Raw genomic sequence first — 42755 nt, forward strand, 5'->3', positions numbered from 1 at the left:
ATCGGTGATTGTGTAGCCATGACCTTTCCTCCGTGGAGATTAACAACTTTTTTAACAATAGCTAATCCTAACCCAATATGTTTATCTCCAATTCCTGCGTCTTCAGCAATTGTATATTCAGAAAAAATGTCATCCGCACCATCATCCGGCAAGCCTGGGCCATCATCGTCTACGTGAAGTAAAATATGACTATTATCCAGCGAAATGGTTAAAGAAATAGTGTGCTCTGCAAATTTCATGGCATTTGTAATCAAATTGGTAACAGCATGTTTTAAAATATTTTCATCTATGTATGCTTTCAAAGAATTTAACTCATTAGAATGAAATGTAATTTCAAATGTTGAGGAAGAATAAGACTCTAATAACTTTCTTAACCATACTATTATATCGGTCTCAGACTGTTTTAATTTCAATTCGTTTGAATGCATTTTTGAGTAAATCAAAAAAGTGCTGACGAGCCGATTCATATCTGCAATATCTTCTTGTATGCTGTTTATCTGTTTATTGAGCAATGCATCTTCAGCGTTTTTCCTTTTGATACTATCCGTCGCCATTTGTATGGTTGACAAAGGGGTCCTAATTTCATGCGCGACAAACCGGCACAATTGTTTATGTGATTCAATCAGTTCTTTTAATTGCTCACCCATTTGGATGATATTTCTATACAGCCCATACAAAACAGAGGTAGTACCTATTTTCCGATGAAAATCAAAGTTCCCTTGACTGAAATTTTTAGTTATCTGATACACCTTTTTCATATTTCTAACAAAAAGCAATGAAAATAAGGCAATAAGACAAAGGGATATAAAAAAGAAAGTTCCTATAAAATAGTACATAACATCACTGATTCTTGCCATAACTGGCAGATAGCTTAGTGGGCCAATTTTGAGTATTCCACCACTAAAACTATAATAGAGAATAACAATTTGTGACGAGTTTTTATTTGTTTCAAATACTAGACGCTTTGTTGATAAAGAATTAATTATATTACCTGGTAAGTATTTACTTTTAGTTTTATAAACATGGAGAGGGAAACCATATATTTTTTCTAAATGTAATAGTTCATTACTCCAGGTATTTTTTGATTTTGATAATAAATGTTGAACGATTTGTTTTAAAACAGGATTCATATAATTAAAAATAATTTCGCCAGGATCTGAAAAATTGTAAGCTAATGCATATGGGGTATTACCAATTTTTTTATACGCAGTATGTTCTACAATTACCTCGTTTAGAAATTGATAGGTTGTACCTGATAAAAAAATGATTTCACCATTATTTAATTGATTATTCTGCACCAGAGTGAGTTTTAGACTGTCGATTGCTATAAGATGAATAACATTATCTGTTTTCTTCTTTATTATCGCATCCCAGTTTGATTTCGGGTTATTAATTAACTCTTTTTCTAAACTAATTAAAAGCCCTTGCGAGGTCGTTTTTCCAGCATTAACAACTATCTTTGTCTCAACTGACTTTAAATATTTAAAAAATGCCAAAACAAGAATTAAAAAAATCACAAAGAACGCAGTCAAAATTTTAATATAAATATTAAATTTCATTACTAGGCACTCTAAATAAAAATAATAGATACCTTTTCACAAGAAAGTACTCTGGATTATCTTTGATAATTTCAATATCTAATTCTGGCATAATTATCCTACGTTTTGTCTATCTTTATAACTCTTGTAATTAGCCTATTTAAGGCATCCAAATTATCGATATTCGTTATGGCCTCATCAAATAATGATAAAGTCTCTGGATCGTGTGTTTCTAAATACTTGAATGCTTTTTTTGGACCTTGATAACGCAATTCTTTGAATACAAAATAATCCTCTAGAATTGTGAAGATTGACCATTTTCTAATGATATTTTCTTTTGTGTCATTCCCTTACCTTCTTATTTTGTAACCATAATACCAACGGCTTCCTGTGGTGGAACTGGTTTGAACCGTATGATCTACTCCTGCTGGAATCAATACTTCTTCTCCAATAGCAGGTTTTAACGTTTTATTGTCCACGGTTAAAATAACTTCACCTTCAAGCAACATGAATAACTCATCCGTTTCATGCCTAAAATCCTTCCAAATTTGACCTGGGGGATCTTCCCAAAGCTCAAAACTAAAGCCACGAGAGCGCCAATTGTTCTCAATTATTGTTGTATCCAGCATTTTAGGCTCATTATTTAAAATCATTCTTTAAATTTTACACCACTGAAGAGCATCAACACCACAACCAATGACTTCAATGATCTTGTGTCGAGACTTAAGGCCTCTCTTTATTTTAATTTGACTTTTAGGGACTTTGAATAAGACAGACAGGTATCGCACTAATTCCATGTTGGCTTTATCTTCAATAGAAGGTGCCGCGATTTTTATCTTTAGTTCCTCTCCAACAGCACCTACTACTTGATTGCATTTGGCACCGGGTTGAATAAGCAAACTAAGAATTAATCCATTATCCTTTTGTTTATACCACGGATATAGGTAAATCATCTTGCTGTTCCATTATTTTATCCTGCTTTTACTATTCTATTGAGACTCGCTTTTTTATGTATAATATTCTCTTGGTAACTATTTAAAGGGAAGTTTTTTATGTTAAGTAAGACTTATATTTTTCTCGTCATTTTTTATGCATTTTAACTTCCAAAAATGAATAATCTACTACCACTTTTCAAATGGGGAACCGATTACCTGGTTTCTAATGGCTACTCAATAGAGCACTCACCAGAAATTGTATTGTCAACACCGTGGTCTCATGTGATCCGATTTGCAACATCAACAGAGAATTTTTATTTAAAACAAACACCACCCTCTCTTTTTCTATCTAATGAGCCCAAAATCATTCGAGTATTGTCATCCCAATTCCATGCCAATGTGCCCGATATAATTGAAATTAATGAGGATTTACATTGTTTTCTAATGAAGGATGCGGGTATTTCTTTGCGTCAAACGCTTAAAACCAACTTCAAGCCAGAGCTATTATGCCAAGCAATAAAGCAATATGCCACAATCCAACTCAGCGCAGAAGAATGTATCGCGACATTTCTCAAACTAGGCGTACCTGATTGGCGATTAAATCAATTACCCTTTCTTTATGATCACATGTTAAAGCAAACTGCTTTTTTAAAAGCAGAGGGTCTAACGGATAAAGAATTGCAAACATTACACAGTCTAAGTCCGAAATTTTCAGCGCAGTGCGAATTATTAGCAAGCTTTAGGATTCCTGAAACCATAGGTTATCACGATTTTCATGATAAGAATGTTCTTCTTGACCCAATTACTAAAAGAATGACGTTTGTTGATTGGGGAGAGACCGCGATCATTCATCCATTTTTTTCGTTACATACCTGTCTAGAACAATCGATTACTCACTATGGAGTAACAGAAGGTGATTCAACATACCAGAAACTTCAAGATGCTTGCCTCGAAAAATGGTTAGGATTAGCGACAAAGGAACGGTTATTAAGTGCATTCCTTTTAGCGAAACAAATCCGGCTATTTTGGAATATACTCGCGTCTAATCAGTTTATACTAAGTGTGGATCGACAGGCCTACCAGGCCTACTATCCCAATCAGCATAGCCCGATCGCAGGTGGCTTTAAAGCGTTTCTTGAGGGCATGCATTAAACCCAAGGTTCGTTGCTATTAGAATAATCATAATAAGCAAATTATTAGTTCTATAAGTATTCATGATACACTACTGACATGATTTGGCAGCAGTATTTATTACAATAATGTCTCGAACTGAACGTTTATTTGATTTAATTCAATTACTACGACGTCATCGATTACCCGTGAGTGGCAAAAATCTTTCAGAAGAATTAGGCGTGAGCCTACGGACTCTTTACCGAGATATAATAACCTTACAATCCTTAGGCGCGCCAATTGAAGGCGAGCCCGGTGTTGGTTATGTGCTTAAATCTGGTTTTATGTTGCCTCCTTTGATGTTTTCAGATGATGAAATTGAGGCAATGGTGCTAGGGTCACGTTGGGTTGCACAACGAGCGGATACTCAACTTAAAATCGCAGCTCAAAATGTGCTTGCAAAAATTTCAGCAGTCCTTCCTACTGAATTAAAACACCAACTAGAAACTTCAGGACTCTTAGTTCCCCCAGGAAAATGTGCCGAAAGTAAGGATAGTGATCTTATTCTCATTCGCAAAGCGATACGTTTAGAGCGAAAAATCGAATTAGAATATCAAGATCTCCAAAACAATCATTCGACACGAATACTCTGGCCTATTGCGCTCGGCTTTTTTGATGAAGCGCATCTCATGGTGGGTTGGTGTGAACTTAGGCAGGACTTCCGCCACTTCAGAACCGATAGAATTCTTCAATTATCCATTAAAGAACAAAAATATTCCGAACGCCGACAATCCCTTTTAAAGAAGTGGCGCACCCTACATAATATTCCCCAATCCTATTGAATAATGCTGACAAAAACTGTCATGAGTCTGTTTTATATTCCCCAATGAATTTAACGAAATAAAAAACAGGAGAAATCATGACATTCGACCCCAATTTAGTTCTATTTTATGTGAGCAATATAGAAAACAGTACACGTTTTTACTCAGAATTACTCAATGCCCAGCCTATCCACATTGAGCCTGATTACGCCATGTTTCTATTAAAATCCGGTTTACGATTAGGATTATGGTCTCAAAATTCTGCGTTACCTGCACCAACTGCATTGGGTGGCGGTAGCGAACTCGCCATTTTGGTTCCCGATGAACAAGCCGTTGATGAACTTTTTAGAAATTATCAAACGAAGAACTTTAAAATGATACAAGAACCAACACCAATGGATTTTGGTTACACGTTTGTAACCTGCGACCCAGATGGTCATCGAATTCGCTTTTTTTCAAAGAACTGATCATGAACCAAAACTGGCTGGCTGTCGCCTGCGCGTCCCACGTACGGATTGGAGTGGAAGGAGGCTTTATGCAAGTTTGCCACGGTAAACTTGCGCCTCTAAAAAAAATACAAGCAGGTGATTGCATCATCTATTACTCACCAACTCTGCACTTTAAAGGCATTGAGAAATTGCAAGCATTTACAGCACTTGGAATCATTCTACCTGGCGACCCCTACCAGGTAGATATGGGCAATGGTTTTTTTCCATTTCGACGCAATGTACTTTGGGCCAATAAAGGATTTGATGTTCCCATACACGCGCTCATTGAATCACTTGAATTGACAAAAAATAACAAGAATTGGGGATACCCCTTTCGTTTTGGATTATTAAAAATCACTGAAGAGGACAAACGCATCATTGCGAATGCCATGCAGGCTTATATTAATTAAAACTTCTATTTGGAGAACCGTATGACTGTTATTATCCCCCAATTGACTCAGATTCAAGAATTTACAGTAACTGGAATGAGTGTAAGAACAAAAAATGAAGAGGAGTTTAATCCTCAAACGGCAAGACTGCCTCAACTATGGGAACAATTCTTTGATTCAAACATCAGAGCACAACAAGAAAAGCCGGTTTATGGCGTATACCACCATTATGAGTCCGACTCATCAGGGTACTATACAGTCACCGCGGGAATAGAAATTGTGAATGAATCTAAAGCTACGAACTTAGATAGAGTCGCTATAAAAGCGGGCAACTATCTGGTTTTTGAAGCAATCGGTCCTAATCCCTCAGCAATCATTAATGCCTGGCAAACTATTTGGAGCTATTTTAATAAAAAATCAATATACGAAAGAACCTACCTCACTGATTTTGAGCTCTATAAAAAACCTCATGAAAGTGCAGTATACATAGGCATAAAATAACCAACATAAGACATTAACTATGACAACAACTCTAAATAAAACCGAAATGATGGAGTCACTCAAAACACTTAGAAGCGAGCTCGAGTTACTCAAAAAACCTGATTCGCAGCCAAAAACAATCTATTATAAAACGGGACCAGGAGATTATGCAGAGCATGACCAATTTATGGGTGTAAGCGTCCCTGATTTAAGAAAAGTCGCCAAACGTTATCAATTACTGCCCTTTTCTTTGTTACAAGAATTGTTGTATTCGCCCATTAATGAAGAACGCTTATTAGCACTATTAATTTTAGTAATCCATTATCAAAAAGGAGATACAGGTCTAAAACAAACGATTTTTCAATTTTATTTAACTCATATGAATCAGATTAATAACTGGAATTTGGTTGATGCTTCAGCCCATTGGATTGTTGGGGCGCATTTATTAGATAAGGACAAAGCACTCCTTTTCACCCTTACAGAAAGCACTAACCTTTGGGAAAAACGTATCGCCATAGTCGCTACTTGGTATTTTATTCGAAACAATCATTTTGACTGCACTCTTAAACTTGCAGAAAAACTGCTATGTGACAATCATGATTTAATTCATAAGGCAGTAGGCTGGATGTTAAGAGAGGCTGGGAAACGCAACCAATCCATCCTCATCGAATTCTTAAATCGCCATGCGTATCGGATGCCAAGAACTATGCTTCGTTACGCCATTGAGCGATTGATGCCAACAATGCGGAAAAATTATTTATCAGCTAAGAAGTAAATCTAGGATAGGAAAATATGACCTTCTTGGCTAAAGCTATATGCTCTAATACTACACGCAGTATGACCATCCCCAATGAGTTAAAAAGGTATTTTTATCCTCTTCTGACTGCTGAGCAGTTCTATTTTTTCCAGTCAAAACCTGTTCAAGATAATAGCGTCCATCCTCAAAGAATCGTTGAAGCTGATAAAATCGACACAATTCATGGTTAATGCTGCACTTGGGGTTTAATTTTAAATAGAACTCAGTCAATGGAGCCTGTTCATAATGCCAAAGATCTCTCTCAATCGGTGCAATTTTAACTCCGTCCCAATCAACTAACCAAACATCAAAAGGAGTTTGTAGTACATTATAGTGGTGAGGGTCACCATGAGTTAGAGCAAAAGGGACTGGCTGCTGAGTGAACTTCTTTTTCCATTCTTGTAATTGAGATAGCCCTTGTAACAATTGCTTTTTATAACACTCCAGTTGGGACAACATCGATTCTGCATGCGTATCCTCAATCACCTCAACTGCATTGTTAATCCAATCCTTTATCCCTAACGCATAATTGATATCAAAATGTTCTGTCTCAAAAAATGAGAACTCATGAACTGGAATTTGATGTAATTGAAATAGAAGAGTACCCATTTTATCGACCAAGAGCTGATTGGGCGAATAGGCTGGATGAATCCCTTCAATGTAGTCAAACAATGTCAAAATCAATTCATTGGTCCTAAAACAATAATGACCCTGAACATCTGAAATCATATAGGACAAGTTCTTCATGCCAAATTCGTTTCTGAATCGATTTAAAGCGATACCGATCTGATTGAGTGATTCAATTGTAGGATGGATTGGAACCAGCGATTGGCCTTCAGGATAAACTTTTAGAAAATATTTTTTATTCGTATTCGTTGAAATAACAAATCCATAAAAAGACCCCACCTCAACAAAATGGAGCTCTGAGGCCATAATCTGATAGCCTTGATATAAAAAATCCATCAGCTGTTCATCAGAATAATTTAATTCTCCACGGCGCATCTCTAACCCTCTATGATTTTTTGTCTAAATAGCAGGCATAACGTTTACCGTGCTTATTCATAAATACCTCACATCGAAATCCACATTGCTGATAAAAACCGTAAGCCTCATCGTCTGTTTCAGCGCGAAGCGTTTGTATTGGAAAATGATTGAGTACATACATCAGCATGTTCTTACCTATTCCTTGGTTTCTATATGCTTCATTTACCGAAATATGTCTGATTATGGCAAAACTCTCCTCTAAATGAAGACCAATCACACCAACCAAGTCATTTTTTAAAAACGCCCCTACAAGATGCTGGCCAAGTTGAGTATAAGATAGAAGTACCTGTTTCATTTTTTCAGGTGTTGGGCATCCAACGCTTGGTTCAAGGAGATTGGACAATCCGGGATAAGAAAATGAAATTTCTTTACACTCAATCTCAAGCTGCAATTTTTTCCTAACCAACTCCATAAGTTCCATGACAAGCATATTGATGCTGTCCTGCGAAGAATCAAGAATAACGCCACCCATTTCAATAGTTTTCTCTTTAAGAAATAGAGCCCAATTGTTCATGTGGACATCTGCTAACTCAGGCTGATTGCGAAGCACACTCAACCGATGCTCTCGTATGGCTTGCTCCGCATGCAAACAAATCAGTAAATAATTTTTTATGCCATGCTCTTTAAGTGGTGTTAAAGCAAACTCGGGATTAAATTGCCCTTCAAGGAAAATCAGCTTTTTATCATGAATCTGACTTAAACGCTCAATCCAGCGTCTTGTAGCGACCTCTTGCCATTTTTCGGTTGAGCCGTATTGTTGGATCATGTCATCAAAGCTGGGGACACCAATGCTATCAAAAAAATGAGAAGAAATGATCTCCTTGGGATATTGCTGTTCGATTTCTTTAAGTAGCGTTGTTTTCCCAACTCCCGATGCCCCGGTAATGAGTACAATCAATGGCTGTAAAGAAGACTCGCATTCATGCATCATTTCAATCCAAAAACATTAAACTTCGCTTATTATAACTGATTTGATTATCCTTCTAAAAATATCACCATTCTAAGTATGGTATACTAGATTCCCTAAGTTACTTTGAATCAAGGCAAGCCATGCAAGAATTTTTCTCCATCAGTCTATTAATTATTTTAGCCGCTATCTCTCCGGGTCCTGATTTTGCTGTAGTAACTAAGAATTCCTTATTCCATTCCAGAAAAACTGGAATTTATACAGCACTAGGGGTTTCTGTGAGCTTATTGATTCATGCTGTCTATTGTATTCTTGGTCTTGCCTTGATTATTTCTCAATCTTTGTTGGCATTTAGTATTATTAAATATCTTGGAGCTACTTATTTGATTTATATTGGTATTAAGGGATTGATAGCTAAACGAGAAATCACAAAATTAGATGATCAAAAATCTAAACCTTCACTCACACCGTTATCTGCATTTTACCAAGGATTACTATGTAATCTCTTAAATCCTAAAGCCATTATGTTTTTGTTGGCTTTTTTTACTCTAATTGTTAAACCGGACCACTCTTTATGGGTTGAAATGGCTTATGGTTTTGAAATCGCCATCATACATATGATTTGGTTTTCCAGCTTAAGTATGATGATGACGCATCATGCGATTAAAACGAACTTAAACCGAATTCAATTTTATATTGTGAAAGCAATGGGAGCTGTTCTTGTGGCATTTGGTGTTCGTATTGCAACATTAAGTCAAGCAATAATGTTACCAGCGGCAGCCTTGGAGTAGTCAATCCACTGGAAGTGAATGATTTTTAAAAGGAAAAATAAAAAAATTTATCAGGACAGATAACAGGATAATGTTTCATGACAAATTTTCTCGAGACAGATAGGTTGATAATCAAGCTTACATCACTCAGTGATTTTGAAAATATTCTTGCGCTGCGATCTAATCCTGAGGTACAGAAGTACACCACACAGCCGCCTGCAACAAAACAAGATGTGCAGCGATTTTTAGATTGGGTTATCCCCTATCAAAAAAAGCACGGCCATGGGATGGCATCTGTATTCGAAAAAAAGACGGGGGATTTTGTTGGGCAAGCAGGTATTTTTCACATTGGCCACTGGGATCTGCAGCCGGAGATTGAAATTGGCTACCGCTTCCATGTAAAACACTGGGGAAAAGGGTTTGCCACAGAAGTGACTCGGGCGCTAGTAGCATGGGGATTTGATCATCTTAATATAGACACAATTGTTTCTTTCGTGGAAACAGAGAATTCTGCATCAAAACGTGTCTTGGAAAAATGTGGATTTCATCATATTGGGCTTAAACAATGTCACTATGGAATGCTTGAAAGATATGAGATTTATAGGCAGAAGTAGTTTCCATGTTTGAAATAAGCAGGAAACTTGGGATTGATTGAGCATCTGTGAGAAAAATATTAAATGCTCTTTTAATCAATTGATGCAACCATCGAATGATCTTGAACTCTTCGCAGCGCCTCTTCAGTTACCAATAAACCTTGACGCTCATATCTTTTTCTTGCACGACTGAATTTTACGACTATTAATGACTTATCAGAGTATTTCTTAGCCCTACGTGTAAGTAGTGCATCCCCAGCAGGCAAGAAAACTAAGTCTTTATAAGGGGTACAGGCCATGCAATAAGGATTGTTTTCATCCATCATCAGAAAGCTGCCTTTTGGTAGGTCTTTTTTACATTGAGTGCATTTGGATTCGATCACAATAATGTAAACAACGGGTTCAGTGGATTTTTCAACCTTCTCCATTAGCCGTTGTTGTTTTTGTTGCGTGAGTTTTGGTGAAATGTAATGTGTGCGATAGCGTCTTTCAATAGTGTCTTGCCCGCTTTTGCTAAATTTTAAATGAATGGTGCGCGAGCACGCTTTTTGTACGTACGCAGTTTCTCGTAGCAATAATCCGGTTTGCTTTGCCCATTGATGGAAACATTGCATCGCAAAACTTAATTTGTTCAGATTGGCTTGTAGCCGTTGTTCTAAATAAGAAAATCATCCACGTCGCCAATCTTCTAAAATACTAGGCGATAGGTAGCCAAGCCCAAGTAAAATATCGATGCTTGAAACATATTGTTTTTCTTGTAAAACCCTATTGGCAATGCCAATCACTTTTTTAGATAATTCTTGGCGATTCATTGTGTATCCAGCTATTCAAATTACCCATGTTGTCAAAAAATGAGAAGAAATGGTCTCCGGGGGTATTGTTATTTTCCCAACTCCAGATGCCATAGCAACAAGTGCAATCAATGGTTATAAAGATTCGCCGTAGCGCATCATTTCGACCCATTAGCGTTAAATTTTGTTTATTATATCTGATTTGAGTTTTGTTGTGAGGGTATTACCACTTTTCTGTGTTCAAAAATGGTTTTTATATGAACAGGCAAATTGGCACACCAACAACCATAATTATGACCGCCAATAAATTCAGACTTATGGATAAGCATTCCTTTCTTTTCCATTAAATCAGCAATTCTTCGATTCGCTTCAAACGTGGAGATGGATTGAGTAGAACCATCTTCGAATTCTAAGTCTACCGGGATCGTTTCATAAGTACCAATATCAAAAATAAATTGAGTATTAGGATTTTCTTTATAGTGTTTTTCAATCTTTTGTTCTAAATCAGTCAATTTTTGCATTTCCAAGGAAGGTGATAAAGAAATAGCATTGCCAAACACAGTCGGATTAGTTAAAGCGGCATAAAAAGCAGCTAAGCCACTGGCACTTTGCCCAACAATCGTTATTAATCTTGCGTCTTGAGTGATATTTAACTGGTTCTTATCATGTAACATCGGAATAAAATCATGCACTAAAAATGAGGTGAACGCGTCATTACAGTTGTATTCATGCATACGATGAATGCTTGAGTATTCCAGAAATACTGCAACACAAGGAGGAATACTTCCCTCTTGAATGAGCTTATCTAAAATAAGAGGTGCCGGCATAGGATTTAAATAATCACTACCATCTAAGAACAAAACCATAGGATAAGATAGCGCCTGTTTATCATAATCAGGAGGCAAATAGACCCAATATTTTCGTATCGATTGTTCAGGATTTTCGTAATAGCCTGGAACATTTTTTAAACTGGTTTCCAAAAAGTTCAGCTCGAAAGAAAAAAATCGATGTTCTTTTTTACATCGCTCACGATGTTCCTTTGCTTTATCTAAAGAACAATCCGTTACAAAAGTTGGTGCATTAGGTAACTCAATAATGGATTCCTTGCCAAAAAATTCTCCGGGATTGTCATAATCCATGTAATAGGTTATTTCCCGTTTATTTCTTGGATCAGTTTGAACGCAGCCTTGATTAAATAAGTGCATTAATAACATTTGTGATTCTTTGAATTTTCCTGTTGGAACGGGGTAGAAGCTTTTAGTATTTTCTTGTTCTGGGAATTGCTCTTTTGGGGTATCTTCATCAACAATGAGTACGTTATACGAAGAGCGAAAAGTGCGCGGCAATATCAAAGTTAAGTATCTAATATCAGTGTTTGGAATAGCTTTAAATTGACTCTGCAAAGAACAAGGTAATCCAGTAAATGTAGACCATAAATAAATTGTTTTTTTATCGCTTTCCTCTCTATATAAAAAAGTGACCAAACACTGCTCTGGCTGATTTGGAACATCTTCAATAATGGGTGTTTCAACCCTTTGCCAAATTTGATCATTTTCTTTTGTAGAAGTCGCTACAGCTAATTCCTCAATAAGATGTTGTAAATAAGGTGAATCATATTTTGGCATAGATACTCCAGGAGAGTTAGCATTACATCATCCTATCCATTTTAGAACATTTTTAAAGAGATAGGTTTAGCTTTATGGTTGTTCATGATATAAAGCAATTAATTCTTTACTCGAAGAGCATCCTAAAGAGTCCATCAATTTAGCAATAATTCCTTCGACTGTCCTATAAGAAACATGAGCTTCACGCGCAATTTCTTTAGCCGTTTTTCCTTGAGCCAACAACTTAAGGTATATGGCTTGTTGCTCAGATAAATCAACTTTCGTATGACATACTTTATGGTATAACGTGAAATCTTTTTTCTCCAAAATTGTTTTTTTGGGCAGCATTTTTTCATTTCCCAAAATAGCCTTCGAAATACAACGCGTATGCTCTTCTAATTTGCCATCATCACCATGAATAGTCAGTGTAGCCACTTCTTTATATAAACTATCGCGCTCGTCATGTAATTGATCAAAAAAATCACTCAAACTTGGTATAGGCAATAAATTTGCTGGATTGCGTGCAGTGCGCTCGATCTGAACCGGAGTACTCACATCCAAAAATACAGTCATTTCATTTCGCAATAATTGACAATTTTTTAAAGCTAGAACAACACTGGAATCGGTGGTTACAACAATGTGCTCTTGCGTGCATAGGGACTTTAATATGTCAAACTGACACTCATAAAAAGCTTCACTTCCGTGGCTTCCGAGTATTTCAGACAAATGACGTCCAACATGAGACTCTAATCCTAAATCTGCATCGACAAATTGCCATCCTAATAATTGGGCTACGGAATTTGCTAATAATCCTTTACCGGCACCATGATGACCAACAATAAAAATTCGTTGAGGTTGATTCATTCTTACTATCTCCTAATACAAATAATACGATAATTATACAAATAGACCATAAGATGCATCAATACGTAGAACTACGTGAGTATCAAGTACGGGATTATTATTTTAATCTAACAGAAGAATTAGTTTTGGGAAAAATAGCAATGTTTTTCTCTTACAGGCATTCACTTGAGAAGATACTCATTGCTAAAATAACAAACAAATCATTGATAACAATTTCTACGAGTAAGTATTCTATGCCTAACTATCTGCATCTCACCTTACAATCCGAACGCCTTCAGTTAATTCCTGTTTCACTAAAATATGCAGAAGATTTATGTAAAGAATTTACTGCTGAAATTACAGAGCACATGTGGCCAAGTGCTCCGAAAACACAAGAGGAAATTAATCAGCACATTTCTGAACAACAAATCAAAATGCAGGCAGGCACAAAAATCGCATTGGTCATCATCAATAAAGAGAACCAGAATTTTTTAGGATATGCCTGCCTACACCAAGCAAATACGAACACACCTGAATTAGGCATTTGGTTAAAGAAAAGTGCTCATGGATTTCACTATGGTTTTGAAGCAATAAATTTATTAAAAACGTGGGCTGAAACTAATCTGACTTATGATTATCTAAAATATCCTGTCGTAAAACATAATATCCCTAGTCGCAAACTTGCTGAAAAAATGGGTGGTATCATTGAAGATGAATACATCAAAACGAGTGAGTCAGGCAAGTGGCTTGATGAAGTAGAATATCGATTTTATGGTGTACCAATGACAAACACACAATCCAATGAAAAAATGAACATTACTGAAAGCTTAGTGCGCGAGCTCATTGCTCAACAATTTCCACAGTGGAGTCATCTGCCTATTCAAGCAGTAAACAATAGCGGTTGGGACAATAGAACTTTTCATTTAGGTACAGAAATGCTCATTCGTATGCCCAGTAGTGCCGAATATGCAGGACAGGTGGAAAAAGAGCAAACATGGTTACCCAAATTAGGGCCACAACTTCCTCTTCCTATACCTGTGCCTCTTGCTATGGGAAAACCCAATAAACTGTATCCTTGGAAGTGGTCCATTAATCATTGGCTTCCTGGAGAAACGGCAGCGGTTACTCCCATTAATGATTTGTCTGAGTTTGCATATGATTTAGCTCTATTTCTTAAGGCACTCCAAAGCATCAATTCAATGGGTGGACCTCTTGCCGGTCCCCAAAGTTTTTATCGCGGCGGTGATTTAGCAGTCTATGATTCAGAGACACGCAAAGCCATCGAAGATTTGAAGGACACTATAGATTTCCGTGCTGCAACAGAAATTTGGGAAAAAGCATTATCCACTTCTTGGCATAATCCACCCCTTTGGGTGCATGGTGATGTCAGTGTTGGCAATTTGTTACTTTCTCAAGGAAAATTAAGTGCGGTTATCGATTTTGGCCAACTTGCCATCGGCGATCCTGCTTGCGATCTTGCTATTGCCTGGACATTATTTGAAGGAAAAAGTCGGAGAATTTTCTTAGAAACCCTGGAACTTGACCCAAACACTTGGGCACGAGGACGTGCTTGGGCTTTATGGAAAGCGATGATGTATCTTGTTAACCAACAAACCGAGATGAATTTTGAAGCAAAAAGAGCATTGCGCACGATTCATGAGGTGGTCGAGGATCATAGGCAATTACCATGAAGAATCCTCACATAGAATGGGCACTCAAAGCCTTAAGCAATTTAGGATATCAACTTGAAACTTTGATACCCGAAATAACTCTCCATACAGCCTGGTCAGAAGTGTGTCGTTTTCAAACCAATCTTGGGTTGGTTTATTTGAAGAGGGTACCCTCTGCATTGTCATTAGAAGCCAATGTCATTCAGTTGTTGCATAAACAATTTAATGCCCCTGTTCCAAAAATCTTAGCTCATAATCAGGAACTTCACTGTTTTTTAATGCAAGATGCGGGCATTCCTTTGCATGAGGTCTTTAAACAGGAATTTAGACCCAATCTTTTAATTGATACGATGCATCATTACACCATGCTTCAAATAAATTCCGCAAATAAAATAAACCTGTTTCTTGATTTAGGTGTCCCCGATTGGCGTCTACCACAATTGCCAAGACTTTATCACCAATTAATGAATGAAGAGGAGTTATTGATGGGAGAGGGATTAACTCAAGAGGAATTAAAACAATTAAAAAATTTAGAGAGTACAGTACAAATCTTTTGTGACCAATTAGTCAGTTTTAAGGTGCCTGATACATTTGGTCATGCCGATTTTCACGATAAAAATATTTTAGTAAATCCAAATACTCATCAAACCACGCTGATTGATTTAGGGGAAGTTGTCATTACTCATCCATTTTTCTCATTCGTTAATTGCTTGTATCGGGCCACAGAACATTTAAAACTACCGAGCAGTCAATATAGGAAATTACAGGAGGATTGTTTTAAAAACTGGCTGTCGATAGAGTCATCTGCGCATTTGTTTGAGATCATTGCAATTATTGAACAATGTTGGGCTATTCATGCGGTGTTGGGCGAATATCGCTTAATTAAAAGCATCGACCCAATCGTATCAACTACACTACGTCGACAAGGCCGATTTGCTGGAAAATTAAGAGCTTGGATAGAGCAATAAAGCTCTATTACTGCCGGACTAATCGGATATTTTCTCTATCAAAAGCACTATTTTCTGTGGAGCGATAAGGGTTAATATCCAATCCTCCTCGCCGAGTATAACGTCCATAGACTGTTAATACTTCAGGTTTGCAATAATTCATAATATCCACAAAAATTCGCTCAATACATTGCTCATGAAACTCGTTATGATTTCTAAAAGAAACAAGGTATTTTAATAGGCCTTCTCGATTGATCTTTTTTCCTTTATAAGCAATTTGTATGCTTCCCCAATCTGGTTGATTCGTAACCAAGCAATTTGATTTTAATAAGTCAGAATATAATCGTTCTTCCACAACCACATCATGAACGCTAAGAAATGATGGCTCAACCAAATAGACAGAGCATTCAACATCGAGGTGATCGATGCACTCACCTTTCGGTATTTGTGATACAGTGTAGTGTTTTGCTTGCTCCAAAAGATAAATTTTAACTAAAACTGGGGCTTCAATACGTACTTCTAAATCTTTTTTTATCGTATTTTCTAACTCACTAATACTTTTTATTTTGGTGTTATTGAATGAATTAAAATAAAGTTTTAATGACTTGGATTCGATGAGCTTTGGCGAGTTACAATCATAAAAAATTTCACCAATCCCAACCATCGGTTTTCCTTTTGCGTTGAGCCAAGAAACTTCATAATGATTCCAACAGTCAAAACCCACAAAAGGAGGATGAACAGGATCAATGCCAATTTCTTGCCGCTTACCCGCTCTGGAGATAGGATAGAGCCGATTAGGATTATAGGTGGAATCGTAGTCCGATTTTTTACCTAACTCTGATTCACTAGCTGCTTGATATTTTTTTAATACAGGATCGCTCATAGTATTTAACTCCAATATTTCAATAATTTTTGCACTACTTTGCCAATTGATTGGCTGGTTTATTTCCAATTGACTGGCAATGTAAGTTAACAAAGAGGCTGCTTCATTTATTTTATTAGCCTTTTCGCTCAATTCGCGTGCTTGAAGGCTCATTGATGCAGCCAGATTAAAGTTTGGATTCCCAATGATTTCTTTGATGGTAGATAAAGAAAATCCAAGGAATTTTAAGGTGATAATTTGTTGTAAAATGAGTAAATCAGCTTCAGAATACAAACGATAGCCAGAATCAGAGCGCTTTGTTGGTTTTAACAAACCTACTTCATCGTAGTATTGCAATGACCGAATTGAGAGAGAGGTCATTTGGCTGATTTCTTTAATTTGATAATAGTTCATAAGCATCATCTCCTTAATTGATGATTCTAAGCTATCACGCAACGTGAGGGTCAATACTTAATTAGTAATAAAGAATAAAGGAATTTTTTGTTTCATGTTAAAATGTGCGACTCTATAGTAATATTTACTACATAGTGGCTATTATGAGCTCAAATTCTATTCAATTAAATCAAAATCATGGAGGACCGCTCCATTATCTCGGAAATAGGTACCTTACTCTTCCCGATTTGACAGGGCATATGTCCCCTGATACTAGCTGGTTGAATGAGCATTTCTCTGTATTATTGGCAAATAATAAGAGTCAAAAATAATACAAGAAAGCCATTGAGCCTTTTGCAGGATCGGCTTCTTGGAGCATGGCCGCAATGGAGATTGGCCTTGCAGAGGAATATATTATCAATGACAGCAATAAAATTTTGATTAATACACTTCAATTAATTAAAGATAACCCTGCTCTTGTCAAAACTTCTTATACTGCCTTAATAGAAAAATATGATGCCTCCCTATCGAAGAAAGATTTTTTCCTTGAAGTGATTGGGAATTACAACCAAACAACTGATGAAGAAAAAGCGTTACTGCTCCCTTTCATCATTAATCATTCATGGGGCGGAATCCTTTTTTATGATAAGGAATTGAATATTATCTATCGCGAAGGTGAACTCTTTGAAGGAAAAAATGCTAATCGATTTCTTGAGCATGCAAATTTGTCGCTAGAAATGTTCTTGAGTGAGATTGACCGAGTATCTAACCTTCTTAATGCAAATCAAGTTTCATTCAGAAGTGGTGATTTTATGGACGTGATTTCGATTGCGACACCTGGTGATTTTGTGGCGCTAAATCCTCCTTATCCAGAGAATGAACATTCGACGCTTGAAAAAGCTGGGATGTATATTGAACTTTATTCGCATGAAAAACTGCATCAAAATTTGGTTCACATCATTCAACATCTTGAAAGCCAAGGTATTCATTATTACATGACTTATGGGTTTTATAATCCCAAATTTAGAAACTATGTCTTAACTAATGAAACTCATCAACCAATTAATTACTTTCGTGTTCTAGGTTATGAGGATTGTGCTTTTGGAATAGGGCTTGATCAGATGTATTTCACTTCTCAATTTTCAATTCCCATAGGGATAAACATATTCAAAGCGCAGGATGTTTTGGGTACCCGGGATTTAACACCTGAAGAAGCACTTGAACAATTTAAGCAGCTTTCCAAAAAATGTTTTGCTGTGATTTACCGAGCCTTTATTAAGCCGGGGCTTGAGATGGAGTATCAAAAGGCCTGGCATCAGGTCGCTTCCTATTTTGTGCAATATCGCGGCGCATTAGGTTCTTGCCTGCATAAAACTAACGATGGTATGTGGCTTGCCTATTCTCGTTGGCCTGATAAAGCGACTCGAGATGCTTCTTGGCCAGGCGACAATGCCCCATCTGAGATGTTACCCAATGAAATTAGAAAAGCGGTTATAACCATTCAAGAGTGTATTGATCAAACGCAAAAACTACCCGAAATTACTATGGAAGTTGTCAATGATTTATTGTATTCAAACTAATAGAAGATGTAACTCATGAATCAAGCGCAAATAAATTACCAACTAGAGCTTGTTATAGACACTAAGCTACTAGAACAGCAAGATAAAATTATTCGTGATGGGATAGTAAATTTTAATGCACCTTTTACAGGAACCAAACCAGAGCGTTACTCAATCTATGTGAAAGATAACGAGGCTATTATTATTGGCGGAGCTATTGTGTACGCTCATAAAAGCTCAATATACGTTGATGTCCTCTGGGTTAAGGAAGAATACCGTGGCCTTGGTATCGGTGCTGAACTATTGCACAGCGTTGAAGCCGAAGCAATTAAACGAGGAATTCCAGCATCAACATTAGATACTTTTTCTTTTCAGGCAGAAAGATTTTATTTAAAACAAGGCTATCAGCATTTAGGGACAATTAAAAATTATTTAGAGGGGCATGATCGGATCTATTTGAGGAAACAATTATAGAAAGAGTGGGGCATATCCCCCATAAGAGAGTATGCCTTGAAAAAAGAACAGAACAAACGAAGCATCTATTCTCCAAAGTTAAACTTTTATTGGAAATGCTCGTAAAAGTTCATAAACAAATTAGAAAGGAAAAGGAGGTAACTGATTCCTATCTTTAAGCCAAAATGGATGATGCCATTCTTCATAGATGGAAACAGGCATATTGCTTTGCTTAAATTCATCAAAAGATAAGTCGCAAAGAAACCATTTAAGGAATTCCGCGCAAGTTTCCGGGCTTATTAATTGACCGGACTGATAAGCCTCATCAAACATTTTATGTAAATGAAATGAAGTTGTTTCTCTTAAAATTTTTTGAATTCTTGTATCCACTTCCCCTGGAATAACACAAGACACACCAATATTTTTCTCTGCTAACTCTTTTCTCACAATAGCAGTTACTTCATCCAAACCCGCTTTGCTGGCACAGTATGTTGAACTTTCTTTAAGTTTCAGAGTAGCTGCTCTTGATGTAACAAATAAAATCCGAGACTTCTCAGGCATCTGCGCGGCAAGTAGTGCCGTAAGTTTCATTGGAGCTAATAAATTAACCTGAAAAACTTCGTCAATACTGTCACAATCGTATTCGGTCAACGGACGTGGAGGACTTTTCATTCCTGCATTTTGAACTAAAAGATGAAGTGGTATTCCAGAATCATTAATAATTTTAGCAACCTGTTCGATATCGCTATTGCGAGTAAAATCCGATTGAATGGGAACAAAACGAGGATATAGCGCTTTAGTATCCTCTAAGCTGCTCACATCCCGCCCTGTTCCATAGACAGCCCAGCCGTCACCTAAAAGAATTTTAGCAAGTTCAAGACCAATTCCATGGCTGGCTCCGGTCACTAATGCAGCTTTATTATTGTTGATGTTCGTCATGAAGCATTCCTTGAAACTTAAGTTACTTTCATGCGGTATGGTAATCAAAGTTGGCGAAAGTTAAAAGGTTATTCCTAATTCATGTGTTACTAATTGAGTTAATTCTGGAATACTTGCCTTGACTTGAATAATAGTAGGTAAAACCTGAAGCACCTGTTCAATACCAATGTCCTGCTGCTCTTTATCAGAACTAAAAGAACGGTTTATATTATATACTAGCCAATTGATCCAATTGCCAAGAACACCATAAAAAGCAGCTTCCAAATGATCCTGATTTATTGTTATTCCAGAAGACGCATATGTATTTAGCATTTTTATAAATAAAGTTTTATTAAACAGCGGAGTAGTAATTCCACTCCAATCAAGAGCACAATTGACTATTTCATAAGTGGGATTAAGTTTTCGCGCAGACTCCCAATCAATGAGAAATGGAGTATCATTTTTATCCCATAAAACATTTTTTTGATCCAAATCACCATGGCTTACTACACTACTACTTTGTAGAATAGGTATTGCTTTTTGATAGATATCGTTAAGCTCAATTATAACTCGTTGATTACTTTTTAATTGCTCCTTAAACACCAAATTTTTGCTTGCTGACTGGTCTATTAACACACTAATTTTTTCATTGGGATGAATATCAAATTCTTGAGCACTTAGCTGGGGAACATTAAGATTAATAGGATGAATTTCAGCCAAAAGAGTGGCTATTTTAAGCGCATGCATCTCAGATATAGCGTCTTTATCCAATGCTTTTGCTGTTATCCAAGGATAAACAAGAAAGGCCTCATCTTCTGAAAGGATTAAGTAATTATTTTCTAATTTTAGAGCATGAACTGCGGGAATAGTACGCTGGGAAAATTGGAAAGCTATCTGTTCTGTCAATTCATATTGGGATTTAACTTCTTCAGTCAATTGGATGCTGCTATTGAGTTGTTTTACAGCAAACTGCGAGCCATTGCACTTCAGATACCACATTTTATGTAAAAGACCGCCATAGACTCTTTGAGGCAAGTCAAAAGGTTGGTTCATCTTTAATTTTTTACAGATTGTTTCTAATTGACTTCTATTCACTATGAGCCGCCTTAAGAATGCCTTGCGTCTCTGACTCTTCATTAAAAAATTTAACAAAAAATGTTTTGCTTAACTTGGGATTTTTTTTATTGATTCTCGTAAATTCCGGCATAAAACCGCACTTTTTATAAAACTCTGGAGCTTGAAAAGCACTGGTCACCAAATTGATATTATTAAAGCCCTGACCTTTGAAGTGATGTTCAAGAGCAAGTAATAACTGTTTGCCATATCCTTTACCACGATAAGCACTGTCTACCCAAATATCATCCACATAAATTTCTGCAAACGCAGTAAAGGCATTAAGCGCACCAAAAATTTCTCCATGGGCAGAAGAAATGGTCACTGAAAAACGTCGATAATTGACGTCAATACCATGCTGAGCCTCATAGGCAATAAATCCATTTGTCATTCGTTTTTCCGTAGCTTCATCAAGTTCATCAACAAATTGGATTTGATATTCTTTTTTGCTTTCTAAAGGCTTGCTGCATTCATGTGCTGTACTATCAAAACGAAAAATAACTCGTTGTGGTTGATGCGGATCATAATTGATTGTTTTAATTGCTTCCTGGAAATTGCCCATTGTAATTTTTGAAATAGTTTTGCGCCAAAAACTAAGCCCTCGCTTATTTTCTGGAATCACAGAAACCTCCCATAAGCCTGGATGCATTTTCCATAATTCAGAGGAAACTAAATAACCTAAACCTTTGCCTTGAAACTTAGCAGTAATAAAAAACTCGCCCATATTCCATGCAGTATCAGGGTAAACTCCTTCGTGATTTAATAGAGCAAAACCAGCTAATTCATTACCAACTTTAATCAGAAAGGCTTTTCTTGTCGGCTCTTCAAAGTATTTTTTAAAATCGAAGCTTTCATACAGGCCATCGGAAGGCAAAGCCCAATCATCTGAAATAAAACCACAGTCACGCGAGAGTTCATATACATAAAATCGTGCCATGTTTTGGATGGTAGGATAATCATCTAATGTTGCTGTCTCAACTTTTAAAGCAGAGTGTAATTCTTTGATGTTCACAGCATTTTCCTTAAATACAGTTTCGCCATATGACCTTCATTCTGATATCCAAGCGATTTGTAAAAATCATGGGAGCCCTCTTTCGCTCGCCTAAGTCCAGATGTCAAATCAATGATACAGGGACTAAACTTTCTGGCAAATTCCTCAACAGTAATCATAAGCTTTTTACCTATTCCTTGATTACGATATCCTTGGTCGACCACAAGGCCTTCCATATGAAATCTTGTTATTTCGGAAACAAAAAGATAACTCTTAGACCAAGCAATCCAACCAACAACTTTTCCAGCAATTTCCGCAAGAAGGACACCGTAATGCAGTTCACTAGTAAATAGCTCTAGTCGTCTTTGCAACTCCTTAGACGATTGCGGATAACCCAATTGCTCCATTAAAGGGTGAAGATGTTGAGCATCATCAATTAATGCTTTGCGGATAATCAGTTCAGAAGGCACTTTATGACTCCAGATTAACTCTATCCCCGGATAGATTAGGAGATGAAATCACCAAAAAAGAAACCAAATTTCCAGAACTATTTTTCACTTTATGGGTTATCCCTGCTTTAATACTTATTCCTTCCTGTTCCTGTAACATCTGTTCATAGTCTTCAAACTCAATAACCAATTGTCCTTGCAAACAATAAAAAAATTGTTCTGTTTCCTGATGATAATGTTTTACCTCAAAACTGCCTGAGGGCATCGTTTCATAAAGAACGTTAAACTGACCATCATTTTTTAACCACCATGCATCACAATTTTGTCCCCACTTAAAATGAGGCGCATTGTTTATTGAGACAACCTCTTCTATCACCGCAGATTCTGATACAGGCAGTATTGGTTTTTGACTTAAGCTCGAGACTGAATCACCATTTAAGAGTCCGATTTCTCTTGTTGCCTGAAATTCTTTCCGCAAAAAATAGAATATAGAGTTTTTCTGAAACCCATGCCGTTCAAACTCAAGTTCAAATCCTAATTTTTTATAAAATTCTATTGCTTCCCAATCCATAGTATTAACTGTTGCAAAAGCACAATCTTTTTCATTGCCATACCTCAATGCCGCTTGCATGAGCTTTGTTCCCCATCCTTGATGTCTGATGGACTCACTCACCCAAAGATTATCGATATGAAGACCTCCATAGAGGGTTCCACCACTACAACCACCAATAATGCTATTATCTGCATCACGAATAAAGCATGCAAAGAAATCTAAGGATTCGAATCCTCTTTGTTGTTTGGCGTACTCCTTAATTCCATTTGTTAATATTTGAACATCATCAGGGTTTGGATTTTCTAAAAACGATAATTTTAAAGTCATCTCATTTATTCCACTGTAGGAGGCCAGGCACCATGCTCCACATAACTTGCCTCATCACTGCCTGACCAAGGTGGCATAGTAACGCAAATAAACACCAAATCTGCTGCATCACTTCGATATTGAAAATGTGTTCCCAAGGGAATATCGATGCTGACTCCAGCAGTTAAAGGGGTAATGCTCTCTTCATCGTTCAACTTACGCCAAATAGTTCCTTCCCCAGAAAGGACATGCCAAAATTCAGATACAGTTTTATGACGAACTGCTTTGGAAATTGTGCCTGCCTTCAAAGTACAGTGAGCCATTCCACCTAAATGATTATTCATCAGCAATCGAACCTCAGCTCCTGCTGGTGAAGTGTGTTGATATTCTTTGGGTATTTCTTGTGTATTCATTTATGCCTCTATTAAACCAATGCTCTCATCAGTTTTATCAAGTGGTTATTTCTTCATTTTTAATTTTGAATCGTAACGCAAGTAGTATCTGCATCTAAAGTAACTACTTTGCCAATTGGAAGAATGCAATTTTGCTTACCATGTCCATAGGAAAACTCTTTAATACAAGGGACTTTTAATTTAGAAGCCCATTCATTGATTACATCTTCTACCGTACCATCGCTCTGATTCAACTTCTTACTTTTATATTGTTCAAATGTACCAAAAATAACGCCGGAAACTTCATCAAAAATTCCTGCTAAATCTAATTGTGAGAACATGCCATCAATATTATAGGGCTCGACGCCAACATCTTCTACCAACAAAATACTTCCTTTAAAAGTAGGCATGTAAGGCGTGCCCATTAAATTAGTCATAAGGGTTAAATTGCCACCAAGAAGAGTACCTCGGCTAACGCCTCCATGAACCTTTATTCCTTTGCGAATTGTGTACTCTTGGCCTAACAAAGAAGAAAATAATGTTTTTTTAACTTGGGTACTTAAATGAATGGTCAAAGTAAACCCTGTATAACTTACTAAGCCAGTGTTTTTAAATAGGCCTAATTGCAACGCTGTAGTATCACTAAACCCGAATAATGGTTTTGGGTTTTTCTTAATCAATTCATAATCTAAGAAAGGTAAAAGTCGTTGCGAACCTTGTCCTCCTCGGGTTGCAATAATTGCTTTCACTTCTGAGTCTATAAAGAAATCCATCACATCTTGTGCACGGTCACGGTCTTTACCAGCTAAAAATCGTTCTGATGCAAACATATGCTTTGCATACTTTACATTAAATCCATTCGACTTTAATAAATGAACTCCTACTTCTATTGCTTTTTCCGTAATAGGACTCGAGGGAGAAATAAGCCCCACGATATCTCCTCTTTGCAGTGGTTCTGGACATAGAATATTCATTTATTACCTCAATTATTTTCTGCACTCAAAAACAATACTTTCGTCTGTTTCATTAGGCGATGCATTTCGGTCAAATGCTTTAACCGTTCGTACATTGCTAAAACCAACCTCATTGAGCAAATTGAGCAAGAAAGAAAGATCTTGATAAATTCGAATTTTGTATTCCTCAACCTCTGTTTGAATGACACGGTTGTTATCAATCAGTTCATATTTACCTATAGAGTAACAAATCTCCTCATCGAGCATAGCTAATTGGCTGAGTAGGATGATTGTGCCATCTTCTTTTGGCCATCTTGTGCCTCTCCATATACCTAATTCTTTAGGAACCGCATAGCGTGTTTCTACTTCAAATACAAAAAGTCCTTTATCTTCCATATGTTCATAAATGGTTTTTAAGGCTTTTTGGATATCCACCTTTTCTGTGATGAGACCAAATGAACCACTGGGTATAAAAATTAAAGAATATTTAGCGGATTGATTTAAATCTTCAATAAAACCATGCCAGGCTTTTGGCTTAAGATTTTTGCTCTTCGCTTTTGCATGCAGTCGCTCTAGCATTGGTTGACTTGCATCAAAGCCAAGAACATCAAATCCTTCTGCAGCCAAAGGCAGTAAAAATCGACCTGTGCCGCACATAGGCTCTAAAATCAAGCCTTTAGCCTCTGCGGCATAGCTTCGATAGAATGAGTATTCATCTTGTGGTGCATTAGGTTTACTTAAATCATATACTTCAGTACAAAGGCTCTGATAAGTTTCCAGTTTTTTCATGGGTTCCTCATTGAAATCCAATACCATTAAATATTCGTCATAGAAGGTACCATTAATTTTAAGTGCTTTAGGTTCGGTACCATAAATTCGAAATCCTTGCTTTTGATAAAAAGCTTGAGCCACAAAATTACTTACTACACAGGTTAGGTGCAATTGAGTAACGCTGGCTTTTGCATGTTGGATCAGGGTCTGAATTAATGCTGTTGCAATACCTTTCCCTCTGTATTCAAGACGAGTATACATACCCCAAAGCACACCACGGTGTTTTGTTTTAATTGAGTTAAGTGTATAGAATCCAGCACAAGACACCAATAAATCGTCAACAAAGACACCCAATACATATCCTTTACTTAATCCATGTTGAAAATCAGCATCGGACATAAGCACTTCCTCTTCATAAGAAGAGCCAAAGCTTTCAGGTGAATTCTTTAGGGCTTCTAATCGAAATGATTTCCATAGTTCCCAGTCTTCTTGCATTACCCTTTTTATCTTCATAAACTGATCTCCATCACCGTTACAGGATGAGATTTAAATTCATCCATACCGATTTTTTTCCAACCCAAGCGCCTATAATACTCAGGTATAGTAGGATCAAGAGCAAACAAGTACAGTTTTTCAAAGCCAAGTTCTTTTGCTTTCTCGACTGCGGCATCAACTAATATTTTTCCGATCCCCTGTTTTTGATATTTTGGATCAACCACCAAATCACCAATCCACGGCCCTAAATCTGGTCGAATATCTTCGTTTAATTGCAAAGTACAAGAACCTACAGGAATTTCATCGTATAGCGCAATGTAAGTAAAAGGCATATCTTGGTTCAGCTCTTCGTAATACAAAGATTCAATTTCTTCAATTCCGATCTCTGGCATCCAGATTTTACCTAAAACTTCATGCCAAATCTTAGCAAGCTTTGGAATACAGTCTGAATATTGTTTTAGGTAGGCTATTGTTATCATCATAATACCTGTAAAAATGGATTATTCCTCGCACTCGTGGCAAGGCGTTCCTTGATGAAACACCATTTGCCAACGATTGTGTTTGTATTGCCAGAGCGAAGAACGTAAAGAACTTTTTGAGGCAACAGTAACCTTATAAGTTGCCAACATGACTTCAGGCGACACCTCTAAAACTGAAAAATCATTAACCATATAGCTTCGTTGCTCTTCTTCTGGAAGAGAATCAAGTAGGTCGTTCTTATTGTAAATTGAGCCAGAGGCCCCATACTCGATAAATTCATCAGCAATCAATAGTTTCAGTTGCGCAATAGATTTTCTCGTTTCCGACCTTAATAGAGAAATTTCTAGCTCATAAATCAATTGGTGTTCTTGTTTCATAGCGATTTTCTCATCAAATAAACGTTGAAATCCAAAAAACAATTATGCTCTGTCATGGATATGACAACATACCCAAGCTGTTCATAAAAAGATCTTGCCTGAAATTCGGCCGTCTCAATGGTAATCACTTGGCAATTCTTTTGTTTTGCAAAAATTTCCAGTTTTTCCATGAGATTTCGTCCTAATCCTTTTTGTCTAAAATCCGGATGAACCCAAATGCAATCGACATAGCAATTGGCTCGAGTGACATCCCCATAACAACCTGCTAAAACGGTCCTTTTGTCGATAGATTTTATGTAGATGGTAAAGGGAGTATGATTGTAAGCACCAATCATTTCTTCATTGTAGATCTTTAAGCCGTCAGATAAAATGGCAGTGATTTCTTGGTTGGTTCGTTCTTCGAAACAAATCTCATAGTTATTGTTCTTGGCTAAAATTATAAGCTCTGGTATTTTTGCATCTTCTGGTGCATCGGAATGATAACCGCTCCAAAGAATACCTCCATAAGGTTGTAGTATTTTTTCAACCAACTTTTTTAAATGAGTTGAATCACCTTCCTTATAAACTCGATTAAAACTTTCAGAAAACTCCCTGGCTAAATCAGGATTTTCTTGATGCAAATAGCGAATGATTGATTTACCACTGGCGCACCATTTATTTTGAGCTCTAAAATAAAATTGAGACAATGCTTCAAAAAGCCATGAGGCTGAGGCAATTTGTTCTTCATAAGACTTAGGAGATAAAATATCTTCTAAGACATCCGTAATTAAAAAACGCTCTTTATCAATTTGATTTTTATCCCAAGAAAGAGGTCCGCGCTTTAAGTAAAGATGGGCCTCCTCTCTAATCCCGTTTGAAAAATCGCTAGCTGGCATCATATCTTTTCCCGACAAAATCATTTGAATGGTTCCTGAAATACCGGAATTTATTCTCGATTCTTCAAAAAAATAACGAATGGATTCTCTGTCGTGTACAAAAGCATCAATAGGCCAACCTTCATAAACAAAGGCTTCACGATAAGCTCTGATTAATTTTTCATAGACGATTACGAGATCTAAATCTGAGACTTGGGTTTCTTCCCCTTGAGAAACCGAACCGGCCCAAAAAACAGCACGTGCTTCTGAGTAACGTTCATGAATTAACTTTTGAATTGTTTCTTGAGGTGAGCAACGCATGTAATCTGTTTCCTTTTTTTTCGCTAAAATCACCTGATTTCCAGGTTGATCTATTTTATTTGATCAGTCATTTCGACATTACCATCAATCGGTAAATCTTTTTCGCATTTTTTACTTTGTACTTTTTCTTCTTTTGCAACAACGACGTGACGGTGATTTGGCAGAAGTTGGGCATTCAATTCTTGCAATGCAGAACCAATAATTCCTTTTTGTGGCTTTTTATAACGATAATACAACCATCCTTTCTGTTCTAACCATAAGCAGAACCGATTAAAAACATATGCGGTAAACAGAATCCCAATCAGATAAATAAATAATCTCATAATTCTCACTATTTCATTAATTTTCGCCAAACTCAAAAAAGTCTGGCGAGTTAAAAACCATTATTGATGTGTTTCTAGTGCTTTACTTATCCAAGCTGATGCTTCTGCATTGAACAGTAATTTAATATGCCATGGCTTTATCATCTCCTGAGGAGGCGGCATTGTTTTTAAGGCTTTTACTTCATGCTCTTGTCGCGAAATTTCTTGCCATAATAAAATACCGATTAAGTAATCTCTATTTCCTGCAGCTAAATAATTATCGATTAAGTCTTTCCATTCTTGAGCAAGCCTTTTCCCATGCTCTCCTTCAGGTGGAGAGTTCATGTTATCGATAATTTGGTTGTACAGATTATTCCAACGCTTCAACGAATAGGCCATCATCGCACGCGACAACCAATAAGCACCTTCCGGGGTGATTTCCAATTGGGTTAGTCTCCCAGATTGTATGCTTTCCAAAAGACTGGCTCCCAATTTGACTTGCTCAGTAAAAAATTTCTTCATTTTTTTTGATAAATCTTCCATAACAGCAGCAATTCGCTCACCATCTGGTCCTTCAGGATCACCTACCTTTTGTTGGTTAATTTCCTCAATAATCGAATCTCTAAGTGCAAATTCTTCAGGAAATTGCTCGTAAAGAAACAAGTAGTCTTCAAATTGAGAAACAGTTAATTGTTTTCCAGCCCACGTTTTTTTCAATTTATCTCGTAGATTTTCTGTCATTTTATACCCCTCTATGAGTAACAACAAATCTTGCCAATTAGGAAACATTGATGCAGAACGGCTTTTTAGAATTTCTTCAAGCACTTGATTCACTTTCAGTAAATCTTCACTTTGCTTTCTGATTACTTGATGTTGTGCTTGCAGGTGAGCATAAACATTGGAATGTTTTTGCAGAATATCCTTTATTTTGCTTAATGAAAAACCAAAATACTTCAAAGCAATAATCTGCTGTAACTTTGCCAAATCCGGCTCGGTGTAACAGCGGTAGCCATTGGGCTCACGATAAGAGGGTTGTAACAAACCTATTTTGTCATAATGCCGCAACATGCGAACCGATGTCTGAGTTAACTCACTGATTTCTTTTATATGCCATTTTGTCATCATGTCTCCTCCCAAGATTGAGAATAGGGCATGACACTATGTTAGGGTCAATAGTCAAATTCAAAACCTGTTATCCAATGAGTTTTTTACCAAATAATGGTGTAAGCACCATTTGCATCATTCCATGATGCCACTCATCGAGTGGCTTTACTCCTGATGCTGTTTCCGGAATCTGTCAATAAAAATGAATTATTCCGTCTTGTCTAGGCGTGCCTTCTTAAGCACTCAAATTTATCGATAATTAAATATTCTTTTATTATTCTTGTTCAAATGCAGTATAAAATTTGAGAAAAGATGTTTCAGGCCAACAACGTTTTAATTCAGCTAACATGGCTTGAGCCATCGCTCGTAAGTAGGGTAAATGTTGATAAGCATTGCTACTATCTATAAATGCTTGCAACCTCGATAAAACCCTAGGTCTAACCCAGTTATCTTCTTCATTCCATAAAGAATCCTTCGGTACAGGACCTGAAGGTCCAATCCTATCTTTTTCCCAAGTTGAATTAATAAAAGGTATCGTTTGTTGTAAAAGCCAAAAACCGCAGGCATAGGTATAAGCTTGATTGTATTGTTTATCATCAGTTGCTTCTGAAATCGTTTGTTTGAGTTCCTCCCTATAGATTTGTTCCATATGCTCAATAACATCCGTAGGAATGGCTTTAGCACACCAGCACGTTGGCATACTCATTCGCAAATAAGTCCCATCTAACAAAGCATTACGCACAACACACCATTCAAAATCAATAAGCTGCAAATCTTTAGTTTCTGCATGATCAAATACATTATCAGGACAAATGTCCCCATGAGTCAGAACAGTAAAAGATCCGGGCTTTATTACATATTCAATTAAAGATTTCGCTTCTTCAATGCATTCATGAGTTAAAGTTAAGCCTAAATTTTTATTTGCCAATCCCAGTTTCGGTAATAAATCATTCAATGTGAAATTAAGCTCATCATCAACCGTTTCCGCCTCAGGATGAATCATTTGCAAAATTTGTTCATAAAGCCCGGTATTTCCAAAACTTGCTGCATGAAAACTTCCCAAGGCTTTCATAAAACGGGTTAATGCAGCAATAGCTTTTTTGCGATCAGCTACAGTAAGTGAATCGACTAAACTAACATGCTGAACTCCTAAATCTTCAATCAGAATAAATCGATACTCTTTACTTCCACCAAAAAACTTTGGGACATTATGCTTGTTTTGCTTAATCTCAGAGGCAAATTCAAGACCTGCCCAATCCCTTGCAAATCTTGCATAAGCTTCCTCATCATTAGCATCGGTGTCTTCTCGTAAAGATTGTTTTAAAATAATACTTTCAGGGATTTCTTTCGTTTGGCTTGATAAAAAGAGTCTTACTACGCAATTTCTCCGTTCAGGCTCACTTAAAAACTGAGTGGAAATTATCTTAACCTCTGCATCAAATCTCTTATTTAATATATAGGTGATTTTATCAAGAAGATTAGAATCAAGAATTCTGTGTTCATTTATGGAGCTTGCTTTCATCTTTTAAACCTAAGTTGGGATCAAGGAGCTTTATTTCTATGCGTTCTTTTCCGCTGCCAATATTAACCCTTTTTAGGGTAATGAATCCAACTTCCGCGGTTGATTGTACATGTGTTCCACCACAAGAAACCTTAGAAAATCCTTCAATCTCCCAATAACGTCTTTGATTCTTTACATCGGAAAAACCAGTGCGAATAAGCATATCTTTTGCAATAATTTGATTGTATTCAAACAAAAGAGAGTCAAAAATATCCGAGATATTGTGCTGATAGCTAAAGTCAATTCTAGCCTTATGTTCAGCAATATGCGCACCTATTTTTTCAATGGGAAGCATTCTTTGGACAAGTTCCAAGATTAATTCAGCAGCAAAATGAAGACGCATCAATTTGTAGCGACGAACAAAGTCGATTTCCATAAGGACAACATCCCCTTTAGAAAGCCCATGCTCCGAAGGTAATGTATAATAAATCAAGTCATCTTCTATTTCAGAATGAGTGACCATCAGGCCATTCACGCGAACTGTATCACTTTCTTGACCACCGGAAAACGAAAAACCAATAGTCTCTGCAAAAAGTAGGCGATTCTCATTTACTGACACTACTTTAGTCATTAATTGGCGTTGATAGGGATTATCCCAAAATATTTTTTGCATAACTTACTCTCTAATCTTTACCACTATCCCATTTGTTACCTGCTTAAGTGCTTCTGGAGACAATGAAAATACTGCGTTGGGCGTTCCTGCTGCGGCCCAGAGGACTTCATGGCATAACAAATCTTCATCGATAAGAACCGTATTAATAACATTTTTGTGGCCAACTGGAGGGATCCCACCAATCGCAAAACCAGTTATTTCTCGTGTAAAATCTGCATCAGCCTTCCCAATAGATTCACTGATGAGATTCCCAATCAGGCTCTCATTCACACAATTAACACCACTTGCTAATACCAATACCGGCTTGTTGGTTTTTTCAGTGCAAAATAATAGTGACTTCACAATTTGAGCAACACCACAACCCAAAGTATCAGCGGCATCTTTTGCAGTGCGTGTGCTCGAATCAAGTTCCTTGACCTCACACGATAGACCCTTTTGAGATAAAAAATCCTGTATGATTTGGGCGCTTTTACTTAAATTTTTACCTTTATTCATCATGATCACTTACTTATCATCGCCACAAAGAACACTTCCTAGTCAGCTCTGTCACTACATCCCAATCCCCAAATAAAACAATGCCATAGTAAATCAGATCGCTATCGTTAACCTGTGCCGTTCTTTCAATTTGCTCTTGATAGGTACCCACAGTCATCGTATCGGTAAAATCATTAAAAAGAACATTTTTTGCTAAAGCATGCTGGCGTAATGTTCTAATTTTATTGGAGTTCTCACAAAGAATGATAAAAGGTATTTCTGAAATATAAGGGTGAGAACCTCCATCTGCATCTCGATAATTGGTTAAACGCAGTTCTTTTTCACCAATCACAGCGCCTAAACCAATACACATATGAGCAAGCGCATTCATCACTTTTCCTGGCTCAATACGCTTATTAAGCACCGCAACCAGTTTGTTTTTAAAAGGGTGTTCCACCATACAGTCCTCCACAATCTACTTCACAATTCGTGCGTTATAACGCATAATAAACCAGTATACATTCGTGCGCTAAAACGCACAAGCTTTTATTAAGGGACATCATGCAAGAAATTTCAAACCGTATTGCAAAAACATTAAAATCATTAAGACAAGAACGGGGTTGGAGTTTAGATAAAACAGCACTTGAAACCGGTGTTTCTAAAGCGATGCTTGGGCAAATTGAACGAGAAGAATCAAGTCCAACGATTTCTACCTTATGGAAAATTGCGAGCGGCTTTCAAGCCTCCTTTTCTTCGTTTATTGAAGACAGTCTGGATAATTCAACCAATCCTGTTTATAGGGCGGGACATGCTGAAACCTTGCATCCAGATGATGAAAAAATACGAGTACTGCCTCTATTTCCTTTTGATGAGCAGTTACATTTTGAATTGTTTGTTATTGAGTTATTGCCCGAATGTGAACATCTTTCACCTCCCCATAAACATGGAGTCATTGAGCATGTCATTGTTGTGGATGGAACCATTGAGCTTTTGTTAGGCGGGAGCTGGAAAAAACTTTCTAAAGGAGAAGGGCTTCGTTTTAATGCCAATCAACCGCATGGCTACCGGAATCCAACCAATGAACTATCGCGCATCCATGATATTATTCATTACCCACCCCAATATAAATCGCCTTAATCGATTATGGTACATAAAACAAAGGCGTTAATGCCATAGTTTTTAAGTCATGAAGCCACTCATTGCGTGGCTTTCCTCCTGGCGCTGTTTCTTCAAACCAGTTGTATTTACACCAAAGGTAGATATCCAAGCTTTTCATTTGCGAAAAATGATTCATTTCTTTTAATTCGTCTGAACTCAATGGCCGGATTTGCCTATACCCTTCTATAAACCATTCAAACAGGGGTTTCCAGAGAGGCCATGGCTTGTTGCATAAGTCCAAAAAAGGTTTAGCGATATCGGCAAGATACCAATGATAAACTGGCTCATCAAAATCAATCAGATGAACGCTCTCACCATCATAAAGCACATTGCCAGGACGATGGTCCCCATGGGTTAGGCCAAAATGTGCTGAGTTGATTGAAAAAGTTTTGAAGCGTGTCGTGATGGTTTGATATAAATCCTGGATCAGAGCCTCTTCTTGACGCGCATAATCCCAAGTTTCACGCCACAAATCTTCCCAAGTTAAAAAATGATGTTCCGATGCAACATAACTTTGCGAGGCTTGATGCAATAGACCTAGGGCGCGGCCCCATGTTAGATAAACTTTTTTATCTGGATAATCAAAATTCATGATTTGCCCTGGCACCTCACGGCAAACATGAACAAAAAATTCCAAATCATCTTGGTGTACCGTTTCGACATCATTTCCTTCTTGGGATACAACCGGTTCACAAATAGGCGTACCACACAAAAATAAATGCTTCTGAAAATCAATGGCACTCAAAAGTTCGTGAGCTTTTCGTATTTTTTCATGTGTCATGCGAAGGTAAAAGCCTTGGTTCTTAGATTCAAATCGATAAACACAGTTAATTTGATTATTTATAAGCTTAAGATGGGTAGGTTTTTTTACCCACTTCTTAGCAGCACGATTCGCCGTTTCATCCGTAATTTTTTTTAATGTGTCCTCCCAAATCATTTTTGGATACTCTTGTTGTTCAGATAATCAGCTCTGGATAATCGATAAAGCACATGTCGTTTCAATGGACTATTGTGCTCCAATTTGGGATGATCAAAATCATCCTTTGTGTTATGTTGTAAACCAATTTTTTCCATAACACGTCTTGAAGCTAGATTATTCACTGCTGTAAATGAAACTACTTCGGGAAGATTTAAAGAGGTAAATGCATAATGCAAAACCGCTTTTGCTCCCTCCGTAGCATAACCCTGATTCCAATGCGTTGAGGAAAGTCTCCAGCCAATTTCAACAGCAGGGGTAAAGTGCGCTTCAAAAGAAGGGGTCATTAACCCTAAAAATCCTATCATTTCTCCAGTATTTTTTAGTTCAACAGCATACAAAGAAAATCCCTTCTCTTTATAATGTGCAATCATCCGCTCAATGCCTGCTTTTGTAGCACTCCTGTTCCCTATTCCTGGTAAAAATTGGCATACCTTTTTATCTTGATCAATAAGTGACATAGGATCAAGATCAGCTTCTCTCCAAGTACGTAAAATCAGATGGGAAGTTTCAAGAATATTCATAGGAGCCTCTATAAGAAAGCATGTTTATCATGAGTAGGTAATTAGCGTCTTCACTGTATTGCGTGGGAAGAAAACCAGCCTTTTGATAGCACGCAATGGCTTGCTCGTTTCCAATTTGTGGATCAACCACAACGGCTTTAAATTTGTAGAGTTGTTCGGCAATAAAACGCCTTATAATTTGCCTACCCAACCCTACTCCACGAAACGTTGGCTCTGCAATAAAAAGGTCGATACCAGCCAATTGTTCTGGTGGTGCCTCGTCAAACAAGGAAGCATTATATCCTGAAATTCCTTCGGGTAAATGGTCGGAAAGACAGTAATATTGAATAAAACCAATTGGTTTTTGATTCAAATAAATAATAAAACTCGGGACTGGATCTATGCCTTCAATACGGGGTGAGTACTTTGCACTAATATCTTCCAAAGAAAACTGTTGATTTCGTGCATACCCTTGCTTCACCGTAGGCTCTGCAAACCATTGGGTCATTAAGTTCAAATCTCTTTGACTCAATGGTTTAAATTCCAGATTCTGATTTTTACTCCCATAGACTAAGGAAGTCCAATCCAAAATACGACGCGCTGACTCCTCTGCTGAAAGGAGACTCACATCTAGAGTCATTTCATACGGCTCTTTGCTAAAATAAACGTCTTCTTCAAACAGTCTTTTTGTAATGAGTGCCTCATCCTGTGTTTTAAAATAGCCTTTTCGATCTGAATATTTTAAGCGTTTAACAAGCTCTGCACCATTGCAAATCAATCGGATAGGAACAAACATAGCTTCCCGTTTTTGAGCAACGGCTTGTACTTGATTAAAAAACTCCTGATGCCAAGAATTATTCGCTAAGAGCTCATAGGTAATAACAAAGCTCGTTTCTTTAGAACAAACCTCAGTCATCGTATCAAAAATCACATCTCGGGCCTTGTTAAGCGCTGCCCATCCTTTATCATCAAGAGACCAAAATACTTGAGCATCGTTACCTAGAAGTTTTAGAACCGGATCGATCCAAGCATGGTGATGCGCTAATCGAAACTGAGAAGCCAGTGTTGTAATTGCCTCGCCTATAGTTTTTTTACCGGTACCTGCAATACCCATCAAGAGTATCATCATATTCGTCGGCATCATTTATTAAAATCCTGTCACAATACTGTACTCTTCTTTATGTGTAAGCACACGCATCAAGTGCGCCACATCATATGGACTACGCAGCTCAATGAATTTCACTTTTGGATATTGGTTCTTTAGAGCATTTAATAAAGGGTTAATCCGTTGTTCATAGTTCCACATATAACTTAATAACGACCATCGTACCGTTTCATTGCAACCAGCGGCTCTATCATCGATTTCTGAAGCCTTATAAAACAAGCGCTTAAATACCCGCCAATAACATAGCCATTTGGGTAAATTAAAGTACAAGCACATATCGGCTTCGCGATAACGTATCTCGAATGATTTACTGGAATTACCATCAATAATCCAGCAAGGCTTAGCAACTAATTCTTTTTGGAGTGACAAAAAATCCTCATATTCTCGTGGCACCCAATCGGCAATAAAAAAATATTTATCTAAATGGAATAATGGAATATTTAAACTCTTTTGCAACATAACAGAAAAAGTGGACTTGCCACTTCCTGGTCTACCAATAATCATGATGCGTTGTAAGTTTATCATTTCATTCAGAGTTTAATTTACAGTTTTCTTTTCTTAAGGATGCAAATGATTGTTGTATTCATCCGCTACACTATCTAAAACTTTAAGTAGTCTGTTCTTCACTTAACTGTTTAAGTACGGTTTTTATCGTAGCATGGGAAAAACCTCGGCCACTTAAGAAACGAGCCAATTTTGTATTTATCGCCTCATCTGTATCATTTTTAAATCCACGCATTTTTTTCCGAGCCTCATCTAGGGCGCGAACTTCTTCCAGTTCAATATGTTCTAAGATTTGCTCAATCACCTCTTCTTTAACGCCCTTTTGTTTTAATATTTGTTGAATAAAACGGTTTCCTTTATGGATATAACGGGCACTTAATGATTCAGCCAAACGATTATCATTAATTAAATGTAATTCCCGAAGGCGAACTATGGTTGCATGAATCTGAGCATCTAACTCGGGCACATGCGAAAAATCCCTCTCTAATTGCCTTATGAGCTCTTTTTCACTGCAATAATGATTGGAAAGATATTTTATTGCTGCATCGATGAGTGTATTCATACTAAAGCTCTACTATAAACCACAATTTTATTTTTGCTTTTGCCAAGACAGCCTGATTTATTTAGAATACCATTATAACAGGAAAATATTGAGTCTTTTATGCCAAAAGAAGGAAAGGCCAGAGTCTTAAGTGAAGCAGAGTTTAAGCGACTGCTTATTGTTGCCAAAGATGGGCAATTCTCTATAAGAAATAGTGCCCTTGTGTATTGTTCTTTTGGACTTGGATTGCGAGTGAAAGAAATCGCCTCTCTCACTATTGCAGATGTAGCCGATTACAACTATCAATTGACTGAAGAGATTTGTTTGAAGCGCTCAATGACCAAAGGTGAAAAGCAGCGTTACGCTTATCTTGCCAATGAAAAAATCCGCAAAGCACTCCAAGCTCATCTCGATACCCTAAAACCTGTTGCACGAGACAAACCCTTATTTCAGACCCAACGTAAAAGTCGCTTTACACCCAATAGTTTGCAAAAATGGTTCAAGTCACTCTATGATAAGGCAGGAATTATTGGAGCAAGTTCTCATTCTGGTAGACGTACTTTCATTACCCGCTTAATTGAGCAAGGCGCTGATATTAAAGCAGTCTCTCGCCTTGCAGGTCATGCCAACATTGTCACCACCGCAATTTATGTTGAAGACAACCCTGATCGCCTGAAACGTATTGCTAACTTGGCTATTTTCTAAATGACACCATGGTTTATTACTTTACCTTGGTTACACTATTTGGATTTTACCTACAATGAAGTCTACCATGAGGCACGCTTTGAAAAAGACAAACGCTATTATGTACTTCGTTTAGAGAAAGATTTACTAGATGATTGGACAATCACCGCTATTAACGGACGAATAAAATCCAAGTTGGGACAAAGAAGAATATTGGCTTTTTCAACGTACACAAATGCGTTTGCTCAATTCTTAATCATGATAAAAATCCGTTATCAGCATAATTATCGACTTAAAATTTTGTATAGTGAAAATATTTTTTCCCTTCACAATCTGCTGTTTCTTTTAGTATCACAAAAATATGCTAATAAAACCCATGCCAAAAGGAAGGAAAAACCAAGATCCGAGTTGAGTCAAAATGATTGTTCCACGACTGTTCAAAACAACTTATCTCATACAAAAGCATTCCAACTTGACTTATTTTTTTAATTTCTAAAAAGAAAAGTGATCATTAAATAATCAGACCGATTTAAGGGCGCTTTAATAGTGATTAGAAAGAAGCTGAGCTCTTGCCACACTTTACCATTCGCCGTAGTCCAATCGTCTCTTGAAGGTAAAATTTGGAGGTCATTTTTTTCCAGTATACCAGTAAAATTATAACTACAGACTTGAGGGCAAACATCTTCTAATTTTTCCACATAGTTATCCACTAATTTTGTGAATAAAAAGTCGCTGTCGCGAAATGTTTTGCTTACAAAATAATCGATAAATCCTAATTTAACGCATTAACAACTAGCTAAAATCAGAGTGAACCCATCCATCTCAATCATACCAATTGCATGTTCATTTTTTCGATAATATTTGCATTATTTGCTGCAATATTATTCACCTCATCAACTTTTGGATGTACCTCGCCTGCAAGACAGCGGGTAAGCTGCCTTAAATTGAATCCAAATACAGCAGCGTAACCAGCGCTTTTGGTGGTTTCATCCGATTTCATGCGACTTCTGCCTAATTGGCCGCCATGTTTCGTGTGGCCAATCAAAGGCTCAATACCAGCACGTCGATGATGCAATAATTGCCTGATTGTCCATGGCGTTGTTTCGCGAGCCGCATTGAGCGTCCTATCAGGACGGGGTAATTGAATTTCAAGGACGCCTTTTTCAATCAATAGTTGTTCGTTGTTCAATGAATAATATCCTTTATCTGTCGCAACCGATGCCAGTAACCCCTTTCCAAAAAGATGCTCATGAGTATTCAGCATCAGCGGTAAAGACTGAGCATCTGGCATATAAGTAGAGGTGCATTCGCCAACAAAAAGAAAGTTACCTCCAATACGTCCTAATTGATAGGCGCGACCAAACTGCAATCCTTTATTTAATTTACCTTTGTTAAAACAGCCGACTTCATAAGCATGCAATGAAGAAATCGATGTATTGATAATGCCTTCAAAAAGATAGCCATGTACATTCTGTAATAACATAGTCCCCCGCCAGCTCAGTGTCTCGACAGCACGGCGAAGTGCCCAATATTTACCCGATGCCAATTGATTACCAAATAAATAGATATCATTTAAGATAGGCAGTACCTCAGCATACGTTTCACGCCATAACCGCTGAAGCACCACGGATAATATACCCTCACCAACATCCTTACGTTTCAAATTAAAATAATACAGTGCGATTTGTTTTAAATTGCTTAGTCCAACACGGTAACGCTTCATGCCACCACAGCACAATTGATTCAGTCCTTTTCCAACTTTTGACGCAAGAACAGCAACCTTAACCAATAAATTGGCGATTGCGGGATAGACTATATTAGCTTCTTGAACGGTTGAGTCAATATCAAGCTCCGTAGGATTAGCGTAATTCAGTTTAACGGCGTGTTGCGTTATCAAATTGGCAAGTCGGCGCTGCGTTTCAGGGCTTAATCGAGAGCGAAACGCCTCGATTTTGGTATGGTCTGGCACATGCCATTTCTTGATGAGACGATAACCACAAAACAATTGAAAGGCGGCATTATCTCGTACTTGTTGTTCTGTTACACGGTCAGTAAGGTTGAACATCTGTTGTAAAATATAAACACCAAGATGAATGCGTATGCGTAAGGGTCTACCCATCCACCAATGTTTTCTATCCGTACGTTGTAAATCGGGCAATACTAATTTCAGCATCTCCTCCCAAGGAAGTTTCTGAGCCAGCTTCATCAGGCGATGGTCATTGCTGATTGCAATGGTGATGTTGCCGCCTGTGACCGGTTCATCAAAGCCATCTACATCTAAACTCATTTTTTACTTACACCCCTTTTATCGCACCGTTCTTTGTTTTGCTACCAACTTGGCGCATCCGCCACTGAAAAACACCAGATTCCACCACCAAATGGATAAGTGCTTTTTGAGCATGCCTTTTCGTAGGCGATACGTCTGGTAATGACTTAAAATCCCAAGATAAGAGTTGATAGAACATAAAAAGGCCATTTGCTCATCGATGGTGGGTTTGTGGTCTTTGATAACTGCATTATGCTTTGTAATGGCGTCATAAAAGTTTCCTTTGATGCGACGACCTGCATAAATACAGTGTGGCTTCAGTATCACCCCAAGAAACGGAACACCTTTGCGATAATGCTGCAGGTATCGCTTGCGCGGATGAAGCTCAAGTTCGAGCTCTCCCTGTAAATACTGCTCCATTCGGGGTATGAGTGATTTTAAAAACATTTTATCTTCGTGCACCAGAATAAAATCATCGACGTAACGGCCATAGAAACGCACGCCCAAATCGTGTTTGATATAATGGTCAAAGGAATTCAAATAAAAATTAGCGAACACCTGACTTGTGAGATTGCCAATAGGCAGCCCGCAGTGGGATCTGCTATAAAAAAGGCTCTTGTCTTTCGGAAAGTCCTGCCAGTCGCGTCGTTTTCCCTTGATAAAACAGCGCCTGGTTGGCTCATTTTCAACGATTTTCCTGGCTACCTCCAGGATTAATTTCTTATCGGATTGGTTATAATGCCTCTCGATAAAGCAGCGAAGGCCTTCCCAGAGAATACGTCGATTAATGCGGATGAAAAAACTCATGATATCGAGTTTTAGCACGTAGCAGTCTTTTTGGTAATTTAAGGAGCATTTGCGGATAAATTGCGCCGCACGCGCAATGCCCATATGTGCGCCACGCCCTTTACGGCTCGCATAGCTGTCGAAAATAAAGGCTTTCTCAAACAAGGGATTTAATTGATTAATTAACCAGTGATGCACCACCCGGTCACGAAAATCAGCGGCAAAGATTTCGCGTTTCACCGGTTTATCAATCACAAAAGCAATGGAGCGTCCAGGATGCCAGGTGCTGGAATTGAGTTCCTCTCGCAAAGCAATGAGATTGCTTTCATAATCCGTTTCAAAGCGGAGCGCATTCATGGTGTTGCGCTTGTTCTTGCGGCAATCAAAGTAGGCCTGGAACAAGGATTCCAGTGTCGCGCCGTGCTCCATATGATCATGTTCTTCTTCTCCCATAGTTTATCCCAATAAAGTGGTGTGGACCTGTTAAATGCCCACACCGATTGTGACTTTGCTTTGTTTAAAACCCCGAACACACCGAACAGGTTGTTCGTTGTTCTTATTGTCGTTGTTGTCGTTACCCGACGGGAAGTTCACGTTCCACGCGTTGTTGTTGTCGTTCTGCGACGAACTCCAGTAGAACGCGGACGAAAACCCGCCAAACGCAATACAAAGGCGTTTTGGTCTACATAAGGCATCTTATGCAGACACGAATCAACTGCTGCTATACAACAGTCCCTTTGTCGCTTTTAAACAAAAGCATGCTCGCTCATGAACACCGTAGCCTTCATGATTCTGGCTTTCGGCTGGCATTACGCCAGCCAGTCACCTGTTTGCCTATGCGTGTCAAGAGTTCACTTAACTGGGCTTGCCTTTTAAGTGATATCAGCTTCATCTCAACACACAAGCGAACTTCCAATTTCAATAACTCCATCTCATCTAAAAACACCTCCAAATGCTCTATCCTGTTTTGATGCTTGTTGGCCCGGTAAATACAACGAAGCAAATGAAGGGCATCGCGCTTCATATCCTGGCCCAGTGTGTATCGATATTCTCTTGGAAAATCACGGGTTACCTCAAACACTCTCAGAACCAACTGATAACTGTCCTTATAAACCGGTAACTCCGTATAGAAAGCCATTAATAAAAATCCAAATCATTCGTCTTTAAAGAAATCATGAGGCAGCTACGCTGCCTCAAAAGAAAAGGGATAAAGGGGTTAAGGGGTAAAAGCCCGAACACACCGAACAGGAAGTCCGCTGAGCTTATCGTCGACGTTGACGATACCCGACGGGAAGACCACGAACCACGCGTTGACGAGGTCGACCTGCGACGAACTCCAGTAGAACGCGGACGAAAACCCGCCAAAGTTACAGGGAATTGCAAGATTGGAACACAATGCGCCATGGACTGCAGACAGCTCATTTCTTGCCGGAAGATACCAGTCAACACTGAGGTTTCGGCAACGTTGGGCGGCGCAGTTATTGGGATCACTTGAACAAGCTGTATCAGCGACAATAGCATTGGTATTGCCAACCCCATCATCCAGGCTTGTTGCGCCAGCTATATTTGAAAAAGCACCTGTCCATTGGCTGTTAAAACCTTGCGCCACATCAATGACGACTTTGCCACTGCCCGCGCTTTCTTGAAACACCAATCCCTCCAGATAAGAGAAGGCGATTAAGGTCGTGGGGCTGTTGGCAGTGTTGCTGCCGCTGACGGTAATCGTGCACGGTGCGTAAGGGGAGTTGGAAGTCAGTTCCAGCGTGCAACTGGCTCCAGGGGCCACACTGGTGCAATTGCTATCGTCAACGGACAGATTAGGGCAGGCTGCCTTATTGCTGACTGTAATTGCATTGGCATTCACGGCACTGCCCGCATCATTGGTGACCTCTAAAGAAAGCGCTGTTCCTGATACTGCAACGACCCTGCTTTGTTGTACAGGGTTGGTGATACTTATTTGCGGTTGGCTGGTCACCGTCACATCGACATTCACTGTGTTGGTATTGTCTCCGGCGATAGGAATAGTCGTTGGTCCTTCTTGTGTGCCTGAAGCAAAAGTAATCGTACAGCTTGCCCCAATTGCAAGGCTCGCCCCACACGTCGTGCTTTGTACGCTGATGTTACTGCCTCCTGGAATGGTTGCAACTACATT

52 protein-coding genes and 2 pseudogenes are annotated in these 42755 nt (G+C 37.9%); 15 read left to right on the forward strand and 39 right to left on the reverse strand.

What is annotated here, in order from left to right:
* The 3 genes from B5D33_RS14795 to B5D33_RS14810 form a co-directional block, all read right to left on the reverse strand.
* Positions 1 to 1559 (reverse strand): sensor histidine kinase (locus B5D33_RS14795; RefSeq protein WP_078767493.1); only part of this gene is annotated, 1559 nt, incomplete at its 3' end.
* Positions 1560 to 1888: 329 nt separating this feature from the next.
* Complete coding sequence (locus B5D33_RS14805) at positions 1889 to 2167, reverse strand: cupin domain-containing protein (protein ID WP_230305499.1); 279 nt, start codon at positions 2165 to 2167, stop codon at positions 1889 to 1891.
* Between the two features lie 27 nt (positions 2168 to 2194).
* A complete protein-coding gene (locus B5D33_RS14810; RefSeq protein WP_010655405.1) occupies positions 2195 to 2491 on the reverse strand; it encodes a DUF167 domain-containing protein in 297 nt (98 codons plus the stop codon).
* A gap of 156 nt (positions 2492 to 2647) precedes the next feature.
* Between B5D33_RS14810 and B5D33_RS14815 the strand changes: the two genes are divergently transcribed.
* The 6 genes from B5D33_RS14815 (at position 2648) to B5D33_RS14840 (ending at position 6536) form a co-directional block, all read left to right on the forward strand.
* Positions 2648 to 3625: a phosphotransferase gene (locus B5D33_RS14815; RefSeq protein ID WP_058453058.1), complete on the forward strand. Its 978-nt coding sequence runs from the start codon at positions 2648 to 2650 to the stop codon at positions 3623 to 3625.
* Between the two features lie 107 nt (positions 3626 to 3732).
* Positions 3733 to 4425: a helix-turn-helix transcriptional regulator gene (locus B5D33_RS14820; protein ID WP_058453057.1), complete on the forward strand. Its 693-nt coding sequence runs from the start codon at positions 3733 to 3735 to the stop codon at positions 4423 to 4425.
* A gap of 77 nt (positions 4426 to 4502) precedes the next feature.
* On the forward strand, positions 4503 to 4871 hold the full coding sequence (locus tag B5D33_RS14825; RefSeq protein WP_058453056.1) for a VOC family protein: 369 nt from the start codon (positions 4503 to 4505) through the stop codon (positions 4869 to 4871).
* 2 nt (positions 4872 to 4873) lie between these two features.
* Positions 4874 to 5302, forward strand: coding sequence for an EVE domain-containing protein (locus B5D33_RS14830; protein ID WP_029489149.1), 429 nt, complete (start codon positions 4874 to 4876; stop codon positions 5300 to 5302).
* Positions 5303 to 5323: 21 nt separating this feature from the next.
* Positions 5324 to 5782 carry a GyrI-like domain-containing protein gene (locus B5D33_RS14835; RefSeq protein WP_010655410.1) on the forward strand — a complete coding sequence of 153 codons (459 nt, stop codon included), beginning with the start codon at positions 5324 to 5326 and terminating at the stop codon, positions 5780 to 5782.
* A 19-nt stretch (positions 5783 to 5801) separates the two neighbouring features.
* A complete protein-coding gene (locus B5D33_RS14840; RefSeq protein ID WP_058453055.1) occupies positions 5802 to 6536 on the forward strand; it encodes a DNA alkylation repair protein in 735 nt (244 codons plus the stop codon).
* A gap of 51 nt (positions 6537 to 6587) precedes the next feature.
* On the opposite strand, the gene B5D33_RS14845 is transcribed toward B5D33_RS14840, so the two are convergent.
* Together B5D33_RS14845 and B5D33_RS14850 are read right to left on the reverse strand one after the other, a co-directional pair.
* Entirely contained in the window at positions 6588 to 7559 is a 972-nt protein-coding gene (locus B5D33_RS14845; RefSeq protein ID WP_058453054.1) for a phosphotransferase, read from the reverse strand.
* 10 nt (positions 7560 to 7569) lie between these two features.
* The gene (locus B5D33_RS14850) at positions 7570 to 8532 is read right to left on the reverse strand and encodes a GNAT family N-acetyltransferase (protein WP_230305498.1); all 963 of its coding nucleotides are present in this window, start codon (positions 8530 to 8532) and stop codon (positions 7570 to 7572) included.
* A 119-nt stretch (positions 8533 to 8651) separates the two neighbouring features.
* Here B5D33_RS14850 and B5D33_RS14855 point away from each other — a divergent pair, with 119 nt between their 5' ends.
* Positions 8652 to 9299, forward strand: coding sequence for a LysE family transporter (locus tag B5D33_RS14855; RefSeq protein ID WP_058453052.1), 648 nt, complete (start codon positions 8652 to 8654; stop codon positions 9297 to 9299).
* A gap of 77 nt (positions 9300 to 9376) precedes the next feature.
* Positions 9377 to 9892, forward strand: a complete 516-nt coding sequence (locus tag B5D33_RS14860; RefSeq protein WP_058453051.1) for a GNAT family N-acetyltransferase — start codon at positions 9377 to 9379, stop codon at positions 9890 to 9892.
* A gap of 71 nt (positions 9893 to 9963) precedes the next feature.
* Here the strand turns inward: B5D33_RS14860 and B5D33_RS14865 are convergent, their stop codons facing one another.
* The 4 genes from B5D33_RS14865 to B5D33_RS14875 form a co-directional block, all read right to left on the reverse strand.
* Entirely contained in the window at positions 9964 to 10485 is a 522-nt protein-coding gene (locus B5D33_RS14865; protein ID WP_234802526.1) for a hypothetical protein, read from the reverse strand.
* Positions 10486 to 10539: 54 nt separating this feature from the next.
* Positions 10540 to 10683, reverse strand: coding sequence for a hypothetical protein (locus tag B5D33_RS16895; protein ID WP_234802527.1), 144 nt, complete (start codon positions 10681 to 10683; stop codon positions 10540 to 10542).
* A 170-nt stretch (positions 10684 to 10853) separates the two neighbouring features.
* On the reverse strand, positions 10854 to 12287 hold the full coding sequence (locus B5D33_RS14870; protein WP_058453050.1) for an alpha/beta hydrolase: 1434 nt from the start codon (positions 12285 to 12287) through the stop codon (positions 10854 to 10856).
* Positions 12288 to 12359: 72 nt separating this feature from the next.
* Positions 12360 to 13130, reverse strand: coding sequence for a shikimate kinase (locus B5D33_RS14875; protein ID WP_058453049.1), 771 nt, complete (start codon positions 13128 to 13130; stop codon positions 12360 to 12362).
* Between the two features lie 53 nt (positions 13131 to 13183).
* Between B5D33_RS14875 and B5D33_RS14880 the strand changes: the two genes are divergently transcribed.
* Together B5D33_RS14880 and B5D33_RS14885 are read left to right on the forward strand one after the other, a co-directional pair.
* Positions 13184 to 14800 (forward strand): GNAT family N-acetyltransferase, encoded by a 1617-nt coding sequence (locus B5D33_RS14880; protein ID WP_230308831.1) that lies wholly within the window; start codon positions 13184 to 13186, stop codon positions 14798 to 14800.
* Positions 14797 to 15747, forward strand: a complete 951-nt coding sequence (locus B5D33_RS14885) for an aminoglycoside phosphotransferase family protein (RefSeq protein ID WP_058453048.1) — start codon at positions 14797 to 14799, stop codon at positions 15745 to 15747. The genes B5D33_RS14880 and B5D33_RS14885 overlap by 4 nt, the downstream gene beginning before the upstream one ends.
* Before the next feature lie 7 nt (positions 15748 to 15754).
* Here B5D33_RS14885 and queF read toward each other — a convergent pair whose 3' ends face one another.
* Both queF and B5D33_RS17010 read right to left on the reverse strand, forming a co-directional pair.
* Entirely contained in the window at positions 15755 to 16609 is an 855-nt protein-coding gene (queF, locus tag B5D33_RS14890; protein ID WP_058453076.1) for an NADPH-dependent 7-cyano-7-deazaguanine reductase QueF, read from the reverse strand.
* 243 nt (positions 16610 to 16852) lie between these two features.
* Positions 16853 to 17011, reverse strand: a pseudogene (locus B5D33_RS17010) (MerR family DNA-binding transcriptional regulator); the annotation flags it as partial.
* Between the two features lie 314 nt (positions 17012 to 17325).
* Here B5D33_RS17010 and B5D33_RS14895 point away from each other — a divergent pair.
* Both B5D33_RS14895 and B5D33_RS14900 read left to right on the forward strand, forming a co-directional pair.
* Positions 17326 to 18561 carry a DNA adenine methylase gene (locus B5D33_RS14895; protein ID WP_261341543.1) on the forward strand — a complete coding sequence of 412 codons (1236 nt, stop codon included), beginning with the start codon at positions 17326 to 17328 and terminating at the stop codon, positions 18559 to 18561.
* 15 nt (positions 18562 to 18576) lie between these two features.
* Positions 18577 to 19014 carry a GNAT family N-acetyltransferase gene (locus B5D33_RS14900; RefSeq protein ID WP_058453047.1) on the forward strand — a complete coding sequence of 146 codons (438 nt, stop codon included), beginning with the start codon at positions 18577 to 18579 and terminating at the stop codon, positions 19012 to 19014.
* A 120-nt stretch (positions 19015 to 19134) separates the two neighbouring features.
* Here B5D33_RS14900 and B5D33_RS14905 read toward each other — a convergent pair whose 3' ends face one another.
* The 18 genes and pseudogenes from B5D33_RS14905 to B5D33_RS14985 form a co-directional block, all read right to left on the reverse strand.
* Positions 19135 to 19932 (reverse strand): SDR family oxidoreductase, encoded by a 798-nt coding sequence (locus tag B5D33_RS14905; RefSeq protein WP_078767495.1) that lies wholly within the window; start codon positions 19930 to 19932, stop codon positions 19135 to 19137.
* A gap of 60 nt (positions 19933 to 19992) precedes the next feature.
* The gene (locus tag B5D33_RS14910) at positions 19993 to 21006 is read right to left on the reverse strand and encodes an aminoglycoside phosphotransferase family protein (protein ID WP_058453046.1); all 1014 of its coding nucleotides are present in this window, start codon (positions 21004 to 21006) and stop codon (positions 19993 to 19995) included.
* Complete coding sequence (locus tag B5D33_RS14915) at positions 20999 to 22036, reverse strand: GNAT family N-acetyltransferase (RefSeq protein ID WP_058453045.1); 1038 nt, start codon at positions 22034 to 22036, stop codon at positions 20999 to 21001. Before B5D33_RS14915 ends, B5D33_RS14910 begins: the two co-directional genes overlap by 8 nt.
* Positions 22033 to 22485 (reverse strand): GNAT family N-acetyltransferase, encoded by a 453-nt coding sequence (locus tag B5D33_RS14920; protein WP_078767496.1) that lies wholly within the window; start codon positions 22483 to 22485, stop codon positions 22033 to 22035. Before B5D33_RS14920 ends, B5D33_RS14915 begins: the two co-directional genes overlap by 4 nt.
* Position 22486: 1 nt before the next feature.
* Positions 22487 to 23344 (reverse strand): GNAT family N-acetyltransferase, encoded by an 858-nt coding sequence (locus tag B5D33_RS14925; RefSeq protein WP_058453044.1) that lies wholly within the window; start codon positions 23342 to 23344, stop codon positions 22487 to 22489.
* Positions 23345 to 23349: 5 nt separating this feature from the next.
* Positions 23350 to 23736: a cupin domain-containing protein gene (locus tag B5D33_RS14930; protein WP_058453043.1), complete on the reverse strand. Its 387-nt coding sequence runs from the start codon at positions 23734 to 23736 to the stop codon at positions 23350 to 23352.
* A gap of 59 nt (positions 23737 to 23795) precedes the next feature.
* Positions 23796 to 24689, reverse strand: a complete 894-nt coding sequence (locus B5D33_RS14935; protein WP_058453042.1) for a S66 peptidase family protein — start codon at positions 24687 to 24689, stop codon at positions 23796 to 23798.
* Between the two features lie 12 nt (positions 24690 to 24701).
* Complete coding sequence (locus B5D33_RS16900; RefSeq protein WP_058453073.1) at positions 24702 to 25457, reverse strand: class I SAM-dependent DNA methyltransferase; 756 nt, start codon at positions 25455 to 25457, stop codon at positions 24702 to 24704.
* A gap of 42 nt (positions 25458 to 25499) precedes the next feature.
* Positions 25500 to 25952, reverse strand: a pseudogene (locus tag B5D33_RS16905) (GNAT family N-acetyltransferase); the annotation flags it as partial.
* A complete protein-coding gene (locus B5D33_RS14945; protein ID WP_011212576.1) occupies positions 25949 to 26413 on the reverse strand; it encodes a GNAT family N-acetyltransferase in 465 nt (154 codons plus the stop codon). The gene B5D33_RS14945 and the pseudogene B5D33_RS16905, both read right to left, overlap by 4 nt.
* A gap of 21 nt (positions 26414 to 26434) precedes the next feature.
* Positions 26435 to 26791: a nuclear transport factor 2 family protein gene (locus B5D33_RS14950; RefSeq protein ID WP_011212577.1), complete on the reverse strand. Its 357-nt coding sequence runs from the start codon at positions 26789 to 26791 to the stop codon at positions 26435 to 26437.
* Entirely contained in the window at positions 26788 to 27999 is a 1212-nt protein-coding gene (locus tag B5D33_RS14955; protein ID WP_058453041.1) for a GNAT family N-acetyltransferase, read from the reverse strand. Before B5D33_RS14955 ends, B5D33_RS14950 begins: the two co-directional genes overlap by 4 nt.
* A gap of 17 nt (positions 28000 to 28016) precedes the next feature.
* Positions 28017 to 28289: a hypothetical protein gene (locus tag B5D33_RS14960; RefSeq protein WP_058453040.1), complete on the reverse strand. Its 273-nt coding sequence runs from the start codon at positions 28287 to 28289 to the stop codon at positions 28017 to 28019.
* Positions 28290 to 28349: 60 nt separating this feature from the next.
* Positions 28350 to 29393 carry a MerR family transcriptional regulator gene (locus B5D33_RS14965; protein WP_011212580.1) on the reverse strand — a complete coding sequence of 348 codons (1044 nt, stop codon included), beginning with the start codon at positions 29391 to 29393 and terminating at the stop codon, positions 28350 to 28352.
* Between the two features lie 253 nt (positions 29394 to 29646).
* Positions 29647 to 30894: a phosphotransferase gene (locus tag B5D33_RS14970; RefSeq protein ID WP_058453039.1), complete on the reverse strand. Its 1248-nt coding sequence runs from the start codon at positions 30892 to 30894 to the stop codon at positions 29647 to 29649.
* On the reverse strand, positions 30872 to 31546 hold the full coding sequence (locus B5D33_RS14975) for an alanyl-tRNA editing protein (RefSeq protein WP_058453038.1): 675 nt from the start codon (positions 31544 to 31546) through the stop codon (positions 30872 to 30874). The genes B5D33_RS14970 and B5D33_RS14975 overlap by 23 nt, the downstream gene beginning before the upstream one ends.
* Before the next feature lie 3 nt (positions 31547 to 31549).
* On the reverse strand, positions 31550 to 32041 hold the full coding sequence (locus tag B5D33_RS14980; RefSeq protein ID WP_058453072.1) for a YbaK/EbsC family protein: 492 nt from the start codon (positions 32039 to 32041) through the stop codon (positions 31550 to 31552).
* Between the two features lie 16 nt (positions 32042 to 32057).
* Complete coding sequence (locus B5D33_RS14985; protein WP_058453037.1) at positions 32058 to 32480, reverse strand: DUF2000 domain-containing protein; 423 nt, start codon at positions 32478 to 32480, stop codon at positions 32058 to 32060.
* Positions 32481 to 32581: 101 nt separating this feature from the next.
* Here B5D33_RS14985 and B5D33_RS14990 point away from each other — a divergent pair, with 101 nt between their 5' ends.
* Positions 32582 to 33157 (forward strand): helix-turn-helix domain-containing protein, encoded by a 576-nt coding sequence (locus B5D33_RS14990; protein ID WP_058453036.1) that lies wholly within the window; start codon positions 32582 to 32584, stop codon positions 33155 to 33157.
* Between the two features lie 4 nt (positions 33158 to 33161).
* On the opposite strand, the gene B5D33_RS14995 is transcribed toward B5D33_RS14990, so the two are convergent.
* From B5D33_RS14995 to B5D33_RS15015, 5 genes are all read right to left on the reverse strand, one after another.
* Entirely contained in the window at positions 33162 to 34115 is a 954-nt protein-coding gene (locus B5D33_RS14995; protein ID WP_058453035.1) for a phosphotransferase enzyme family protein, read from the reverse strand.
* Entirely contained in the window at positions 34112 to 34678 is a 567-nt protein-coding gene (locus B5D33_RS15000; protein ID WP_058453034.1) for a GNAT family N-acetyltransferase, read from the reverse strand. The genes B5D33_RS14995 and B5D33_RS15000 overlap by 4 nt, the downstream gene beginning before the upstream one ends.
* On the reverse strand, positions 34665 to 35801 hold the full coding sequence (locus B5D33_RS15005; protein WP_078767498.1) for a GNAT family N-acetyltransferase: 1137 nt from the start codon (positions 35799 to 35801) through the stop codon (positions 34665 to 34667). The genes B5D33_RS15000 and B5D33_RS15005 overlap by 14 nt, the downstream gene beginning before the upstream one ends.
* Before the next feature lie 3 nt (positions 35802 to 35804).
* A complete protein-coding gene (locus B5D33_RS15010) occupies positions 35805 to 36347 on the reverse strand; it encodes a P-loop NTPase family protein (protein WP_058453033.1) in 543 nt (180 codons plus the stop codon).
* Positions 36348 to 36429: 82 nt separating this feature from the next.
* Complete coding sequence (locus B5D33_RS15015; protein WP_011212590.1) at positions 36430 to 36888, reverse strand: regulatory protein RecX; 459 nt, start codon at positions 36886 to 36888, stop codon at positions 36430 to 36432.
* Between the two features lie 99 nt (positions 36889 to 36987).
* Between B5D33_RS15015 and B5D33_RS15020 the strand changes: the two genes are divergently transcribed.
* Both B5D33_RS15020 and B5D33_RS15025 read left to right on the forward strand, forming a co-directional pair.
* Positions 36988 to 37572, forward strand: coding sequence for a tyrosine-type recombinase/integrase (locus tag B5D33_RS15020; protein ID WP_058453032.1), 585 nt, complete (start codon positions 36988 to 36990; stop codon positions 37570 to 37572).
* Complete coding sequence (locus B5D33_RS15025) at positions 37573 to 38040, forward strand: hypothetical protein (RefSeq protein WP_058453031.1); 468 nt, start codon at positions 37573 to 37575, stop codon at positions 38038 to 38040.
* On the opposite strand, the gene B5D33_RS15030 is transcribed toward B5D33_RS15025, so the two are convergent.
* The 5 genes from B5D33_RS15030 to B5D33_RS15055 form a co-directional block, all read right to left on the reverse strand.
* On the reverse strand, positions 38037 to 38249 hold the full coding sequence (locus B5D33_RS15030; RefSeq protein WP_058453030.1) for a hypothetical protein: 213 nt from the start codon (positions 38247 to 38249) through the stop codon (positions 38037 to 38039). The genes B5D33_RS15025 and B5D33_RS15030 overlap by 4 nt on opposite strands.
* Before the next feature lie 128 nt (positions 38250 to 38377).
* Positions 38378 to 39838, reverse strand: coding sequence for a transposase (locus B5D33_RS15035; protein ID WP_058453029.1), 1461 nt, complete (start codon positions 39836 to 39838; stop codon positions 38378 to 38380).
* Positions 39839 to 39856: 18 nt separating this feature from the next.
* Positions 39857 to 41056, reverse strand: coding sequence for a reverse transcriptase domain-containing protein (locus B5D33_RS15040; protein ID WP_061820158.1), 1200 nt, complete (start codon positions 41054 to 41056; stop codon positions 39857 to 39859).
* A gap of 331 nt (positions 41057 to 41387) precedes the next feature.
* Positions 41388 to 41741, reverse strand: coding sequence for a four helix bundle protein (locus B5D33_RS15050; protein WP_058453028.1), 354 nt, complete (start codon positions 41739 to 41741; stop codon positions 41388 to 41390).
* Between the two features lie 78 nt (positions 41742 to 41819).
* On the reverse strand, positions 41820 to 42755 hold a 936-nt coding region (locus B5D33_RS15055), incomplete at its 5' end, for an Lcl C-terminal domain-containing protein (protein WP_139364756.1).

The sequence above is a fragment of the Legionella maceachernii genome (assembly GCF_900167045.1).
GTDB lineage: Bacteria > Pseudomonadota > Gammaproteobacteria > Legionellales > Legionellaceae > Tatlockia > Tatlockia maceachernii.

What these genes read in the sequence shown, in the direction of transcription:
- B5D33_RS14805 (WP_230305499.1), bottom strand. Translation starts at nt 2,167, where the DNA reads ATGCTGGATACAACAATAATTGAGAACAATTGGCGCTCTCGTGGCTTT.
- B5D33_RS14810 (WP_010655405.1), bottom strand. Translation starts at nt 2,491, where the DNA reads ATGATTTACCTATATCCGTGGTATAAACAAAAGGATAATGGATTAATT.
- B5D33_RS14815 (WP_058453058.1), top strand. Translation starts at nt 2,648, where the DNA reads ATGAATAATCTACTACCACTTTTCAAATGGGGAACCGATTACCTGGTT.
- B5D33_RS14820 (WP_058453057.1), top strand. Translation starts at nt 3,733, where the DNA reads ATGTCTCGAACTGAACGTTTATTTGATTTAATTCAATTACTACGACGT.
- B5D33_RS14825 (WP_058453056.1), top strand. Translation starts at nt 4,503, where the DNA reads ATGACATTCGACCCCAATTTAGTTCTATTTTATGTGAGCAATATAGAA.
- B5D33_RS14830 (WP_029489149.1), top strand. Translation starts at nt 4,874, where the DNA reads ATGAACCAAAACTGGCTGGCTGTCGCCTGCGCGTCCCACGTACGGATT.
- B5D33_RS14835 (WP_010655410.1), top strand. Translation starts at nt 5,324, where the DNA reads ATGACTGTTATTATCCCCCAATTGACTCAGATTCAAGAATTTACAGTA.
- B5D33_RS14840 (WP_058453055.1), top strand. Translation starts at nt 5,802, where the DNA reads ATGACAACAACTCTAAATAAAACCGAAATGATGGAGTCACTCAAAACA.
- B5D33_RS14845 (WP_058453054.1), bottom strand. Translation starts at nt 7,559, where the DNA reads ATGCGCCGTGGAGAATTAAATTATTCTGATGAACAGCTGATGGATTTT.
- B5D33_RS14850 (WP_230305498.1), bottom strand. Translation starts at nt 8,532, where the DNA reads ATGATGCATGAATGCGAGTCTTCTTTACAGCCATTGATTGTACTCATT.
- B5D33_RS14855 (WP_058453052.1), top strand. Translation starts at nt 8,652, where the DNA reads ATGCAAGAATTTTTCTCCATCAGTCTATTAATTATTTTAGCCGCTATC.
- B5D33_RS14860 (WP_058453051.1), top strand. Translation starts at nt 9,377, where the DNA reads ATGACAAATTTTCTCGAGACAGATAGGTTGATAATCAAGCTTACATCA.
- B5D33_RS14865 (WP_234802526.1), bottom strand. Translation starts at nt 10,485, where the DNA reads ATGCAATGTTTCCATCAATGGGCAAAGCAAACCGGATTATTGCTACGA.
- B5D33_RS16895 (WP_234802527.1), bottom strand. Translation starts at nt 10,683, where the DNA reads ATGAATCGCCAAGAATTATCTAAAAAAGTGATTGGCATTGCCAATAGG.
- B5D33_RS14870 (WP_058453050.1), bottom strand. Translation starts at nt 12,287, where the DNA reads ATGCCAAAATATGATTCACCTTATTTACAACATCTTATTGAGGAATTA.
- B5D33_RS14875 (WP_058453049.1), bottom strand. Translation starts at nt 13,130, where the DNA reads ATGAATCAACCTCAACGAATTTTTATTGTTGGTCATCATGGTGCCGGT.
- B5D33_RS14880 (WP_230308831.1), top strand. Translation starts at nt 13,184, where the DNA reads ATGCATCAATACGTAGAACTACGTGAGTATCAAGTACGGGATTATTAT.
- B5D33_RS14885 (WP_058453048.1), top strand. Translation starts at nt 14,797, where the DNA reads ATGAAGAATCCTCACATAGAATGGGCACTCAAAGCCTTAAGCAATTTA.
- queF (WP_058453076.1), bottom strand. Translation starts at nt 16,609, where the DNA reads ATGAGCGATCCTGTATTAAAAAAATATCAAGCAGCTAGTGAATCAGAG.
- B5D33_RS14900 (WP_058453047.1), top strand. Translation starts at nt 18,577, where the DNA reads ATGAATCAAGCGCAAATAAATTACCAACTAGAGCTTGTTATAGACACT.
- B5D33_RS14905 (WP_078767495.1), bottom strand. Translation starts at nt 19,932, where the DNA reads ATGACGAACATCAACAATAATAAAGCTGCATTAGTGACCGGAGCCAGC.
- B5D33_RS14925 (WP_058453044.1), bottom strand. Translation starts at nt 23,344, where the DNA reads ATGACTTTAAAATTATCGTTTTTAGAAAATCCAAACCCTGATGATGTT.
- B5D33_RS14930 (WP_058453043.1), bottom strand. Translation starts at nt 23,736, where the DNA reads ATGAATACACAAGAAATACCCAAAGAATATCAACACACTTCACCAGCA.
- B5D33_RS14935 (WP_058453042.1), bottom strand. Translation starts at nt 24,689, where the DNA reads ATGAATATTCTATGTCCAGAACCACTGCAAAGAGGAGATATCGTGGGG.
- B5D33_RS16900 (WP_058453073.1), bottom strand. Translation starts at nt 25,457, where the DNA reads ATGAAAAAACTGGAAACTTATCAGAGCCTTTGTACTGAAGTATATGAT.
- B5D33_RS14945 (WP_011212576.1), bottom strand. Translation starts at nt 26,413, where the DNA reads ATGATAACAATAGCCTACCTAAAACAATATTCAGACTGTATTCCAAAG.
- B5D33_RS14950 (WP_011212577.1), bottom strand. Translation starts at nt 26,791, where the DNA reads ATGAAACAAGAACACCAATTGATTTATGAGCTAGAAATTTCTCTATTA.
- B5D33_RS14960 (WP_058453040.1), bottom strand. Translation starts at nt 28,289, where the DNA reads ATGAGATTATTTATTTATCTGATTGGGATTCTGTTTACCGCATATGTT.
- B5D33_RS14965 (WP_011212580.1), bottom strand. Translation starts at nt 29,393, where the DNA reads ATGATGACAAAATGGCATATAAAAGAAATCAGTGAGTTAACTCAGACA.
- B5D33_RS14970 (WP_058453039.1), bottom strand. Translation starts at nt 30,894, where the DNA reads ATGAAAGCAAGCTCCATAAATGAACACAGAATTCTTGATTCTAATCTT.
- B5D33_RS14975 (WP_058453038.1), bottom strand. Translation starts at nt 31,546, where the DNA reads ATGCAAAAAATATTTTGGGATAATCCCTATCAACGCCAATTAATGACT.
- B5D33_RS14980 (WP_058453072.1), bottom strand. Translation starts at nt 32,041, where the DNA reads ATGAATAAAGGTAAAAATTTAAGTAAAAGCGCCCAAATCATACAGGAT.
- B5D33_RS14985 (WP_058453037.1), bottom strand. Translation starts at nt 32,480, where the DNA reads ATGGTGGAACACCCTTTTAAAAACAAACTGGTTGCGGTGCTTAATAAG.
- B5D33_RS14990 (WP_058453036.1), top strand. Translation starts at nt 32,582, where the DNA reads ATGCAAGAAATTTCAAACCGTATTGCAAAAACATTAAAATCATTAAGA.
- B5D33_RS14995 (WP_058453035.1), bottom strand. Translation starts at nt 34,115, where the DNA reads ATGATTTGGGAGGACACATTAAAAAAAATTACGGATGAAACGGCGAAT.
- B5D33_RS15000 (WP_058453034.1), bottom strand. Translation starts at nt 34,678, where the DNA reads ATGAATATTCTTGAAACTTCCCATCTGATTTTACGTACTTGGAGAGAA.
- B5D33_RS15005 (WP_078767498.1), bottom strand. Translation starts at nt 35,801, where the DNA reads ATGATGCCGACGAATATGATGATACTCTTGATGGGTATTGCAGGTACC.
- B5D33_RS15010 (WP_058453033.1), bottom strand. Translation starts at nt 36,347, where the DNA reads ATGATAAACTTACAACGCATCATGATTATTGGTAGACCAGGAAGTGGC.
- B5D33_RS15015 (WP_011212590.1), bottom strand. Translation starts at nt 36,888, where the DNA reads ATGAATACACTCATCGATGCAGCAATAAAATATCTTTCCAATCATTAT.
- B5D33_RS15020 (WP_058453032.1), top strand. Translation starts at nt 36,988, where the DNA reads ATGCCAAAAGAAGGAAAGGCCAGAGTCTTAAGTGAAGCAGAGTTTAAG.
- B5D33_RS15025 (WP_058453031.1), top strand. Translation starts at nt 37,573, where the DNA reads ATGACACCATGGTTTATTACTTTACCTTGGTTACACTATTTGGATTTT.
- B5D33_RS15035 (WP_058453029.1), bottom strand. Translation starts at nt 39,838, where the DNA reads ATGAGTTTAGATGTAGATGGCTTTGATGAACCGGTCACAGGCGGCAAC.
- B5D33_RS15040 (WP_061820158.1), bottom strand. Translation starts at nt 41,056, where the DNA reads ATGGGAGAAGAAGAACATGATCATATGGAGCACGGCGCGACACTGGAA.
- B5D33_RS15050 (WP_058453028.1), bottom strand. Translation starts at nt 41,741, where the DNA reads ATGGCTTTCTATACGGAGTTACCGGTTTATAAGGACAGTTATCAGTTG.